The following is a 57,671-nucleotide window of genomic DNA, read 5'->3' as shown; positions in this document are numbered from 1 at the left end:
AACCCCACTCTCATTCACCGCATTGTTGTAATAGGTCTGGCCAATCGAACTGAATGCTCTTTTATCCAGCCACCCCACGGTTTGACCATTGATCGCAAATTGTTCATACGTTCCACAGTTTGTCTGGGCCTCTCGAACAATCTGTACCTGCTGACCATTGTACTTAGTTGCTGATGCTACATACGGGGTGCTTAACCCGAGGAACGGATCACTCCAAATTCCATCGCTGCTTGCCGCACTGATTTGACCAACTTCATTGACCGGGTTATTGTAATTAATCTGCCCGATTGTGCTGAATGCTCTTTTATCCAGCCACCCTACGGTCTGTCCATTGATCGCAAATTGTTCATACGTTCCGATGTTTGTCTGGGCCTCTCGAACAATTTGAACCTGCTCACCATTGTACTTGGCCGCCGGTGCTACATACGGGGTGCTTAATCCAAGAAACGGAGCTCCCCAAATTCCATCGCTGCTTGCCGCACTGATTTGACCAACTTCATTGACCGAATTGTTGTAATTGACTTGTCCGATTGTGCTGAATGCTCTTTTATCCAGCCACCCTACGGTCTGTCCATTGATCGCGAATTGTTCGTACGTGCCGTAGCTTGTCTGTGCCTCTTGAACAATCTGTACTTGTTGACCATTGTATTTGGTTGCCGGTGCTACATAAGGAGTGCTTAACCCAAGGAATGGACCGCCCCAAACCCCGTCACTATTTGACGCGCTGATTTGGCCTATTTCATTAACTGACGTTCCAGAAACAGCGGCAAGTGCATGTTGAGATAGTAAAAAAGTTAGAGCAGCAATAAGGAGGAAAGTAAATGAAACTATCATTGTAAATTTAATACATTTTATGTAAAGCATTCTACACTTCCTAACATACTAAAGATTATCTTTACATCAACTAAATCCTCCGTAGCTTAATTTTTCAATGGACAGATCGTTACAAAGCACAGAATTTTCAACCTTTAATTGCTCATTCCCAATGACATACAAGCAAGTTTCCCTAATAATCGACCACACATATTTCTATTAAGTTGCAGCATCCCTCCTTAGTAATTTTATAAGTGCGTCCAAAAAGAATATTCAAGTACACAACACGATTGTACTATCTATTTGGAGTGAAAAAAAGGTTAATAAGTAATTTTTCATTTATTTTAGGAATGCGTTATTTTAAAGTGTAGTCATTTATGATATGAGAATGATAAATTTTTAAATTATTACCAAATAGTAGAGGGATCTGGACAGTAAATCGCAGTAATTCACTTAAGGTTTTTAGGTGTGGTATTTTTTATTTTTAATTTAAATCATTGCACTTTTTTAATCCAGATTGATTTTGGAAGGCAAAGGTTGAGCAGGAATACCAACCACAGTTTCGTAATCTGCTACATCATTGACGACTACAGCGTTAGCGCCAACCTTCACATTATTGCCTAAGTGAATATTACCAATTATCTTTGCGCCTGCACCAATTTCAACATTATCGGCTATGACAGGAACACCATGGCCATTCTTACGGGAGTAGCTCCATCCAATTGTTACTTGGTGCCTAATAATGGCATTTTTTCCAATTGTAGCATCATTGTGTATAATAATACCATATGGATGATCAATTCTCAGGCCCGTTCCAATTTTACATTTTGCGCGAATTTCGGAATTCCCTAGTAACCTCATAATAAAAAAATCTAAGATATAATAAATCATCATCAACAGTTGTCGGACCAGAGGAACTTTCACTTTATAATATACAAAATTGCCAAATCGATAAGTTATAATAAATAAACCACTAATTTTGCTATTGATTTTAAGCTCATATAATAAAGATTTCAATTAAACACCTTCTAACTGAGACTAAACTCTTAATCATGTATCAAAGATTGAATTTAAATAAACTTTGAAAACGCTCGTTTATAAAAAAAATTTAGAAGTTCCAATTTTCAATAATTTCATCAATGACCGATAACAAGCGATGATAATAATGGTCAGCATACAAAAATTCTATAGAATCTTTAATCTTTTTTTGATCAGGCAAAGTTTTCTCCCCAGTGACCATATCCTGTAAGATCTTCTGCAGGCTTGATAAATCTCCCGGCTGGAATAGCTCACCATTGACATTCTGTTTGATCAGTTCACTCGGACCTGTTTCACAATCCGAGCTGATACAATAAACTCCACGGGATATTGCCTCTGCTAATACCATTGGAAATCCTTCGTAAGCGGATGTCAGAAGCAGGGCGGTCGCCTGATTAATATCACTCCACGCATCTTTGACCCATCCATGCCAGATAATTTTATCCTGAATGCCAACCTGCTTAGCAAATTCTTTACAAACTATGGAATCTTCACCATCACCATAAACATTTAATTGCCAATTTCCACTTACTTTTGAAAGTGCCGTTAATAAGTCTTTCATCCTTTTTTGTTTCTCAAACCAAATACGACCAATATAAATAAAATTCACTTTACCTTCTGGACGTGTGATTATGCTGCTCGTGCAAGAAACTGGATTGTAGATAGTATATAAAGTTGAAGGAGTGATTCCCAAAGATTCCATTTGTTTAGCTATACCTGAGCTAATACAAAAATGAAAGTCTGCATATGGCAGCAATTTCACATCGACAAGCGGCTCATGGAACAGGGAAAAATGCATCCACGAAATAATGGGAAATTTTTTCTTGAGAAATTTTCTGCAAATAAAACAACCTCTGATTAGTTTCGTATCAATACTTATGACGATACTGGGTTGTTCTTTTTTTAAATACTGATAAAGCGCGTGAAATTTATTGTAAACTCTGAACAACCTGTTATTCAGATCAGAAGTATAAGTATCGAAGGGTAGACCTGTTAACCATTCAGTATCACCAGATCCCCCTAGTAAATACAATTGGGCCTTGTACACATCTGATCGTTTATTTATTTGCATGACTGCATTTCGAAGAACCGTTTCCGTTCCACCTAAACCAGAAAGATACTGTGTTACAATTATTATCTTTTTCACAGAGCTGTCTCCTTGTTATAAGCGTTAATATTACATTTAAAATACCAGTCAATAAGCCGGCAACAAATGCAACTTGTTTGTTTAGCAACTCAATTCTACTCTATCAATATAAAAAAACCGGGTTTATCAATTGATTCCACTTGTATTATTATTAGACTGCAATGTTTCAGTATTAATAAAAAGCACTAATAACGTTGAGAAAATGAACACGTTATAAGTCGTTCTCTCAAAGAAAGAACACACTAAAATAGAAACAATGATACATAATTCAAAGACCAAGTTTTTACTTGCTAATTGAAGACATCTAAAAAACAGGGCAATGAATATAATTAAGTAAACAACTAGTCCATATTGCAACAATATTCTGATGTAAGCTGAATCTACTAATTGATAAATCAAATACGGGCCAATCTTTTTTAAATAAATGATATTAGCAATAGGATGCCCGAATAGACTAATACCATATTTATTAATATAATAATGACCCATGCTAAATCGACCTGTCATTACGTTATCAAGTGTAGTAAAGAATTTTATGTTCTTATTAAAGAAATAGGGAAGTGCTGCTCCCAAAACAAACATGAGAGGAATGGCTCCAAGCAAAATACGCTTGACATAATTTGTTTTCAGTATGTCTGTATATTTATAAAGTAATGCAAAAGCAATGATTAAAAGTGAACAAATAAATGAGGTGCGTGAAAGCGTTACGTAATATATCAGTATGTTCACCGCTGTAATTAAAGAAAATCCTATCCAATTTATTTTTTTAAGGTAAAGGTATAAACATTCCAATGTTAGGCAAAAAACAACTATTCCTAAATCATTTGGATGATAAAAACCGAGAGATTGTCTAATCGTTGTTCCTCTATACATCACTAAGTTCTGTATGAGATGAAACTTAGTAAGAATAATAACGAGAATCGCCATTATTATTTTAGTGTAAAAAGAGAGCTTAATTAAATCTGTAATCTGTATACTGCTTAATGCAATTAAGTATAAAACAGTATACAACAGGACGTAATCAAAACTCGTACCTCCCTTGCTGACAACAAACATATAATAAAAGAAATTAGCTATGACCAAGATTGCAATAATAGATAGGGTTTCAATTCGTGGTGTCCTGAATTTTTTATTTAATAAAAACCCCAGAACTAATAAAAGCATCCCCAAGAGGAAGACAGCTTTAAGCAGTACTGTCTTATTACCCGTAGTAGTCAAACCCCAAAATGAATAAAAAAGGATCAGAAAATAGGATGCTTTTAGAAATAGCGGCTGTAATAAGCGAAGTTGGTTCATTTTTATACCTCTCAATAATGGATACCAAATACATATTATCCTTTTTTTCAAAAATTTATTATCTTCTATCGATAAATTATTGCTGATCTTATGACCATTCTTTGTTATTAAAGAGATGACTTTAATTTATGATAGATAAATAAAAAAGGGCGGAGTAAACCTAGTTTGTAGAGTATGACTCTGCAAATAAGCTCAAAGTCTTCGCCTCTTGTATATATCAAACATTTTTTCAATGTCATTTTCTTTAACAGTACTTTAAAATGTCTTTTTAATTCCTTTGAAGATCTCATTAGTTTCTGGGATCGATAATATTCCCTGAGCAAATTTGTTCCATAATAAATGAAATACTCTTTTTCAAATTCAGATTCCAGATGCTCTTCATTCAAAGTATCTTTTACCATTTCAATTGCACGTATAAAGTCTTTTGTACTGTTGGTCTGTTTAAAATGTACTGTTGAATTGCTATGGTGAACGTAATGATACAAATTTTTATTAATATACTTGCATTTTTTAACTTTTGTCAATATCCTAAACATCGCGGGTATATCTTCATAGCGAATATTCGGATACCGAACACCATAATTAATAAATAGGTTTCTTCGAATCAGTTTGTTCCATGAAAAGCCTTCAACTAAAGCGTTTTTGTTCGTTAAGAACTCTTTGATTATCGCTTTTCTGTCAAAAATTTTATGATCATAATCAGGATGGTCATATACTTTTAACACATTTCCGTCTGTATCAACCCCATTCCAGTTGCATATTACAACATCGATTTTACCAGTCTCTGCTTCCTTATATAAAATTTGCAACATATTGTGTTCAATGTAGTCATCACTATCTACAAATGCAAGATACTCCCCACGCGCAATGTCTATAGCACGATTTCTTGCTAGACCTTGCCCTGAATTCTTTTGATTAATGAGCATGATATTATTATATCTTTTAGCATACTCGTTTAAAATGCACAAGCTTTTGTCTGTCGAACCATCATTTACTACAATAATTTCAATATCATTCAATGTTTGATTTACTACACTATCTAAGCATTTTCTTAAAAATTTCTCACTATTATATACAGGTATAATAACACTGACTTTAATATTTATCATATATTTTTTAACAACCCTTTGATGTATTAAAGTATTCGATCAATTTTGATACCTGTAACTGTTAACAACGGTATTCAATGCGCTAATAAAGTTGTCCTTATAGTTCTCTAAATAAAACCGTTCTAAAGTCTTCTTCATTCGTTCCTGTTCTGGCAATGCTTTTCCATTTACTATATCCTGTAATATTCTTTGTAACACATTCAATTCACCAACATCATAAAGTATCCCGTTGATTCCCGGCTCGATAATATCGTTTGGGCCAACTTCACAGTCTGAACTGACACAATAGATACCTCTTGATATAGCCTCTGCCAATACCATACCAAATCCTTCATAGGAAGAGGTGAGCACTAATGCGGTAGCTTCGCTTACAATCAACCAAGGATCCTGTTGCCACCCATGCCAAATAATTTGTTGATTAATGGATAGCTGCTCTGCATAATGCTTGCATAAAGAGATATCTTCCCCGTCTCCTATTACTTCTAGTCGCCATCTTCCTTTTATCATTGCTAGTGCCGAGAGAAGATCTTTCAATCTTTTCTGTCCCTCAAAAGTTATTCTTCCAATATACAAGAATACAGTTTCCTCCGAAGGACGTGGAACAGTTTCATTTATTCTTTGAACCGGATTATAGATAGTATGTATTTTTGAATCAGATATTCCTAACTTTTCCAATTGATCTTTAATTCCTGTACTGATGGCAAAATGATGATTAGCTTTTAGAAGCCATTCTTTTTTCATGTGATTTGCATTCAATGAAAAATGCATCCAAGAGATAATAGGGAAGTTTCCAATATTCATTTTTTTTATGAAATGGAGCATCTGACAAATCATTGGGCTAAGCCCAACAACTATGTCCGGCTTCTCTCGCTTTATATAGCTTGAAAGCCAGAAGAAATAGGGAACGGCGCGAACAAATTTATTCTTGATGAAAGGAGAACTATCACTTTTAATATTATCTAACCATGTCTTATCTTCCGTTCCTCCCAAAACGTAAATTTGAGGTTGGTACTGATCACATTTTTGTTGCAGTAATTGAGTGACAGTTCTTAATACCGTCTCTGTTCCTCCTTTTCCCGAGACATGCCATATCACAAAGATAACTTTTTTCATTTTTTCACCTTCTTTCTCTTGTTTATAAATTCAAATCTCATTTTTTATTTATTCTTACAATTTATTGAAATTAGCCGCCTTCTGAATTATGCCATCTGTTGCAAATATCGTTTAATGAAAAAACATAATTTTTATAGTATTGTTCAATATAGAATTGATTAATTGATTTCTTTATCTCCATTGGATCTGGTAAAATTTGTCCATCAACGATTCTCTGTAAAAATAAACGAAGCTGGTCTAAATCACCTGGCTTAAATAATTGTCCATTAATGTTCTTTTTTATAATATCCCTTGGACCTACATTACAATCCGAACTGATACAGTAAACACCGTTAGCTATCGCTTCAGCCAGTACCATTCCAAATCCTTCATAAGATGACGTCAGAATTAAGGCAGATGCCTCCTTAATTATTTCCCATGGCTGATTAATCCAACCTTTCCAGATAATCTTATTGTTTAAGTTGAGTTTTTCAGCATATTCTTTACATAGAGGCAAATCATTACCTTCCCCAATAACCTCTAGGCGCCATTTTCCACTTACTCCTGCTAAAGCATCTAATAGATCTCTGATTCTTTTTTGACCCTCATACTCAATCCTGCCAACATATAAAAAAACTGCTTTATCTTTTGGCCGCTTTATTACCCTCGTAGTAGTATGGACAGGATTGTTAACGACATAAACATTAGATTTTGAAATGTCTAATTTACTAAATTCTAACTTTATTCCTTCACAAATGGCGAGATGATAATCTGCATAATGTAACAAATTTTTTTTTACGTTCTTTGCATTAAGAGAAAAATGAATCCACGAAACGATGGGATAATTTTCCTTTGTTAACTTTCTAATCCAATATAAAACAAAACACGTGATTGAATGGGTAGCAATAACAATATCGGGTTGCTCCCGTTTAAGAAACCTTCTCATACAGATAAAAATGGTAAACACATTTTGAATATTCCTTATCAGTCTGTTTTTTGAAAACACTGTTTCTGTAAATGAAATCCCTTTTAGCCATTCTTTATTTTCGCTTCCACCAAATATATACAAATGCGGCTGAAAAGGGGAGTCACTTCGTTTCAGTGATTTTATGACAATACCCATTACATTTTCAGTGCCGCCTCTCCCAGTTACATGAGGCATGATAAAAGCAATCTTTTTCATAAATAAATCTCACGCTTTCACTAAATGATCGAAAAAAGTAAACTTACGCCCAAAAACTAAAATTGTTTTTCATGGAATCCTTTTTTCCATTAACCCAAAATTAATGTTTCATTGAGAGCAATCAATTTTTTTAATTTCAAGCTAAATGGTAAGCATTTTATATTTTTTGTGTGTAGCCACCACTGTTATTATGATCAACTCATAAACTTCTATTCAGTTAACGATTAAAATTCCAACTGTAATGTGCATATTTTAAGAACTGGTTTTGGACCCACCAGACTCATTTCACTTTTTAATAACACTTACAAGTGAGATAATTCTTCAAGACAGTTTTACGCAAGAACCGCCCAATTTTTGTGATACGAGGGTTCTTTGGGTTCAATTTTATAGTTGTTTTCAAGAGATTGGGCATAGAAGTTAATTGGACTTTAATTAACCTCTCGGCATTTACTGCTATTTTCCTTCTTACCAAGAAAATAAAAGATTTCAGGAATAAGAGAATAGCGCCAGATAGTGGAAAGGTTGAAATCACTTTCAGTTTTTCAACAAAGTGATAGGTAAAAAAATTTTATTATGATTCTTTCCAGCCTTAGGCAAAAAAATTCAACAATCTCTTCAATTTATTAAACTAACAGCATTATATCATATAATTATCTATAGAAAAGAAAAAGTTATGGGAAGAAAGTCACAGAGTTATCGAATCATCCATCCATCATTTTCTGCTTCATCGCGTTTATTTACGTTGCCCAATCCATTTATTAGCCATTAATGCCTCTATTCAACGGCTTTTGTACATTTTTTAGTTTATAATAGTCAAAATTTCCTAAATATTTTGCTTTACAGATTATTGAGGATTATCAGCAGTTTAGGTTAGTGGTATGTTATAAAATGAAATAGATATTAGCCATTTTACTCTAGTCTACCTTATTTAAATCTAGTATATTGACCTTGCCTAGCATTCCTATATTGCTTTTCTATCGTGAATCGAGCTTTTTCTTAGAATAAATACCGCAGAGACCTACGATTAATTTTCTGAGCTAATTAGCCAATTGGCTCGGGTGTATGGCTCGGCCGGCCAATGGAATAGTATTCGACAGCCGATTTTTTAACAGCATCCAGACTGTAGCAGTTACGCCCGTCAAAAACGACCGGTGTTCTCATTAGCTTGCTGAATGCAGACAAATCAATCGTTTTCACTTCGGGCCAGTCCGTGATGATGACAGCAAAATCAGTGTCCCGCAAGGCTTCATCAAGACTTTCCGTATACTCAATCGCAGTGCTCAGATGTTTCCGGGCATTGGGGACGGCAATTGGATCGTAAGCAATGATGTTTGCGCCCAGTTCGGCCAGTCTCGGAATCATGACGAGTGACGGGGATTCCCGCAAATCGTCCGTTTTCGGCTTGAACGCGAGGCCGAGGACGGCAACCTTTTTGTTCTCGATCGTGCCGAAACGGGACATGATTTTATCGATCAGCAGCACTTGCTGGTTATTATTGACTTCAATGACTGATTCGAGCAGATTGAATTCATGTCTGGCATTGCCGGCAAGCTGGACAAGCGCATTGGTATCTTTGGGGAAACACGATCCCCCGTACCCGATGCCGGCCCGGAGAAAATCCGGACCGATACGATGATCAAGACCCATCCCCCGGGCAACTTCCTCGACATTGGCTCCTAACGATTCACATAAATTGGCGATTTCGTTGATGAAACTGATTTTAGTCGCTAGAAAGGCATTTGAAGAGTATTTGATCATCTCGCTGCTTGCAATGTCCGTCTTTAGAATAGGCACATTGAACGGTTTATTGATCTCTTCCAGAATATCAGCCGTTTCTTTATCTTCCGTCCCGATCACGATTCGATCCCCATGGAATGTGTCCTTGATCGCCGAACCTTCTCTTAAAAATTCAGGATTAGACGCGATCTGAACGCGGACACCATCTATGGTATTTTGATTGATCAGATTTTTAATATGGACATTTGTTCCGACCGGTACCGTGCTCTTGATGACAACGATAATTCCGCGGTTAATATTGGCGGCAATATCACGTGCCGCCTGCTCCACATAGTCAAGGTTTGCCGCGCCGTCTTCACGCTGCGGCGTACCCACGGCGATATAGACAACCTCCGCGCCTTCAAGTCCCTTTTTATGATCAGCGGTGAAATATAAACGCTCTACTTCAATATTTTTTTGAAGCAGTGCGCCTAGACCCGGCTCATAAATTGTCGGGATACCTTGGTTCAGTTTTACTATTTTAGCCGGGTCGACATCGATGCACGTTACGACATGGCCAATGTCGGACAGTGTGACACCCGTAACCAGACCGACATAGCCGACACCAATAACCGCTATTTTCATCTTGTTCCCTCGCATTCATTACCCGTCATTCTGAATAAGCTAGCTTTCCTAAAATCTATGATCTGTTTCTCGCCTGTCATGACAACTTTAAGGAAAAAAGTTCTTTACAATGCGTGGCGGCCCCGCCATTCATGGGCACGCGCAAAAACCCAAGATAGTTTTAATTATACACCATCAGCGGCGCCAGAAGCAAAAAACCATTAATTTTCGTCTTATCAGGCTAGGTGCATTATAGCATAGATAATTTATTAAAGAACAGAAACCAATTCTATGAAGTATAACGCTCAGACAGCCGGGCTGCAGATCCGTATTTCAGCTTTTTGGCGGGCGGCCGCGACGTAAAATGCAAAATCGCGTTCGCGTTGATCACCATCAGTCTGAACTCTCTTATAGTAGTACATTTTCCTTAAGTTCAGATTAATATGTATTTAAATTTACATATCTTTTTCATGTTAAGCCGGTTGAAATTAAATTTTTGCCAACACGGATCAATTCGGCTCTACTTCTGGATTTCAGTTCGACTTTCGGACAGTTCGGAGCTACTTTCCGGTGTTTCGGCGCAACTTCTGGATTTCGGAGCAACTTTCCGGTGTTTCGGTGCACCTTCTGGATTTCGGATCAACTTTTCGGTATTTCGGAGCTACTTTCGCCCAGTTCGGTGCAACTTTCCGGCGTTTCGGTGCAACTTCTGGATTTCGGATCAACTTTTCGGTATTTCGGAGCTACTTTCGTCCAGTTCGGTGCAACTTTCCGGTGTTTCGGTTCGGCTTTTGTCACAATCGAAGGTTCCGGATTTTCTATTTTGCATTCCAGTCGTCCGAAATTTTGTCGAAATCCGATAATAAAGTTTGATAATAGTGATCCGCATACATCGACTTTATCGATTCTTTGATCTTTTCCTGATCCGGCAACGGCTTTCTCCCGTCCACAATCGATTGAAGAATGATCCGGAGCTGTGATAAATCCCCGGGTCGATAAAGTTCGCCATTGACATTCTGCTGTATAATATCGGCCGGCCCGGTCTCGCAATCCGAACTGATGCAGTAGACACCGCGGGAAATTGCTTCAGTCAGCACCATGCCGAAACCTTCATAAGCGGAGGTCAGCAGCAATGCGGTGGCTTCGTCAATCTTTTCCCAGGCCTGATCCACCCATCCATTCCAGATCACCCGATCCTGAATGCCGAGCTGGTTCGAAAATTGTTTGCAGATATCGGTGTCTTCGCCATCCCCGTATACATTCAGCTGCCAGTCTCCGCTGACCCCAGAAAGTGCGGTCAGCAAATCTTTCAGCCGTTTTTGTCTTTCGAAAAAAATACGGCCGATATAGATGAACTTCACCTTATCCTTCGGGCGCGGGACGGTCCTTTCGATCCGGGGAACCGGATTGTAGATCGTAAACAGAACGGAAGGATTTATTCCGAGCGACTCCATTTGTCTCGCGATGCCCGTGCTGATACAAAAATGATAATCGGCGTAGGGCAGCATTTTGACATGGACTGTCGGCTCATGGAACAGTGAAAAATGAATCCAGGAAACAATCGGAAACTTGTGCCCCAGCATTTTGCGGCAAAGATAACATGCTCTGATTAGCTTTGTGTCTATGCTGATGACCATGCTCGGACGTTCTTCTTTAAAATATTTATAAAGGGCACGCATTTTACTATATGCCCGCGCCAGTTTATTGCCGTGACCGGAAGCGTAGGACGCCGAAGGAATACCGGCCAGCCAGGCTGTGCTATCGGATCCTCCGACCAGCAGTTGAATCTTGTAGCTGCCTGGTCCGCTGTTGATTCGTCTGACGACATCGCGAATGACCGTTTCAGTTCCGCCAAGCCCGGAAAGATGTGGCGTGACGATCACAATTTTTTTCAAGCGGAGCGACCCCTTGTCGATTAAAATACCGCGGGAAGGGCTTTTACAGCCGAGTTTTTCCATCCTTGCCCGTGGTGCGAAACTCACATTTTGTTATTTCAGTTGATTGATCATGACCCCGCCCGGCATCACGGGAAGGACCGGACCTCATCACTTAAATTCCTGGTCGACGGCGGACAAGGCCGCTCCGATCACCTGATGCATGTCATAATACTTGTACATGCCAAGTCGGCCTCCAAAAATCACATTCGGCATTTTTTCAGCCAGATCATGATATTTTTTAAAAACTTCATTATTCTCCGTATTATTTATCGGATAATAAGGTTCGTCGCCTTTTTGCCACGAACTCGGATATTCTTTCGTGATAATGGTCTTCGGCTGATTGCCGAATTCAAAGTGCTTGTGTTCGATGATTCTTGTGTAAGGCGTTTCTGCATCTGTATAGTTGACGACGGCATTCCCCTGAAAATTCTCCTGATCCAGGACGCGGGTTTCGAATTTCAGGCTGCGATACTCAAGCGTGCCGTACTGATAGTCAAAAAACTGATCGATCATCCCTGTATAAACGATCTTCGGAAATTGCTGCATGTACTCTTCTTTCCTGTCAAAGAAGTCAGCGCCGAGTTCGAGATCAATATTGGGGCTTTCAAGCATCTTTTCGACGATTTGCGTGTAACCGCCGATCGGAATGCCCTGATACTTGTCGTTAAAATAGTTGTTATCATAGGTAAAGCGGACGGGAAGCCGTTTGATGATGAAAGCGGGCAGTTCCGTCGCTTTTCTTCCCCACTGCTTCTCCGTATAGCCTTTGATCAGTTTTTCATAGATATCCGTTCCAATTAGGGAAATGGCCTGTTCCTCCAGGTTTTTGGGCTGCCCGATATTGGTTTTGGCTTTTTGTTCAGCAATTTTTGCCTGCGCTTCCTCGGGTGTCACCACACCCCACAGCTTATTGAACGTGTTCATGTTGAAGGGAAGATTATAGATTTCACCTTTGTAGTTCGCGATTGGGGTGTTCGTATAGCGGTTGAATTCGGCGAATCGGTTCACGTAATCCCAGATTTTCTTGTTGTTCGTGTGGAAAATGTGCGCGCCGTATTTATGAACCTGAATGCCCTCCACGTTTTGCGTGTAAATATTGCCCGCTATGTGATCCCTTTTGTCAATCACTTTAACTTTTTTTCCGCGTTTGGCCGCCTCGTATGCAAATGTGCTGCCGAATAGGCCTGAACCTACAACCAGATAATCGTAAGCCAATGTATTCACTCCATTTAGACGATTTGATTTTTTAATTATTCTTCACTGTTTCTTTTTGCCTTCCGAAAAAGGGTTGAATCTTCGTCCAGGCTTTATAGGAGAGGAAACTGCTTGCTTCATTGCTCGCAAACAGAATCAGCAGCGAAGCGCATAAGAACAGATTATTCGTCGTTCTTTCAAAGAACGAATAGGCGAGCAGAGCGAGTATGATGCTCACTTCGAGTATCTTATCTTTCTTCGCCCATTGGCTGCATTTATAAAAGATACCGATGAACACCGTGATAAAAATCGGCCATCCGGATTGGATCAACAGGCGCAGATAAGCGGAATCCAGCAGCATAGTGAATCTCGGTACGGGAATCGTCAGTACGCTTGGGAAGGGTCTGCCGAAAAACGATCCGTAATGATCGATATAGTAATGTCCCATTTGCAGCCGGGTCGAGAATAAGCGATCCAATACTATATAAAGATTGATCTGAGGCGTATACGTGAGCGGCAGAAAGACACTTAAGAAGAACATGACCGGGATTAAGGCCAGCAAGCCGAATTTAACCGCTTTTTTCTTCAGAACAGGTGTATATCTCGTCAGGAACGCGGCCAGTATCACGATCATGGTACAGATAAACGACGTGCGGGCGGCAGTCAGATAATAGATGAAAACATTAAAAAGTGTGATTGCAGAAAGGATCATCCAGTTCGTTTTCTTCAAGTACAGAAACAAATACTCCATGGTCAGGCACATCACCATGTAGCCAAAAGAGTTGGGATGATAAAAACCGAACGAATGCCTGAAGTCGGTCCCTCTCTGGATCACCACTTCTTTAATCATGTGCATGCTGAAGAGAAGGAGCGTCATCACCGACATGGCCAGTTTCGTATACATGGAGATCTTAATCAGTGCAGTGACTTCGACTGCATCCATCGCAATAACAAAGATAAGGCCGTAGAGCAAAATATTGTCGAAGTCGCTGAAACTGTTTTTTTCAACAACGATGTAAAACACTTCAGTCAGCAGCATGATCATGACCATGGCGTAGAGAACGACATTGCGATAAATGTTCCAGCTTCTGTTCATGATAAAAGCGATGATCATCAGGCCAACGCTGCCTAGAAGGACGATTTTGGATTGAAGGATGCTGCCGGTCACCGTCGTCGAGTAGAGGAAAAAATAGACGGTCAGGATAAAGTAAGACAGTTTGATCAGAAAAGCATGAATCGGTTTCTGTTGAGCCACGTTTAAACCTCCCGGGTTTCTTTCAGTTGTTCACAATTACTTGCGTGACCATTTTTCACTGTAATCCTCAATGGATAGGTTTCCATTTATGATAAAAAAAGATAAACAGGTGGAGCAGGCCGATCTTGTAAAAAAACAGCTTGCCCATTAATTTTAAATCTTTTGAAGAGGCCAGACATTGTTTCCAGGTGATTTGTCCCAAGTTTTTTTTGAAAAGCTTCAGCAGTTCTTCAGAAGATTGAACCGTCTCATAAGATCTGCCGTATTCTCTCAATAAGTGATTGCTTTTGTACACAAAGTACTCTCTTTCGAAAAGGCGGTCGATGTTTTCTTCAGCCAGAATGTCGCCGATTAGGTTAATCGCTACTACGAAATCCCGGACATTACTTTCATTCATCGAATGGACGGTGGAGTCTTCGTTGCTCACGTAATGGTACAGAGTCTTATTGAGATACTTACACTTTTCCGTCTTTGTCAAAATTTGGAACATCGTCGGTATGTCTTCAAACTTCAGATTCGGATATCTGATGTGAAAAGTCTCAAAAAGATCCCGCTTGATAAACTTATTCCATGAAAAACCCTCGATCAATGCCTGGTTATTAATCAGAAATTCTTGGACGACTCCGTCCCGGTAGAACAGCCGGTTGTCAAAACGCGAATGATCCCTGAATTCCAAGACGTATCCGCCCACATCGACTTTGTTCCAATTGAAAAGCACGACGTCGCAATGCTCGCCGCGGGCTTCATTGTACAGGATTTCAAGCGCGTTCCTGTCGATATAATCATCGCTGTCCACAAACGCGACATACTCTCCCCGGGCCAGATCCAGCGCGCGATTTCTGGCGGCTCCCTGTCCTGCATTTTCCTGAGTGACGCGGACAATGTCCATATAGCGAACCGCATAATCATCAATGATCTGCTGACTTCCATCCGTCGATCCGTCGTTAACCACGATGATCTCTTTTTCTTTCATGGTTTGGCCGACAACACTGTCAAGACACTTCGCGAGAAACTTCTCACTGTTATAGACGGGGATGATGATACTCACTTTTATCTCGGTCATGAAGGAATCAGCGCCCCGTCCTTTGCAATTTTTGTTCATCTTCCAAAACCCGATTCATCCGTTCAATGAATTGTCCGATGTCATACTTTTCCACCGACTGCCTCACTTCGGACGGATCGGGCAGTTCCAGCTTCCCGGCAACGATCCGGTTCAGCAGTCCGGCCAGCGCCTTGTTATCGCCGATCGGATAGAGCCATCCGTTTTCATTCTCTTTGATGATGTCCGAAGGCCCGACCGGACAATTCGAACTGACGCAGGGAATTCCCCTTGCCATCGCCTCGACCAGCACCATGCCGAATCCTTCATATTCGGAGGTCAGAACCAGAAGCGATGCATCCTTAATACACTCGAAAGGCCGATCCTGCCAGCCAAGCCAGGACACCTTCGGCCCAACCCCCAGATCGGCCGCAAACTGGACCAATCTGTTCTTATCTTCGCCGTCGCCAATGATCGTTAGTTTCCAATCACCCACAACCTGGCTTACGGCGCGCAGCAGATCGCTGACTCTTTTTTGCCCGTCATAAATCAGTCGGCCGACATAGATAAAATGTGCCTGATGGAGCGGCCTGTTCATTAACGAATGATCCATATTCAAAGGGTTATAAACGAGATGAATTCTCGATTCGTCGGCAAGCCCGTTTTCTATGTATTCTTTTTTCAATCCTTCACTTATGGCCAGATGAAAATCCGCCGATTTCAGGACTTTTTTATAAAATGGGGAAATAGATGTCAGCGAGAAGTGGATCCAGGTGCCGACTTCAGGTTTCTTATTGAGGAACTTGCTGATGATTTTCGCATATAAAACCGCCTTCTCATCTGCGCCAAGGATTATATCCGGTTCAAACGCTTTGATGCCGGAAGGTGCCTCAACCATGCATTTCAGATATCTTCTGACCTTGGATTCCTTTGCCGAACAGAGAAGGTGGTAGTTCCGGCCGCCCATTCTCTCGAGCCAGGTCTCATCCCTCGAACCGCCCAGGACAAACACCTTCATGCAGTTATTGACCGAGGCATTATAGCCGATGACCGTGTCGGAAATGACGGTTTCCATTCCGCCCCTTCCGGTCACTTCACCAAGCAATATGGCGATCTTCATGTCTTTCACCTTTCCTTATGATTCCTACGTGGCGGTCTGTGCATTCAGGCAGTTTAAAGTTTGCCCGGATTTGTTCCGCGTTCTTCTGCTGAGTTTTTTTTCCGTTATCAAACATTCTTTTTGCGCAGATAAATCTTTTCATATAATGAAGGACTGATTTTCATTAAAAGAAGGGCGATTCGATACTTATTTGACATGTAACGGAATGTCTGAAGATTCACTCCAGAGAGCAGCTGCCTGATTTTTTCATCTTTATTGGTTTGATTAAACTTTAAATTATGATGGACGATGTGAATCAGGTTTCTTGTCTCAAGCACGTCCACATAGGGGCTGTCTTCTTCCAGACCCTTTTCGCGGAGATACTCCTTGATTTTACGAACGAGCCGCCCTGAATAGATTTCAATATCGGCATTATATTTTGTTGTCGTGCTGTTCTCCCTCTTAAACAGATTATAAAGAGGGCGTTCGACAAACGAAATGCCTTCACTTATATTGCATATATATTTAAAAACAAAAAGGGTGTCTTCGAAAAAATTACCGTTTTCAAAGACGAGGCCGTTCTGCCGTATTTTATCAAGTCTGAAAATTTTATTCCACAGACCGACGTCCATTTCCCGGTGATGTGTTAAAAAATCGGCAATCGGATCAGAACTGTTTTTTAAACAGCTTTCTGTCTCCGTTTCTGTCCGGTCCGGGAAGATTTTTTTGATCCCGCAGATACACAAGTCGGATTTGTCCGCCTCAATCGTGTCGTACATTGCCGACAGCATACCGTCTTCAAGATAGTCATCGCTGTCGAAGAACATGACATACTTGCCCGATGCCTGTTTCAAGCCGTTATTCCGGGCGGCGGACTGCTTCTGGTTTTCCTGCGTGACCACTTTTATAAAATCATATTCTTTTTCATATTTTTCCAGAACAGCCAGCGTTCCATCCGTCGAACCATCGTTAACAAGAATGATTTCGATCGGCGGGCGCTTCTCCTGGTGAATAATGCTGTCCAGACATCCGGCTATCAGGTGCTCCGAATTATAAACCGGAATGATAATACTGATTTGTTTCAATTCAGATACCCCTATTTTACCCGTTATGCTCACCGACATGGAATAAAAAGTGGAAGACAAGTTTTGCGAAGAACGCCGTACAATCTAGGCAAATTTTCTTCTAAAGAACGCAAATATCTTCTTGAACCAGTTTTGCCTTTCCATGAACAGGACCGGTAATTCAATATAATTCACGTTGTTTTTGTCCAGCCAGACATCCAGAAGACGCTCGCTGATGTAACCGAAAACACGGGCTTCTTTCGGAGAATAGCGGGAGATATCAATCTCTTTCTCAAGCTGGAACAAAATTGAAAACAGCCAATCGGCATAGGCGTCAAACAATGTTCTTTTCATGATAAACATATTGAACCGGTGCGACGCGGTCTGCAGCATCGCCTGATCAAACGCCGTGACATATTCAGGATACATTTTCTTGATAATGTTCCTTGTCCGCCTTAAATCATTTCCATTATGCGCGTGTACATAGTGAGACATGCTTGTCTCAATCCAGTAGTGCCTTTTTTTGGGCATAATCACATCAGAATGAGCAAGCAGCCTTTGTGCAGTACCAGAGGACAGGATGTGCTTCCATTTGGCATTTATCGGTCCAAAGAAAAAAGACCGGTCACAGAAATGTCTTCGATAGTGGACCAAACCCAGGAAGTCCCCATCTAAATTTTTCCATGCCCAGTACATCGCCGTCAGTTCACAATAATTCGGGTTTTTCCCTGATATGTTCTCACCTGTATTGTCGCCCATATAACCGATACCGTCATGAATGGCCCTTCCAACCTGCAAAGGGACATACATTTTATCTTCAGGCATTCGATATTTCTTATGCGTTGCGATAACGATTTTTATATTCAACTTATAAACTCCCTGTTCACACGAAGGCTGAATATCCCGGCAGCCGCTTGCCTGCCACTTATCCTTAATATGCACCTTTTCCGGTAATCACCGACAAAATGGTCTGAAAAACAATTTTCAGATCAAATTTAAAAGACTTGTGGCGAATGTAATAAAGCTCGACATCGACACGTTCAGGATATTCAATATCGCTGCGCCCGCATACCTGCCAGTATCCGGTTAATCCCGGTTTTGCAGACAGAAACAGCTTTGTATTATCCCCGTATTCCTTTAGTTCTTCGGTCACTACAGGTCTTGGCCCGACGATACTCATTTCGCCCTTAATAACATTAATAAGCTGCGGCAGTTCGTCAAGACTCGTCTTCCGGAGAAAACGTCCAATTACCGTAATTCGAGGGTCTTCAGAAGGCTCAAGCTTGTAATTATTTTCAATATACTTTCTGTAAAGCAGTTTGTTGGATTTTAATTCTTCCTCAGCGTTGACAACCATGGACCGGAATTTATAGATATAAAACGCATGGCCGCGCTGGCCTATTCTCTTCTGTCTGAAGAAAACCGGGCCTTTCTGATTGCCGAAAAGATAAAATAAGGAGATGATCAGGAACAATGGTGAACTTAAAACTAGCCCGACCACTCCGGCGACCAAATCAAACGCTCTTTTGAAAAACAAGTAAAACACGCTGTCATTCATCAGATTATATGCAACCACTGAGCGCCCCGTCCGTTCAACGTAACGCGCTTCAATTTCCGACTTTGATAAGGCCATCGTCTGTTCCTCCATCAATTTAACAGCAATTTATTTTCATGAAGAATTTGTTCAATACCCTTAAGCACATCCTGCTGCAGATCTTCATCCTGCAGCGCCATTTCAATGTTCGTCAGGACAAAACCGAGCGTTTCACCGACATCAAAGCGTTTGCCTTCAAACTGGTAGGCGTAGACGCCCTGCAGTTCATTCAGCTTCTGGATCGCATCAGTCAGCTGAATCTCTCCGCCTGCGCCAAGTTCCTGTTTGTCAAGAAAGTCAAAGATCTCGGGAGTCAGAACATAGCGGCCGATGATCGCCAGATTGGAAGGCGGATTATTCTTAGGCTTCTCAACAAAGCGGCTGACATTGAACAGGCGGCCTTCCTGGGATTTCGGGTCGATGATCCCATAGCGGTGCGTCTCTTTTTCCGGCACTTCTTTGACGCCCAGCACAGAGCAGCCGGTGCGTTCGTACTGTTCGGCAAGCTGCTGAATGCACGGCGTCTCCGACTGAACAATATCGTCACCTAGAAGAACTGCAAACGGTTCGTCACCGATGAAATTCCGGGCGCACCAGACAGCATGACCAAGGCCCTGCGGAGACTTTTGCCTGATATAGTGAATATCGATTTTGGATGATTCACGGACTTTTTCAAGCAGATCCAATTTATTTTTATGAATCAAATTCTGTTCCAGTTCGTAAGCAATATCGAAGTGATCCTCGATCGCCCGCTTGCCTTTGCCGGTAACGATGATAATGTCTTCGATGCCTGCTTCAACTGCTTCCTCAACGATGTATTGAATCGTCGGCTTGTTGACGATCGGCAGCATTTCTTTAGGCAATGCCTTCGTTGCAGGAAGAAAACGCGTCCCCAAACCCGCGGCCGGAATGACCGCTTTCCTGACTTTTTTCATAAAAAACCCTCCTGATGATCAAAAAGCTCCAAGTCCTTCATGCTGTCTATAAACTATTCGCACGTACAGTGCTTTTTTTCTGGCGACGGATCTATTTAATTCGGATTCTTTCATTTTTCTGTTCTCCTATTTAAGAGAACAATAAATCGTCAGACTTCTTAGCTTGATAAGCTATAAGAATTATAGCATATTATTTTCCAAAGAAAAGAGGAAGATATGGGAAGAAGGTAACAGAGTTTGTCTAATGCGCCCCTATTCGACATATATTTCGTATTGTTACGTTTTAATTACTTTTATGTAACTCATATTTGCTTTAATAACGGGGATTTGTCAGGCTTCTGACTTTATCTTTTACAGGACTGGGTCCGTTCCTCCTGTACAGAACGAAATCAAATTTTTTCCGTCTTTGAATCAACAGCGCTCCGCACGAATCACATTGACAAACCAATGCGCAAAACTATTCATCTGAAACTGTATTATATTTTTTTACAGGCCCGGCTTATGCCTCTCTCATCAATGAGGCGTTAATTACTTCTATTCAGAACCTGCGCCGCTTTTTCAAACCGTACACAAGCCTGCCGTCATCAGTCTATATCAAGCTCCGCGGATTTTGCTTTCTTTATGGGCTGTCGATTTTGCCGGAAAAAGCATCTCCGTTTCTTGTTCATTATCGGGCCTATATGCCTAATTTACAGACAAAAATTTTTTATCAATACTTTTTTGCCGAGTACATGTAAACGTCACCAGCGGAGATCCCGTCAAAATCCCCGATGTTAAAGGAAAAATTAATGCCGGCGGTTTCATTGAATGTTATTTTTCAGTGACTTTTGTCACATAAAATAATATTTTTTATGTCATAAAAGCAAATTTGTAACGATTGTGTAACGCTGTGAAATGTAGGATAAGGTTATTGATTATGCAAGCGATGTCAGAAGAAGGAAAACCTCCCTGAACCGGGGGAAAACCGATGTCGCCCGAAAAGAGGTGGATCGTTAAAATCGTTTTAACTCTTTAAATCACTTTTCTATCACCTTTGTATCCTTATTTCGCAGCCTTCCATCACGTTCGGCATTCGCACTTCGGACACACCCGTTATGGAAAAGCATTGCCCGCCTTCAAAGGATTGGCTATCATCTGATTCATTTTTTCCATGAAAAAGACACGCCGAAGCGTGCCTGTGCACATCCGCCAACGCGGACGCAGCATTAAATGATTCTATCTTTATTTCCGTAGCAGCAACCAAATCAGCGGACCGATTTCCGAGCCGCTCGCTGATTTGGTTATTCAATCAAGTTCATTGTCTCGTGTGCGTAAAAAAAACCAGGGACTCTGTTCTATGGAACCCGGTGCAGGTGGTGCTGCACGGGCGAGAGAAAACAGCAGCCGATCAGGATGATCCGGTTTTTTAGACGTGATTTTATCCAAGGACAAGGAGAATCGTTGCATGCATAAAATCTACACGACTATTGGCGAACACGCTTTTGAAGTCACGGCAGATTCAGCCAACTTTATGAACCTTTTTGCAAATCACTTCTCATCGCTGAAGAAAGTTCCGGACCAGCCGGTCGATATGGTGGTGCATATCCATGGCGGATACGGGACACCCCTCGTCACTTCCGATTTTAGCATAACCGAGGAGTCGCGTAAACTTATTTTTCGACGCGATGATTATCTAATCGACATTGATCCGGACTATCATTCGGCAAATTTATATGTTTATAACGGTCTTGCACTGAAACAGGCTTTCATCAATCTCTACAGCTCTTTTATTGTTTTCCACAGCTGGGGGCTTCTGGTGCACGGAGAATACGTTGTCAACAACGGCCTGGCTCATCTGCTTTGCGGGGAAAGCGCCCCCTCTGTTTCTCCCGAGTCGGACAATCCGGCACAGATCCTTCCGGACGAAGTCGTGCTGATCAAGATTTCGCCCGAAGGCATACGCATCTTTGACTCTCCGTTCGGCCATGAAGCCGCGGCAAAGCATAGCTGCGGTTCGAACCCGATCGGCAGCGTCCATTTTATCCAGCAGGCTTTCCAGAATAAGCAGATGAAAATCGGCCGTACATACAGCCTGCTGCGCCTTCTGGACACAGTGTTCTACTGGCCGCACAACACGGAACAAACGAAGCGAGTCATCACAATGCTGCGCCAGTTCGTGCATGCGACCCCGGTTTACACGGATTATTTTCAGAAAAATAAAACAATGAAGGAACTGATTTCATGAACACTTATTATATAAGAAAAAATAATTGTGAAACCGTCGAGATCGACGATCAATTGATGATCGTCAATTCCGATAATTTTACAGTTACTAATCTGAACGGGGCCGGCGGTAAATGCTGGGCTCTGCTGGAGAAGCGGCAGAGTGCGGACACGCTCGTGAAAAATCTGCTCGGCAGCGGGGATAACGCGGCAGACGGACAACAGACGAATTTCGCCCGGCTTCAGGCGGATGTCGAAGCGTTTCTCAGCCAAATGGCGGCTTATGGTCTCATTGAACATGCCGGATGAACGCACGCGCATCCACCGGGGAAGTCCGCTTCCGGTCGAAAGGGTTCGCCAAATTGGGCGGCAAACCGACCGGTGCCGCAAACTGACCGCGTACCGCCCACCTTCCTATCGAAGACGCGGGAAGCTTTCGGCTGGCAGAAATGCCGAGTTCAACGGCAGACCAAGCTTTGGCGACGCCGTTTTTACCCCAAAGAGAACTGCGGCCGGCCCTACTCTGAACAATGGATCGGTTTTGGATACAGACGTGCTTCCCGCTCTAGTCAGAAATCCCCGGGGTGGCGAGCTGACTGACCCTCAGAAGCAAGCACTGATCGATCAGATTCTACGCGATCCTCAGCAGGAAATTGACGAACTGATCATCCGCGTCAGGAGGCAGAATTCCTTGACTGTACCCGGATCATCTTGGGATGAGCGACAGACTGTTCGCACCGTGAAAGAAGACGCGAAGCACATCGATTTTTATTGCAGCGATATGTCCGGAAGCACACACCAGCCTGAACAGGACCTTGACCAAAGAGTCAGTCTCGCTATCCGCCAGGTGATCGACCGTTATGGACGGGTATTGCTCTCCTCTCGCGGCCAGAGCATGTTCCCGTATATCAGGGAGGGTGACAACTGCACCTTTCTCGCCCGGGACGCCGGGTTTCTCAAACGGGGCGACATCGTGCTTTATCAGGCACCGTCGGGCGTGCTGATCGCCCATCGTTTTCTAGGTACCCAGCGGGATGCGTTCGGGCTGATCGTCTATATTGTAAAAGGAGACAGCAATCTGAAACCCGATCCCACGGTGTATCCCGGGCAAATTATCGGAATCATGACGAAGATCGAGCCAGCCAGCCACAAATTCCGGCTTTCTCATATTTTCCACCGGACCTGGTGCCGGCTGGTCCTCGATTTTCCCCTTACGTCGAAATGCGTGAATAAGTACCTTGTCCTCCGCAACCGACTGGCCATGACGCTCAAAAAAAGATGATTCATAGTCATAGAAAACGCAGGAACGGGCTGGCAGATTAGAAGGCTGCCCGTTCCTTTTTTTCAATGAGAAACGCCAAACCCGATTGATCCCATAATCCGGAAAAACGCACACACGTGCTGTGCAGCAGAATTTACAGATCCGTGACTTCGGAATGCTTCTGTTCAACTGCCGCCTGCAAACACATCGGGAAGGTTTTTCAGTAAAAACGATAGATTATGGCGCTTTTTGTAACATTCGTGTAATGGGCTGTCAATTATAGTGAACGTGTTGATATTTTCCAGATATCATCAATAGAGATGAAAAAATTTATTGACTGGAGGTGAAAATCGATGAAAAAGGAAAACAACGATTCCAAGAAAGTTTTGAGCCCGGTCGTACTCAGCCACCAGGCGATCCGTTTTGAAACAAAGGTAAGCAAACCTTGCAAACCTGAATAAGCAGCTGCAAAAGCATAACGTATGATGGTTTCTGACGGGGGAGACAGAGAAACACCGTTCGGTTTTTACTCTGGCTCTCCCGTATTTTTTCTTGCCGCACTTATAACTGATTTCCGAGGAGCTTAAACCATGACCATAAAAACAGCTGAAGTTGATGAACACACGATCCAATTCTCCTGCGATTCCGCCCGACTCTGGGCGTTAATCAAGGAGAACTTCCGGTTCGTTTCTTTTTCAAAACCCGCCGATCTTTCCGTAACCATTCAGGACGGCTACGGGGCGCCGTTTGCCGGTTTTGATGTGGAGACGCAAAGAACCGGGCATTCGGTCGTTTATACCCGGCCGGATTATCGCATTGAATCCGATCCGGGTTTTAAACAGGCAACCATTCAGGTCTATGACAGGCTCGCCCTGAAGCATGCACTGATGAATCTGTACAGTTCTTTTATCGTTTTCCATAATTGGGGGCTGATGATCCACTCTTCCTGCGTGATTGACGGCGGCACCGCCCACATGTTTTCCGGCACGTCCGGGGCGGGCAAATCGACGGCCGCGCAGCTCTCATACCCGCGCCCGCTTCTGTCGGATGAGGCGTCGCTTCTGAAAATTACGCCGGATGGAGTCACTGTTTTTAACTCGCCCTTCCGAAGCGATGTGAGCGCTCTGGCAGGCGGAAGTCCCTGCCCGCTCGCGAGTATTCAGCTCCTCCACCAGTTCCCCGAGAACCGGCGGGACCGGCTGGATAAAGCGGCGGGTCTGCTGCAGCTGATGAATAAAGTATTTTATTGGACCAACAGCCCTGAGGAAATGGCCAAGGTCATCTCGCTTCTGAAACAATTAATCGAACAGGTCCCCGTCTACGATCTCTATTTTCAGAAGAGCAGCGCCTTCTGGAAACTGATCTCCTGATGACAGGGTTGTACAAAGTCCGGATGGAACGGGTAAAAATGAATCAGACGACCAGCGGAACCTTTTTCGTCTGAAATTTTCTTCACGTAATGATCGTGTAATGACTTTCATTTTAAAATGGCACCATCGGCATCACAGGACAGATACCAATATTTCCCACAATACGGTCCGCCACGACTCGGGCGACCGGCTGCCGCTTAAATTTTCGAGGAGGTTAATCCTGTTGAGCATAAAAAAACGGGCGCGGACAAGCCATGTCGGAAACACCATCCAACTGATTGGACCGCTTATCAAAAAACACTGGCGGGCCTATGCAGGGCTGACGGCGGTCATGCTGGTCGACCTCGCGCTGACTCTTGGCACGGCCTCCTACTTTGGTAAAGTAACGGACGCCGCTGTCGGGAGCCGTCTGTCCGAGCTGACTTGGCTGATTCCGGTCGGGGCCGGGCTTCTTGTGCTCACGATCAGTGTCAATTTTTTCGATACATTTTTCGAATCCGCCGCCGTATACGGCGTGACACGCGATTTGAAAGAAGCGCTGTATCAGCATATGCTGCTGCTGCGGACGGGGACGATGAACTCGCTTCGCTCCGGGGATCTGCTGTCGCGGTTCGGCAACGACATCACGGCCATTCAGAACATGCTGGGCTCCCGGCTCGTGGATGTGATCCGTCTTCCGCTGATCTATCTTTCCGTTTTTATCTACCTTTTCCAGATCAGCCCGGTCCTTTCCATGGTCAGCTGGGGTATCGCGCCGATCGCCATTGCGGGAAGCATGATCTTCGGCCTTCTGCTTCGCCGCAACAGCCGCAAAGTCAACCGGCTGACGGGCGACAATACGCAGCTGGTCAATGAGACGCTGCAAGGGTTCCACGTTGTCCGCTCTTTTGTCATGGAACGTCTGCTCGTCAGGCGCCATGTGAAGCAGAATCAGGATTTGTACAATCTGGAAATGAAGAGCGCCAGGCTGCGCGGTTTCTATTACGCGGGCGGCGCGACGGCGAGCGCTCTGACTTTCCTCGTCAGCCTGTGCCTCGGTGCTTATTTTGTCTCACAGAAGACGCTGACGGTCGGTGCGCTGCTGACGTTCATTACACTCGTCGAGCATCTGGTCTATCCCCTGACCAGCGCGGCGGGCAACTGGGTTAATTTTCAAAAGGCGACAACGGCTGTCGAGCGCGTACAGGAAATCCTCAGGCTTCCGGTCGAGCAAAACCAGGTGCCCCCTCTCCTTCAGACTGCGGATTATCCGTGTGAACCGGTACGGTCGATCGAATTCCGCCATTTGACATTCGGCTACGAACCGGATAAGCCCGTCTTCAGCGATCTGAATCTGAGGATCCCGGCCGGCAAAAAAACAGCGATTGTCGGTTTGAGCGGAGCAGGAAAATCGACTCTTTTTGCTCTCCTCACACGGCTTTACACGCCGCAGCAGGGAAGCATCCGGATCAACGGCCGCTCGATCGCTTCACTGTCCCTGAGCGGGCTTCGCGAATCCATCGCTCAGGTCCCGCAGGAAACCTTTCTCTTTAATGGGACGATCCGCGACAATCTGCGGCTCGGCCGGGATGTGGCCGAAACCGATCTCGTGAGGGCGGCGCGGATCGCCGCACTGGACGATTTTATCCGCGGACTGCCGCAAGGTTACGACACAGAAATCGGCGAACGCGGGCTGCTCCTCTCCGGCGGGCAAAAACAGCGGGTTGCTATTGCCCGCGCACTTCTGAAAAACGCGCCGATTCTGCTTCTGGACGAAGCGACGGCCGCACTGGACACCGAAACGGAAGCACGGGTGAAAGCGGCGCTCGATCATCTGATGGAGGGGCGCACCACGATTGTCATCGCACACCGGCTCTCGACGATACAGAATGCGGATCATATCATCGTTCTTGAAAAAGGCCAGATCGTTCAGCAGGGCCCGCACGAACGGCTGATGACAGAAAAAGGACTCTACCGCCGGCTCCATTTGATCGGAAGAGATACGATCGCTTCTATATAAATGCAACTGGCGAAGAGAAAATTCATTTACTATTGATTTTCAAGTATGTTTTTATAGCCATTAAACATGTAGATAGAAAATTTCACTGATCATCGCGAATCCCAGGTGTTTTATCATTATAAAAACAGATATGAAAATGCATCGAACATTTTCACAGATTTTCAGGAGGTTGTTTCTAACGGAGTTTTGGATAGAAGCAACCCGATGTCGTCAGTCGTTTTTTACGGATCGGGTTGATTTTTTACAGGCAGGACCGCTGTTTCACGTATTGTTCCTGCTGTTCATGATGAATTGCGGATTGAGGTGGTCGACCATGTTGGAATTGTTGCGCGCTCTTTACGACGAACGCAAAACGCTTGAAAAAGAACCGGACTTTTATCGGTATGTTATGGAAGATCGGCAATTTGATCGAGTCTGTTCGCAGATCTGCTTTTTCCTTAAAAGGCAGAAACGGCTCGATCAGCTTCCTTCTTTTTTCCAGGACGCCCTGAACGAGCGGTTTATGGGAAACGTTTCCGCCAGCCTGTTGCTGAAAGCTCAGCTCAAGCAGCTGCTGGGCCGGTTCGAGTCGCTGGGCATCGATGTGATCCCGCTCAAGGGGCCGCTTTTTGCAGAAAAGTATTATGGCGACCTGGCGGCAAGAGACTCGGGCGACATTGATATTCTCATAAGACCGGAACAGATGGATGAAGCTATTAAAATAATTGAGACGATGGGTTTTGTGCCCGGGAGAAAGTACGAGCCTTACCATTTCCATCGCGTATTTTATAAGAAAATGCCAGGCTGGTCGGATGAACTGGCGATCGAAGTACACTGGGACCTTTTGCGGAAAGAAACGTCGTCGCTGAACATGGCCGAGCTCTGGCGTGATTCGGTTCCGTTCAAGCCGTACCGGCACGTTTTTGAGCTGTCGGATCTTCATACGTTTTATCTGATCTGCCTGCACGGCTGGAATCATCATCTCAACAGTTGGAAATATTTCATCGATATCGTCCAGATGATTCATGTGATGAAGGACAGGTTGGATTTTATTGAACTGATGCAGTTCGCCCGAAAACAGAAGACGTGGAAACGGGTCGCACACACGCTTATGATCGTCTACCACGAATTCCCGTCCCTGGACGAAGTGCTGCCGCTTCCGATCCGCCATAACACAACACTCTGGTGGAGAAGACGCGATCTTCAATGCGCGGATCAGCCCAAGAAAACCATGCCGACGATCATCAGACGCCTTAAACAGACGAAGGATTATGACAATGGGCTTCAAAAATGGACCTTTTTAAAAAGGGAAATCATGCCTGACCCGGTTAATTTCGCAGACACCATCGGCAGAAAAGGAATGCGCCTGCCCCGCTTCTTTCAATATTTACTGGTTTACTTGAAGCGCCTTGAGGGACTGTTCTACTGGGCGCGCAGATAACGAGATACAGAGTCCGCATGCAGGCGGACTTTTTGTAAGCGAATCGTTTGGATTGGCATGTCGTGATTGTGGACGGCAGCCATTATTTGCGCAATTCTATAAAGGGCTGACAGAGATGCTCGTCAGCAGAGCTAACGCGACAGGAAGAGAGCCCACCTTCGTTGGAAGAGGGCCGGTTTCCGCCGATAGAACCTCGATTCCCGCCGATAGAGGGCTGATTTTGGCCGGTAGAACACCGATTTCCGCCGGTAGAGGGCCGATTTCCGCTGATAGAACACCGGTTTCCGCCGGTAGAACCCTGATTTCCGCCGGTAGAACCTCATTTCCGCCGGCACGGTCATTAACAGTCGGTTAAATATTTTCAAATATATTTTTTTCTTCTTCGATGACGATATACATCAGTTCTTCTTTATATTGCCCTTTTCCCTGTGTGTAAAAGAGCTGGTACTTATTTTCGGTTACCTTCATCATGCCGGAGTAAATGGAGCCATAGATGTTGGAAAATTTACGGGCCGCAAGCGTGATATCCTTCGCGATTATGACGCAGAAGTAAACACGGGACTGATGTCGTGTCGCTTGTCCGGTCGGCCGTAGATAAAATATGTACTTTTTCATCGGTACGAATAGCCCCTTTTATCGACTTTCCATATATCTCCCGTTCATTTTTACTAGTTAATTTCTTTTGTTTCATTTCAATATTTTATATAATAAGAATTAACCAAATCTGTACATTTTATGATGTATGTTCTTGAAAGGGTTTTTACTATTACGGTATTTGCATCTTAACACGGCACCCATTACATCATCGTTTCAACGGCGGTTCGTGAAAACTGTTGCGTGTTAATCGCCGGTGCACCGTCATCAAGCGGCGCTTTCCGGCCATCACTGAGAAAAAGGAATCAGATAAAGAGGATGAGCAAAATGGCGACATTGCCTATGAACGGTTATCATCTGCATTATTCGGTTCATATCTCTGATCGGAGCCGGCCGACGCTTCTGTTTATTCACGGGCTGACAATGGATGCCTCGGAGTGGAATCTGCTGGCGGATGGCCTCGGATCCGATGTGAATTATATTGTCTATGATTCGTTCGGGCACGGACGGACAGGGACAAACGGAACACCGCTGTCTCTCGAACTTCTCGTCTCAGAAGCGCTTGCCGTGATCGACGCTGCCGGAATCGGAAAGATTCACGTGGCAGGCAGCGGACTGGGCGGTAATATCGGTTTTGAACTGGCAGGGCGGCATCCCGAACGGGTCGCTTCACTCACGCTGATGTCCGCCGTCTTTTATCTGCCGGAACACGACTACAGCCGGATGCTGACCCTGATAAAACAGCTGGTCGACATTGATCGTGATCTGCTGATACAAAAGTTGATATTGGATAGTTTTCATATACCGACCGGCGAAAAATCGGCGCGATTTGAGGCGGCTTTCCGGCAGATTCCGGCTGAAGTGATTAAAAACGCCGTTGCGCTGCTCCAATCTACCTATTCCTCTGAGCGGTTCCACTTTGCTGAAGAGCTTGGCCGGTTGGCCGTGCCGACACTCGTTATGCATGGGGAATGTGATCCGATTTTTCCTCCGCAGCTGAGCGCGGTTTATTCAGCGTGTATTCCAAACAGCCGCTGGTACACGATCCCTGAAGCGTCGCGAATTCTGCCCATCGACCAGCCTGAGCTTACGGCTTTATATTTAAAAAAATTCATTTCGAGCGAAAGAGCGCCGATACCTGTGACGCCGATTCATGAGGAACTTTTCGGCGATTTCCGCAAAGTCGTGCGCAGCGGGTTTGACAGGCGGAAGAAGCGCCGTCATCGGCTCACCATGAATATCATGCACGACGTTGAGGTGATCTGGAACGGGCGGCCGGTTGAAGGAAAGTGGAATCAGCGCGGCGCGAAAGAACTGCTCCTGTTTCTGATCCTGCGGAACGGACTCGTCAGACGCGGGGAACTGATCGATACTTTTCTGTCCGATCTGCCGATTATCCAGGCAAGAAACAACTTGCGTGTTTGGCTCAGCCACCTGAATAAGATTTTTAATGATTGTTCCGATCCTTCAGTACGCGATATTCTGATCATCAATGAAGATGCGGTTGCCGTCAATGCGGAATTGGAGAGCGATTTTGGAAATTACATGAAACAGCTTGACCGCCTGTTGACCGGAAAAAAAACCCTGAATGAACGGGCGGTCACATTCATCCGTCTTTTGAGCAATTACGATCCGGCCAATTTTTCTTCCTTCCGCAGTGACTGGATTTTTTCGCTGACCGATAAAATCGAGGAAAAACTTGCGGACGCCATGGAGAAGCTTTTACCTGAACTGAAAAAGCACAGTATGATCGCGGCGATGCGCGAAATCCTGCAGGCTGGCAAACCGATTGAGCCGTATGACGGTTATTGCGATGATAAGCTGGCCGAACTGCAAAGCATGCCTCAGTAAGCCGCGGGTGTTTCCTTATAAAACAGGGTGCAGGCCTGCCTTGATTCGAAAGAATAATGGGCTGACGGTATGAAATCGAATTAAATCCACGCACAGCTGCCCGGAAAAAAGGTTGCCGGATCGCTGCGCCCGAAAGCAAACAATTCCCGATCTGATTTTCAGACAGGATCCCCCTGAATAGCCCCCCTGACGCGGAGAAAGAGAATCGGAAGGCGGTCATATTCTTGCCAACTCTTAAATTTACAGATTACGATTTGCACTACAATTGGCACCGGGCCGACGAAAATGCGCCGACCCTGGTTTTTATTCACGACCTCTGTCTCGATACCGGGATGTGGGAAGGGCTTCTCGCGCATTTGGATCGGGACTTCAACATTCTGACCTATGACTTTTACGGACATGGCCGAACGACGGAAGGACGTTCGCCTCTGTCTCTCGAACTGCTGTCGGTTGAGTTTCTGGCGCTGATCCACGAGCTGAAATTAAGCCGGATCCATCTGATCGGCTGCCGTTTCAGCGCCATTCTCGCTTTTGAACTGACACTGAACAGGCCCGAAGTCGTCGAATCGCTGACGCTGATCTCTCTCCCCTTTTATGTTCAAAAAAACGGCTATGATCATGAGGGAGCAACAAATATTCAACTGCTGAAACTTGACCGCAGCCTGTTTGAGAAAAAATATTTGATGGAAAGTCTCCATCCGGTTACCGTGTCCAAGTCCCGGACGGTTTCCCAAGCACTCCGCCGTGTTTCGGCCGACAATGTTATTGCCCCGATTGAGGAACTGATCCGAATCAATAATGAGCAGGATTTTGATTTGATCGGAAAACTGAAAAGCGTTCAGAAACCGGTGTTATTCCTGCACGGAGAGTATGATCCGATTTTTCCCGCGTCACTTGCCATGATTTTCAGCAATTATGTCTTCAACAGCCGCTTCATGGTGATTCCTGACGCTTCCTGCCTGATTCCGCTCGATCAACCGGAAACGGCCGCACATCTATTAAACCGATTTATAAGAAGCGACAAACCCCCTTCCCCTTTTACTCCGGGCAGTCGCAGGATTGTGCATACGTTTAACGAAATCATAGAAAAAGCTTATCAGCCGCAACCGATCCGCCGCCGTTTTTTGCGGATGGCGATTCTTGGCGAGGATACACACGTCTACTGGAACGGCCGGGAAATCGATGGCAAATGGAATCAGCGAAATGCGCGGGAGCTTCTGCTTTTCATGATTCTAAACCGGGGCGCTGTGAAACGGGACGTGCTGATTGATGCCTTTACACCGGAGATGGACCTTGATCAGGCACGAAACCGGCTCCGCGTCCAGCTGAACCACTTAAATCAAATATTCCGCAGCCAACCTGATGAATCGATTCATGATCTGATGATCGTCAGCCGCGATTCGATTGCGCTGAACGCCGATGTGCAGAGCGACGTTGGTGTATACCTTCACAACATCGAGGGCCTGCTCTGGGCGGACGAGCCTATTGCCTCGCGCAGCGAGTCCTTCCTGCGATTTCTTGAGGATTACCGGCCGGAGATGCAGAGATCTTTCCGGGCCGAGTGGACACGGCGGCTTTTTGATACCATGCAAAGCAAATTGTCCCAGATTATGGCCCAACTGCTAATTTCATTGAAAGATGATGGAGAATTCTCCGTCATGCGCCGTATTTTGAAAGCCGGCCGGAAAGTTGAGCCCTACAAAGGCTTTTGCGATGAGTGGTCCGATGCTCTGAGACACAAGAGATAGCGGCCCTTACGTGGGTTTTCGCTCATTTAAAGAAGCATTCATCCATGATGATGAGAAAGGTGCTTCAGTCTTAAAATCGCCTATTGGTCGGACATAAATCCCTGATTTCGCTTAAAAAAGCAGAACACTCTGTTTATCATTCTCCGGCACTTTTGACTTCCTCGACAAATCACTTTCAGATTGGAGGTCCTGGCATTGACGATGCTGGCCATTGAAGATTATAGGCTGTATTATAATTATCGGTTCATTGATTCTGATCACCCGACACTGTTTCTGATTCACGGGCTTTCGCAGGATTCCGAGTTATGGAATACGTTTATTTCCTATATTGATCCATCCTTTAATGTCGTCACCTATGATTTTTCGGGACACGGACAGACAACGCAAAGTACCGGTCGAGTGACTTTTAAATGGCTTATTCGCGAAGCGGTCACTTTGATCCATAAACTTCATCTGAAGCATATTCATCTAATCGGTAACTATTTTGGAGGCTTGTTGGCCGTTTGGATCGCCGAGCGCTGCATCGATAAAGTAGATTCATTGAGCCTTTTTTCCACACCTTTTTTTGTCCCGAAAGGTTCCTTCAAGCAGGAACTCAGGTACATGGGACACTTGATTCAGACGGACCGACCAATGCTCGGTAAAGTGTTCGCGATGCGGGCGGTACATCCGGCGACGCCAGCAAAGTCGAAATATATCCTCCGTTCATTCCATCACATGAGCACACGGATTTTTCTTGACATTCTTACCGAATGCGAGCGGGCTAATGATTTTTTTGAGTTCGCTGTTCTGGACAATCTACAGGCTCTCCATCTGCCCATTCTCTTTCTTTACGGCGAATACGACAATCTGATGCCGCAAAACCTGGCCATTGCTTTTACGGCGATGGTCCCGAACAGCCGCGGATTTGTCATTCCGGGCGCCGGCCGTCATTTTGTGATTGATGACCCGCCGGCCACTGCCAATCTTGTCAACAAGTTTATTCTTGAAGACCAGTCCCCTGTTCCAATGACCCCAATGTACGAAAATTACATGGATCACTTCAAAAAAGTGATTATGGAAGGGTACAGACAGAGCCTTCAGAAGCCGTGTGCTTTGCAGATTCAGGTCATGAGCAAGGATTTCAGAGTGACGTGGAAAGGTTTACCGGTCGAAGGAACATGGAATCAGCGTCATGCCAAAGAATTGCTGCTTTTTCTCGTGATGAACGGCGGAACGGTTACCCGTGACCAGATTATTGATATTCTGATACCCGAAGTGCCGGTCGTACAGGCAAAGAGCAGGCTTCGTGTTGCTCTCGCTCACTTAAACAAACTTTTTCGGGAACATTCCGATCCCTCACTGAGACACATTCTGATTATTAGTCGCACAGCGATTACACTGAACACTGAAGTTTCCTGCGATCTTACAGAATTTCTCGAATCCGTCGAACAACTGAAAAAAGGGGCCGCCTCCCTTTCCGATCAGGCGAAAGAGTTTGTCCATCTTACTGAGCTCTATCATCCTGAGTTCCTTGTTTCACTGGGCGGCGAATGGCTCAACGCATGTATTGAACAGTTGGACAGGGACCTCGGCCTGGCAATGAGAGAACTTATTCAACAGCTCCAAAATGAGGGTTTGAATGCGATGACTCGCTCCGTGCTGAGTGCGGGGAAAAACGTCGAACCCTATGAAGGATTCTGTGAGGACACCATGCGACTCCAGAATCATGGAAAGAATTTAAAAAATGCAAAGTGATTTTTCGAATTAACGGTGCTGCTGGGGCCACTCCGGATTGATTGATTTGAAAAACGCTCAGAAAGAGAGCGTTTGATTCTCCTTTTGGTCATAGCGTACTCACGGCCTTTCATGAAAAAGCTTACCCATGGGAGATCTAGGTGGGGTATGTTCCGGGGAATGGGTGACGAATGGTGTAAGCCGAATTTTGTAATCATGCTGCAGACAAGCGCCATACATAATCATTTCCCGGGAAAACTCGACGAAAACGGACAGAAGTTCCAATCGATCAGAATGCTTTTTGTATTTTCTAAAAAAATTGGCGGACTGTCGGCATGTCCCAAATTGGAATGTGACATTTTTATAGTAAAGATCCGCTTCAACCTGTACCTCTGTTATATAAATACTGCGACGCCTGTTCGAATCGCGCCGCAATTTGTTTCCCGTATGAGACGGAGTTGTCGCTTTATTGTTTATTCCGCTTTTTTTAGGGCAAACATCATTTCCACTTCGCAGGCAATTTCACCGTCGACCGTGGCCGTTCCTTTGGCTTTCGCGAATCCGCCGCGATAACGAAGAATTTCCGATTCCAGCCGGAGCTGGTCGCCGGGACGGACCTGACGCTTGAATCGACATTTGTCGATGCCGGCGTAAAGGGTCAGCATGCCCTGATTATCACCCTGGTGCAGGACGGCGATGCCGCTGACCTGCGCGAGTGCTTCGACAATCAGTACACCCGGCATGATTGGATAATCAGGAAAGTGTCCGGTGAAAAATGGTTCGTTGACGGACACGTTCTTGATGCCGACCGCCTTCTTTCCGTCCTCGACCTCAAGAATGCGGTCGACGAGCAGAAAAGGATAGCGGTGCGGCAGAATTTTTTTGATTTCATCTATTGTCAGCATGGGATTTGCGTCTGTTCGCCATCAGGAATCGATCACCTGATGGTGAACAGGTGCTTCTCTCCTTTCTGTTATTTCGTTTTCAAAAAGTCCAGGATGTGCTGCCATGTTCCTGGATAGAAGACAGCCCAGGGATTTGCGTGGCCGAGCACACCGTAGCCGAACATGGCGCCGGCGACAAGTGCGATAGCGGCGAGGCTGATCAGCACGATCAGCCTCTGCCAGATTGGGAAACGGGGTTTGTGATAGTTGAAAAACGGATTGTAAGCGGGTTTTGTTTCTTCCGGTTTTGTTTCGGCATCCCGCTCCGTTTTTTCAGCTTCCTGCATGGCGGCACGGACGGCCTGCCGTGTACCTTGTGTTGCGGCCGGCGCTATCTCCCGATTCAAATGACCCTCATTTTTGTTTGCCATCGTGTTCTTTCCTCACTCATCACTGCAGCAGGCTGTTCACAAGTCCGTCCATCTGGTCGCTCATTGTAACCGAACGGGCGGTCAGCTGATAATTGTGCTGCAAATTAATCAGATCGACCATTTCCTTTGTCGTATCCACATTTGAATTTTCCAGTTTTCCCTGGACAACCGAACCGTTATTTGCCGCAACCGGTACGACGACCTGGTTCAATCCGACACCGAGCCTGGCGAGATTAGGCAGTGTGTACAATCCGTTGCCCTGACTCTGAAGCAGCTGGGGCCGATTCACTGTCACCAGGCCCAACTGGCCGGCGGCAATTCTCTGTCCGCCCGGCATGACGGCCGTGATCGTGCCGGCATTATTGATCTGCAAATCGCTCCAACCGGCCGGGAGAAGGATCGGCTGGCCATTCGGATCAAGGACGGGCTGGCCGCTTTTCGTCAGGAGGCGGAGAACATTCGGATTTTGCGGATCAGGCAGAGCGTTGAACGCCCCGGCACGGCTGTAAGCCGGGGTCAGCTGGCCGTTCGCGCCGGTCATACCGATCTGGAAAAACTGATGATCATTTGTCAATGCCAGATCAAGCGGATTGCCGGTCTGCTGCAGCGAGCCCAGCGACAGATCCATTTGCGAGTCGCCGACCCGGCTGCCGGAGCCTATACGGATGCCTGCCGGAGTCAGACGGTTAGCCATGTCGACAGGATCCGCATTGGCATTGCCAAAACTGTTGATCTGCTGAAAAAGCAAGTCATTGAATTGGGCGTCCCGGCTCTTATAGCCGACTGTGCCCATGTTGGCAAGATTATCCGCCACGGTCGCCAGCTGCTGCTGAATCTGGCCCAGCGTAACACCTGATGCCATGAGTTGCTGATCCATGAACTTTTCCTCCCGGCTCAGTTAAATTTTTGCCTTCTATTATAATATAAATTATTCATTAGCAGGCGACTTCCCGGTCAATTGACTTTGCCGACATCATTAACCGCTTTATTGAGCGAATTGTCAAGAATCACCAAAACCTTCTGATTCGCTTCAAATGAACGATAGGCTTCCATCATATTGGTCATCGTCCCGTCCGCCGATACATTGGATCCTTCAAGAAAACCCTGTTTTATCTGATAATCGATACCCGCATTACCGGCAGCCGGTGGAAGGGCGCCGCCTCCATTGAGCCGGAACAGGCTCCCGCCCTCTTTGACGAGATTGTTCGTGTTGACGGCATAGCTGACGCCGATCTGGGCGACAGCTGCCCCGTTCACCATGATCGTGCCATCTCTGGCAACCTGAAATTGATCAGATGGAAGCTGAATCGGACGGCCGGCATTGTCCAGAACAAGATCGCCGGCGCTGTCCGCAAGCTGTCCGGTCGGATTGATTGTGAAGTGACCGTCCCGTGTGTACCTCACTGCTCCTGCAGGCGTCCGCACATTAAAGAGCAGCGCCCCTTCCTGAGCTCCCGTACGCGGATTGACGGGAAGGCGTGACGTAACGAGAGCGACATCGGTTGATTTTCCTGTCTGCGTCACCGTTCCCTGAGAAAAATCGGGCACAGTCTCATCCGCGTAGACGCCGGTCGCAATAACTCCGACATTTTGCGGAACCGGAACCCCTCCCCTGAGACTCTGAATGAGCATCTCCGGAAATGCGCGCAGCGTGCTACTGTCACTCTTATACCCGGGAGTATCCACATTGTTCAGGTTGTTCGATAATATTTCTTCGCGCTGCTGCTGTGCGAGCATTCCGGCCGCCGCCGTATACAATCCTCTGATCAAGATCCGTCACCTGCTTTTCAGAAAGCTTTCCAACGTCCATTTTGTACGTTATGGCCGCCGCATGACTTTTTTCGGTCAGCTTAAGCGGCTTTTCCGTTATTCTCTGTGGATCACATAACTTCGGTTCGTCTATGGAAGAAAAGCGCAGAGCAATCAGTTGGCTTTGCGCTTAGGGAGTTTATCCAGATGTTCAAGCATTTTTCCAGCGCCTTCTACGACACAGGTCATCGGATTGTCTGCCACAACAACAGGTACTTTCAGTTCGCTTGCGAGCAGCTGATCAATTCCGTGCAGCTGAGCGCCTCCGCCGGTCAGAATCACGCCGCGGTCGATAATATCCGCGGACAGTTCAGGCGGTGTCTGTTCAAGAACACTTTTTGCAGCGCGGACAAGTGAATTGACGGAGTCTGCCAGGGCTTCTTCAATTTCATTTGAATGGACAGTCAGCGTCTTCGGCAGTCCGGTCACCATATCGCGTCCGCGGATATCCATGCTTTCATCACGCGCATTTTTATAGACCGTACCAACTTGAATTTTTATCTGTTCCGCCGTCCGTTCGCCGATCAGCAGCTTGTACTTTCTCTTAATATAATTCAAAATTTCGCGATCAAATTTGTCTCCCGCCAGTTTGATTGACTGGGATGTCACAATGTCGCCCATCGACAGAACCGCGATATCCGTTGTCCCGCCGCCGATATCAATCACCATGTTTCCGCTTGGCTGAAAGATATCCATTCCGGCGCCGACTGCGGCCACTTTCGGTTCCTCTTCAAGATAAACCTGTTTGCCGCCGCTGCGCTCCGCCGCCTGGCGAATCGCTTTTTGTTCCACCGACGTAATGTGAGTCGGTGTACAGATCAAGATTCTCGGCTTCTTCAGAAAACCTTTGACGTTGATTTTATCAATAAAATGTGTCAGCATCATTTCCGTAATTTCAAAGTCAGCAATAACGCCATCGCGAAGAGGACGAATGGCCACTATATTGCCGGGTGTCCGGCCTACCATTCGCCTTGCCTCTTCACCGACAGCAAGCATCTGTTTCGTATCCGTATCTAAAGCAATGACCGAAGGTTCGTTCAAGACGATGCCCTGGCCTTTTACATATATTAGTACATTCGCCGTCCCAAGATCAATTCCGATGTCTCTTGAAAACACTGCATTATCCTCCCTGTCAAAATACCTAGTCGTAACCTAGGACAATTATCATTCATTATCCCATTTTATCATAAAAAGATTCAAACAGGGAGCGCGTCGAAAAAAACACACAAATTATTTTACAGTTTAACTTTACGTGAAAATCCGTACGTTCCGCAGGTTCCGCAGGCATTCTCTATGGCCTCACTGCCTGTTCCGAGTCCTTCTGGTACTTCAGTCTTGTTGCTTCCCCTCCCCGAAGATGGCGGATTGACTTGTGATAATCGAGCACGTTTTTTACCGCGTTTGCGAGTTCCGGGTTAATGTTTGGCAGCCGTTCCGTCAGATCCTTATGAACGGTGCTTTTCGACACCCCAAATTCTTTTGCAATCACCCGTACCGTCTTTTTTGTCTCCACGATATGCTTTCCAATCTTGATCGTACGCTCTTTGATGTAATCGTGCACACCACTCGCCTCCTGTTTTCTGAAGATGCGAAATGAGACATTTTTTGGAGGGAAACGGAAACCAAACGCTTTCTGCTCGTTCCAAGCCCGCCGCGCTCACCTCGAAACCCCGTTTGTGAGTTTGTAACATCTTATTAAACGAGTTCCGGTTATATGCCAAAAAGTCAATAGGGACAAGGGATCACGGGAATACCGGGCACACCAAAAGAAGAACTTTCCGATTGCGATCACCGGAAAAGTTCTTTGATGTTTAATGATGAGGGAATTTTCCGTTGGGATTTGGAGAGGGGAATTCCTTCGTTTTTGATTAAATGGGGAGAACTTTCCAATTCAATATGTGTTTCGGTTTGAGTTTTACGCGTTTCGGTTCATCTGTTAAATTTCGGTTCGTCTTTTACGGGGTTCGGTTTGACTTTCTTTAATTTCGGTTCGTCTTTTGCCAGTTTCGGTTCAACTGTTAAACTTCGGTTCAACTTTTACGGGGTTCGGTTCGTCTTCCTTTAATTTCGGTTCGTCTTTTACGCGTTTCGGTTCATCTGTTAAATTTCGGTTCAACTTTTACGGGGTTCGGTTCGTCTTCCTTTAATTTCGGTTCGACTTTTGCCAGTTTCGGTTCATCTGTTAAATTTCGGTTCAACTTTTACGGGGTTCGGTTTGACTTTCTTTAATTTCGGTTCGACTTTTGCCAGTTTCGGTTCATCTGTTAAATTTCGGTTCAACTTTTACGGGGTTCGGTTCGTCTTCCTTTAATTTCGGTTCGTCTTTTACGCGTTTCGGTTCATCTGTTAAATTTCGGTTCAACTTTTATGGGGTTCGGTTTGACTTTCTTTAATTTCGGTTCGACTTTTACGCGTTTCGGTTCATCTGTTAAATTTCGGTTCGACTTTTATGGGGTTCGGTTTGACTTTCTTTAATTTCGGTTCGACTTTTGCCAGTTTCGGTTCAACTATTTCAAAATTTTTCGTAACTACTTAAGATAAGCATTCATTTTTTCATCAAATGGATTTGATAATATTGATCAAGCCATTCATGTGACGGGCACTCATAGTAAAGGCCGCTTCCGGTACCCTGTCCTCTTGGCTGAAACTTCATATTCTTCAAGAGGCGTCTGACAAGCTGCCGGTCCTCGATCTTCAGGAATTCCCGGCATTGTTTGTTGGTCATGGTTGGACCAAAAAGGAGAAAATAATTGAGGATGGTCTGTTCGTGAGCAGTTTTTGAGCTGTGTCCGCACCTGTTGCAGATCCAGGCGGCGTACGAGCGGTTCATGAGGAATGAGTGACAATGCGGACAACGGACCCCGCGCTGCAGTTCATCAGAATGGATCCCGAATTTTTTCAGGACATCGATAGGCGGGTCCGTATGTTCCTGAAGCAAGGCTTGTTCAATTTGAGTCATCAGCTGACTGTCCTGCCGATCGTGACTGTACTTTTTAGTCAGTGTGTCGATTCTTGAGGTTACAAGTTCGGCATGAATGATTTTTTCGCTGATTTCCCGGATGTTGCCTGGACAAGCGACCATAGTTGATGTATAGGCGATAATGACGAGTGATTCGAGTGGAGGATGCGGCAGGTTGCGGGCAGTGAGCCATTTCGACAGCAGTTCGCCGTGACGTTTTACTTGAACAACCGGATTGGAGAATCCTTCACGTCTGTCACCGATGAGGCGGATCATCCTTTCTCCGCCCGATTCGAAAAGAAGCGTGCCGGAATAGTTTTTGACTTCCATGATTGAAGCGAATGTGTTTGTGAGAAAAAGTGCGTCGATTTGGAACACGTACTGTTCGAGGGTGAGACGGAGATCATAAAAAATACGGACATTGTCTTCATTGCGCATGTCGAGGTAGTAGCTGAAGTTTTGCTCGCCGCGCCAGCCGGCCTGAAGTTTCGCCAAGTCATCCTCGACGGTCGGACGTTTCAAATGGCCTTCGGGCAGATGGTCCAGCAACGCCTGGTCAGCGAGCAGCCGTAATGGAATCAATTGTTTCTTTGCAATCAATAGGCATCGTTCCTTCAATTGAGATAATGTTTTTATTCGCATTGCTCATGGAAAAATCCTCTCTGCAAGTGTGACGGTTTTTCAAACTTTGCAAGAGGAGGTACGACATTTTTTCGCCTCGGAAACTTCGGTTATCTTTCGGCACATGTTCAGGCCGGCAGATACCAGAATCCAGCTTACCGTGAATCTTAAACGGGACGAATGGGTTATTGGTCTATAAATTCAGAGCCAGCAACGCACTGCTGAAAGTTTCCACCGCTCCTGCGATATTCGGGACCAGTCCTTAAAAAAATTACAGGCGCCAGGACGGGCTGAGAGAAGCTTGCCCAGCCAGAAACATATGAAAAAAGCACTGTTCCATGCATCGTAAATGCTCTGAACCCCCTAAATTGGATTTTATTTGTCCAACTCAGGGGGTTCGGTTCGACATGTAAACTACACGTTCATCCCATGAAAATGGCTCCGAAAATCAGTGCTCCGGCGATAATGAAGGCCGGATGGAGCCTGAATCGCTGCATCAGAATAAAGCTGAGCGCACCGATCACGATCAGCGGCAGCCATCCGGATGCCTGCTTCGACGCGGCAAAAAAATTATAGGCCATCATCCCGAGCATAACCACGATGATCGGACGGATCAGCATGGTCAGCCGTTTGACTTTGGGTGAATCCTTGAATTTATACAACAGTTTGAGCAGCAGAATCAGCAAAATCAATGATGGAGCGACGGTCGCGAAGATGGCGATCAGCGAACCGGCCACTCCTCCCTGAACATAGCCGATGTAGCCGGCCATCTGCGGAGCAATCGGTCCGGGAAGCGAATTGGCAAATGCAAGCACGTTGCTGAACGTCGTGACCGACATCCAGTGATAGTGGCTGACGACCTCATTTTCGATCAGCGGGATCGATGCCGGTCCGCCGCCGTAGCCAAGAATGCCGGGAATGAAAAACGCAAGGAAAATCTGCCAGTAAAGAATCATTTATGCTCACCTGCCGATGTTTTTGGTCTCGCAGGTATGATGAGTACATAGAGCAATGTCAGCGCGATCAGTATTGGAGGCTGTACGTGGATCACTTCCATCAGGATGAAGCTGACTGAGATCAGAAGCAGACTGACGGTCCAGCCCAGGCCTTTCTTGGCGCTTGAGACAAAACTCCAGGTCAGCTGCGCCATCAGCACGCCGACAACGGGCAGTACAGCTTGCGTCATCCCCCGGACCCATCTTTGCCGCTGGAAAGCAGTCAGGAAACCGAGCAGGACAATTAATGCAATAACCATTGGAAATACAGAGGCAATCAGTGCCGTCACCAGTCCGCCAATTCCTTTCAGTCGCCAGCCTATGTAACCCGCAAGTTTGGTATTAATCGGTCCCGGCAGCGCGTTCGCAATGGCCACTATGTCTCCGAATTCTTCGATCGTCATCCATTTGTACTTTTTGACAACTTCAGCCTCAATCAACGGGATCCCTGACGGACCTCCTCCGAAGCTCAGAATGCTTGAACGGAAAAAAGCAACGAAAATGTCTCTGTACCGGGTTAGAGTAGATCCCTTCTTCTGTGCTGCCTGATACGTCTTTTCTTCCCGATCCATCCAATCAAACCTTTCCTTTTTGATCAAAAATTCTGCGCATCCGGCCTAATTATGTAAGCTGCCGGACATCAGCTATTTTACCACGCGGCAACCAGCCCGTCCGCCCGCGACTCCGTGCCCCCTACCAGGACACCGGTATCGTTGTTCCGCCAGATAATCTGTCCACGGCCAAAGGAACCTGTATCGAGAGCGACTTCAATATGATGCCCGCGTCTGGCCAGTGCCTGAGCGATCGAATTGGGAAAATCCGGCTCAACCATGACGGTTTTTCCGCTTATCCACTGCCACCGCGGCGCATCAAGAGCGGCCTGGGGATGAAGATGGAAATCAATCGTGTTTGTGATTACCTGCAGGTGGCCCTGAGGCTGCATATACTCACCCATCACGCCGAACGGGCCGACCGGCTGTCCGGCCTTACTGAGGAAACCCGGGATGATGGTGTGGTACGTCTTTTTCCCGGGAGCGAGGGCGTTGGCATCCGTTTCGTTTAGCGAAAAAGTATGACCGCGGTTCTGAAGCGATATGCCGGTTTCCGGAATGACGATGCCAGATCCGAAACCTTTGTAGTTGCTCTGGATGAATGAGACCATGTTGCCCTCCCCGTCAGCGGCCGCGATATAGACCGTCCCGCCTCTCGGAAGCGTTCCGGCCGACGGCTCAAGCGCCGCAGTCCCGATCAGCCCGCACCGCTTTCGCGCATATTCCTCCGACAGAAGCTGAGAAACTTCATCTTTCATGCATCGGGGATCTGTGATATATTTTTTGCCATCTGAAAAAGCGAGTTTCAAAGCCTCGATTAGTTTGTGGCTGGTATCTGTAGATTCTCTGAAATTCAGATCAAAGTTTTTAAGAATGTTCAGCGCAACCAGTGTGACAAGGCCCTGCCCGTTCGGCGGCATCTCCCAAACGTCATAACCGCGATAATTGACCGAGATCGGATCCACCCATTGCGGCCAATAGGTTTCAAGATCGCTCTTCCTGATAAACCCCCCGTGTTCTCTCGAAAAACGGTCGATCTGCTCTGCAAGGTCTCCTTTGTAAAAGGCTTCCGCCTGGGTTTCGGCGATCTCCCTCAGCGTCATAGCGTGCGCCGGAGAGGCCCATATTTCACCGGCTTCCGGAGCATGGCCGCTTGGGGCAAACGTTTCAAACCACGGCTTGAACATCGGATCAGTCAGCGTCTTTTTGAACTGCAGATTCGCTCTGTTCCAGTTTTTTGCCACAACGGGAGACAGTGGAAAACCATTTTCCGCGTAATCGACTGCAGGTTTCAGAAGATCCGCAAATGGAAGGCGGCCGAAGCGGCGGGAACATTCCGCCCATGCCGCCGGTGCACCCGGAACCATAACTGGCTCAAAACCGTGTACGGGCATCGATGTGTACCCTCTTCTTTTCACCGCTCCGATCGATATCGATTGCGGAGCGACTCCGCTCGCATTCAGGCCGTACAATTTCCCTTTCGTCCAGATCAGTGCAAACGCATCGCTCCCGATCCCGTTCGATGTCGGTTCCAGAACGGTCAGACTGGCTGCCGCGGCGACCGCGGCGTCAATCGCATTCCCGCCTTTCTTCAATACGTCCAGTCCGGCCTGAGCCGCCAGCGGCTGCGCTGTCGCCACCATGCCTTTCCGTGCAAAGACCGTTGTTCTTTTCGAACTGTAAGGCTGATCATAGTAGTCGAACATCGATATGGACTCTCCCTTCTTCTGAATGCTATAGTTGTTTGCCACAGTTAGGCTGTTCATCCATTAAAACTATAAATATCGCAAAACAGTTATCAAAACGAACGAAATAAGCGTATTTTAGTTTCTTACATTAGCCTATTTCCTTTATATTTTTAACAAAAGAAACTTTTTCACGGACAATTATATGCCTTTAGCGTCTCTATATCAACACATTCCTCAAAAGAGTCTAATGGTCAATTTAAAAGATTTTCCAAAAAACATCTCAAAAAGATGAGCCGATAAGAAAAAGGCATTCATTTTCTTTCCGGCTCTCCACTCTATTTAATATAAATATACCATCAAACCGTTTCTTTTTGAGCACGGTTCGCAAACCTTTTCTCAGTTCGGAGCAATTTCCCCGACATTTTGCGTCGCGTATGAACTTGCATTTGGTTTTGCGTTCGTGAACATAAACAGAATGCCTCCAATCAGGAGCAGTACACCCGACAAATAAAAACCAATTTCAAGCTTTCCTGTCAGATCCGCAAAATAGCCTGTTATATAGGGAGCAAAAACAGATGAAACGACACCTGCGAAATTAAAAATACCGTAAGCTCTTGAATACATCAGTGACGGTGTATTTTCAGCGATATAGGCTACAAGAACCGGATCAAGCGCCAGTTTTCCAGCCAATCCATAGACCACTAATCCAACAATCATCAAGGAGTAGTTGGAGGCGTATGGAATAACAAATTGGCAAGCTGCTCCAACTAATGACAGAAACAAGATAAGCGGTTTTTTATTTTTAATCCGGTCCGACACATAACCAAAAAATATGGCACCGGGGATGGAAGCCCATGGTACGAGCGACGCTATAATTCCGGTCTGTGAACCGCCGACTCCTCTTACCGTCTGTAAATAATACGGCAGCCAGGTCAGCATGCCGAAAAATCCGTACAGAGAACAAAAAATCAAAATATAAGTGAATATATGGTTTTTACTGAACAGCAATTTTAAATTCATTGCAGGCAATGATTTCGCCTTTTCCTGTTTGATTTTATAATGCTTATTATCTTTGATAAAAACACTGATTAAAATAGCGACGACAACGGTCATGACACCAAACAGGATAAAGGAGAACTGCCAATTTTTTTTCAGCGTAAAAGTCAGATAGCTGGATGCAATGAAACCAAGTGATATACCAAGCGCCATTCCGCTATTAATGACCGCCGAAGAAACCCCGCGATACCTTTTCGGGATAGCCACAGAAGAAATGGCATATTGCGGGCTATAATATGTTCCTTCTCCTATGCCGGTAATTGCCCTTACGATCAGAAAAATGCCTAATCCGGAGACCATGCCGCTCAGGAGTGTTCCGATACCAAACAAAATATAGCCTGCGACCAGCACGCTCAGTCTCCCAAAACGATCGGCCAGAAAACCGGCTGGAATCTGCATGGCTGCGTATGTGAGAAAAAACACAGTGGACATCAAGCCAAGCTGGCTTTTTGTCAGGTTCCAGTCATGGCCAATTACGCTCATGACAGGAGATAAAATATTTCTGTCGGCGTACATAAAGGCCCAACCCAGTGAAAAGAGGATGATGAGCAAAATATAATTCTTTTTGGTTTCTGGCAATGAAATTCTTCCCTTCCATGTCTATTATCTGTTGTTTCCAGAATAAGTCACATCGAGTTCAAAATTTTTAGATAATATAGCAAACCCGTGCACAGGTATTATTGTAAAGCCTCTACTTTTTACCGTCTTGATGAAAATGGAATTCGGAACAACCCTCCTGCGTCTCATCCACTTTTCTTTTATTCAAACTAAAGTGAATCACAACCGATTTCGTCCGTGGCATCCAATTGTTAAAAACAGCGGCGTTTTCAATTCTTTATGAATAATAAACAACTAAACATGTTACAATTATTAACTGAAAATGTTAATTTAACTTACATATGATATTATATGACTTTAATCACTAGATATCAACATATTTTTCTAAAAAATTCAAAAATGATGCTTATTAAACAAAAAAGCCACCTTTTTAGGGTGACTTATTGCAGCATTATTCTCATTTTTCAAATTTACATTTTCAGATTCAGCCGCCGCGCATTCGACAGCAATTATGTATCGTTCAATTCGGGAAGCCGTTGGTGCCTTTAATGGGAGTCGGCCAGTTCCAATTTTTTCTTAAATCGGCCGGCCGTCGGTCAGAGTTTCAACCCGCTGCGGCTCTTGAAGCGACGCAGGAGAATATGGCTGTTTACACTTGTAATGCCCTTCATCGAATAGAGTTCTTTGTTTGTGAAATTCTCGAGCTGGTGGAAGTCCTCTACAAGAACGTGCACATGCAGCATGCTCGGTCCGGTCATCTGGTAGCAGCTGGCCACACTCTGATTCTTTGAAAGGTTGCGAGCGACCGACAGCAGTGCTGAAGGCTCACATTCAACTTCAAAGAAGGCTGATACGGTCTTGCCGACGAGTTCCGAATTGATTACGACACCGAATTTTTCGATCACTCCGTTTTTCACTAATTGCTGAACGCGCTCGCGTATTGATACTCTGGACAAGTTGAGCCGCTTGCCGATGTCAACATAGGACATTCTGCCATCTTCGGCCAGGCAGTCCAGTATTTTTCGGTCTGTATCATCTATCTTCATGATTTGTTCCGCTGCTAATGCGCCTGAAAGGTGTTTCAGAAAACAGGTCAGCCAGATCGCGTCAATCGTTTTTCCCGTCTGCTTCAGTCTTTGCCTTTGCTCAGGTACGGTTAGCAGCAGTTCCCCCCTTCTTTGATTCGATTTAATTTGATTGCCAGCAACCCCTAAAAGCATTTTCTATAAAATATGTATGGGCCGGAATTTATGCATCGTATTCACCAGAGAAGGAAACTTTCCTCTTTTTCTCGATGCTGGAAAATCTTGCATAGTAGACTTTGTTTGTAATCACTCCGGATGCACTTTTCACTATAGTATCAGTTTTTCAGGCATAATGAAAAGGTATCACGGTTATCTTTGCCGCGATACCTCCGATTTTATTGCTAAGCTTTGTTTCTCCAGAAACCACGGGCGCGTGGCTCGTGACTATGGACAGACTTTCTCAGAATCCGATACTTGCCCGGTCAGCTTTAGTTATTTGCCGTTTGTCCCTGTGCTTGCCTGGTTCGCGTTTGTTGATTGCGCGGCGGACGTCGGAGCTTTCACATCGGCTGTCCCCTTGGCCATGTAGGCTTCCGGACTGACAGGTACACCGGTTTTGCGGATTTCAAAATGTACGTGGGTACCGATGCTTTTGTTGAACGCTTCTGTGCCTGCCGTGCCGATTGTTTCGCCTTGGGCTACTTGCTGTCCGAGCGATACGCTGATCGACGCAAGGCTCTGGTACAGGGTTTCAACTCCGTTGCTGTGTTTGACGGCTACCACATAGCCGAGGAGGTTATCTTTTTTCGCCTCCGTTACCTTTCCGCTCATCGCCGCTGTTACCGTAAACGCTTTGCCATCTTTCGCGCCAATGTTAATGCCTGTATTTTGGACGTAAGTTTGATCATAGTTTACGAGAGCGGCTTTCTGTTCCTGCTGTATTCCGTTTACATCATAGAAAGGCTGGATAACTTTTGTGTCCGCCTGTACGGCCGGCCATTCGAAGACTTCGGCAGCGGCGTTCACCGGTGCGGCCGGCTTGTTCTGATTAAATACAACCTGGTTTTCTTCCTTCTGATTCTTTGTCTGTTCCGCGCCCAGTACCTGAAACAGGAGCATCCCTGTCATGACCAGAGAAGCCGCGCCCAGATATAAAGCGGGATAGAACCAGCGCCGTTTTGCTAGTTTGCGCAGGCCGGTCAGCTCTTTCTCCTGTGAATTCTTTTGATCTTTGTTTTCTGTCATCTTGCATCACCTCAGCAATCATTGTGATCAGATTGCGGGCGATCTATACATTAATAGTGAAAAAATACTGCTTTTTTTCAGAAAAATTGGCAATTTCTTTGAAAAACTCATATTTGTTTCCTATTTTTTGAGATTGTACCTTTTACTCCGCACCGTCAAGGCTTCATTGCCGCGCATCGCAACCCTTCAAAGGTGTTCCGCAGCAGCAGAAACCGGCCGGCTCCTGAACGACCGCTCTTCGAGTGATATCCCCCTATTTTATTGCAATGGCATGATTCGCGGTCACGTTCATCTTGCTGATCGATGTCCCCTGATAATAATAGGTGACGATCTGAGCGGCACTCTTGCCTTCTCCCGCCATTCCGTCGGCACCGTACTGGCTCATGCCGACATCGTGCCCTCTTCCATACGTTATGGCAACGATCCGGATGCCGCTCTGCTTCAGCTGAAAGTCTGTGGAATTGAGGCTCAGTTTTTCACGTATCTCTCTTCCGGTAAAGTTTCGACCGGCAATCCTGTAGACGGCAACATGATTTGTTGACGTTCGCCGGAGCACTTTGCCGGGGTCGCCGTCACCGCTGCCCAGTTTTACAGCAAGGGCATTTTCTACTTCAGAAACGTTGAGCGTCTTTTCAGCTTTGTATTTTGGGGAAAATTTGTCCCATGGGCTCGGCACCGACCTCAGATAAGGGACAGCAGCGGTCCAATAGTCGGCAGCGTTTTCGGTCTGCCCGTTGCTCGTCGAGAAAAAAGCGGGGGTAATCAGTTTTCCCTGATAAGTAATGACTTCATCTTCCGTCTGCGACACAGCTGCTTCAATTTTCGCCATCCTCTGGTTGTAATCCTTGCCCCAAATCCTTTTCAGATCCTGACGGCTATTATAGACCTGATTCTGTACGGTATCCGTCACTGTGGTGCCCGGATCGCTCATCATCTTGCCTATAATATAGGTTCGTGCAGCAAGAGCCTGCGCCTTCAATGCCTCGAGATGGAAAGTTGCCGGCATTTCCGAGCCGACCACGCCGACTAGATAATCATCAAGAGCGACGCGGTCGGTCTTTTTTTGTGCTGATCGGTAAACAGTTACAGTGATGGCCGGAGCGTTGCTCTTTTTGGCAATTGCCTGCGGCAGAGTCCGTGCTAATATCGCCTGTGCTTCCTGTACCACCGGCTTCGGCTGGTTTCTGTTTTGTGAAAACAGCAGGACGATGGCGGTGGGGACAACAACAATGGTTAAAGATAAAACGAACAGCAGCAGTGCGGCGGCTTTCTTCATGTTCTGGCCTCCAACACGTTTTTCCCTATTTCTATGCCTGTCCGGCCGGCCATAGAACGAAGAGAGAGCTGCACAACGCTGCCAGTTTTTTTGCCGATTCAGGACAATCGCCTTTTATTGAAGAACCTGGTCTAAATAAAATTGAAAGGCATATAATGCTGAATGGGCAGAGCCCGCCCTTGAACATAAAAAAGAGATGCAGGCTTCCCGCATCTCAGGTACGATCTATTTGGTTCGTGCGATTATGCAAATTTCGGATTGACTCCGATCTGTGTTCTCAAGGGTTCCGGCGCAGCTGCAGCAGGCTGTTCCGCTTCTTCAACACGCACGCGTTCGATGTCGGCGCCAAGTGCACTCAGTTTCCCTGTCAGATCGACATAACCGCGGTCGATATGATGCAAGCGGCTGACGCGAGTATACCCTTTTGCGGCGAGGCCCGCAATTACAAGCGCCGCTCCGGCGCGCAGATCGGTGGCCGTAACCTCAGCGCCCTGCAGGTCGCATGGAGCGTTGATAATGGCAGACCGTCCATCGATCTTAATCGAGGCATTCATCCGCCGGAATTCTTCAACATGCATGAAACGGTTTTCGAATACTGTTTCCGTAATGACCGATGTTCCGGCCGCTTTAAGCAGCAGCGCCATCATTTGCGCCTGCAGGTCCGTCGGGAAACCGGGATGAGGCATCGTTTTAACATCCGCGGCCTGCAAGTGATCCGTGCCAATGACGCGGATACCGCCCAATTCCTGTTCCACTTCGACACCCATTTCACGCAATTTGGCAATGAGCGGGCGTAGGGCATCCGCCTCGGCATTTTCAACCAGTACATTGCCGCCTGTAATGGCCGCGGCAATCATGTACGTTCCTGCTTCAATCCGATCGGGCAGAATGGTGTGTTCGGCACCGTGCAGCTGATTAACACCGGTAATTCTTATTTTACTTGTGCCGGCGCCACTCACTTTTGCACCCATCGCGTTGAGGTACTGTGCCAGATTGACGATTTCCGGCTCGCATGCCGCATTTTCAAGGATCGTTTCACCCTTTGCCAGCGTTGCAGCCATGATGATATTTTCCGTAGCGCCAACACTCGGGAAGTCAAGACAGATGATCGATCCTTTCAGTTTTCCATCGATGCGCGCTTCAATACAGCCATTTCCGATCGTCACATTGGCGCCCATGGCTTCAAACCCTTTAAGATGCTGATCAATTGGCCTGGATCCGATCGCGCATCCTCCCGGAAGAGCGATTTTGGCGTGGCCGACCCTGGCCAGCAGAGGACCCATGACAAGAAACGATGCCCGCATTTTCCGCACATATTCAAAAGGGGCTTCCGTCATTAATTCAGCCACCGCATTGATTGTAATCGTTCCATTTTTATAACTTACCGACGTGTTCAAATAACGCAGGACTTCATTTATTGTGTATACATCAGCGAGTCCCGGTACATTATATATTGTGCTTATGCCTTCGCTTGCCAGCATCGAAGCGGCAATTACAGGAAGTACAGCGTTTTTCGCGCCTTCAATTTTAACTGAGCCTGAAAGCCGTTTCCCTCCGCGAACTATAATTTTCTCCAAACTTTTCCCCTCCGCGTCCATTTATCTCTCGCTCGATCCGGAAACGCCCTCTGTGCCACGAGTAGTGCCGATGAAACAGCGACCCCGTCTTTTTGTAAGCCATACCTTCATTAATATTCAACCGTAATGATCGGCGTGCCCAAAGTGACGGCGACACGACCCCCGTCATTTCTTAAAGCCACCTGGACATTCATTTTTTGTTTTCCGGAATAAATTCCATCGTTCCATGTCTTAGTATATGCGGATATCGATACAAACGTTTTCTCATACAGTCGTTCAATAGGGACGGCTGAAAACAGCTTCAAATAGCGTTCTCCTTCTTTCGATAAGCCAAGACTCATTTTATCACTCTCATGAGCCCTTACACAAGAGAAGGCCTGCTCTTGTCCGTTAAAAATTCCAGCCATATCCTTACGCATTTGCTGCTTTTGAACCGGCCACCAAGCCGCTTGAAATGAATGGCTTTGGAATTGGTAAAGCATGGCTGTCTGAAACCGGCCGCCAACGGGATAAGCAAGATAAGTGATCTTGATCTCCGTTCCTGAAGGCTCCGATTTTTTTATGCCCTCCCAGCCGATGTACTCTTCCTTTTTCCCGATTTCATGCCAAGTGTAACCGGCAAGCTTTTTTGTCATCTGATTAGTCTGCTTCTGAAATTCTCCTTCGCTGTCCATGGTTTGCTGTTGTTCACGCGCATAGACCGTCCAACCGTCGACTAGTGCCGCATGTTCCTTCAATGCTCCGACAAACAAAGGAACACGATCCATTGCATCCAGCCGGCCGGCAGAAATGCCGCCTCCGGCCGCCATTCTCCCGTACGCTCCGCTAAAGATCAACAAAGCGGCAAACAGCGCAATCATTACGAACAATAAGTTCCGAATCATACATTTCACGCCCCTCTCCCTGTTTTCAGTATTTCCTTTAGAAAGAGGAAGGCATACGTGGAACTTTTCGTCAAAACCGACGTTTATTCGCAAGCAGCAAGGCTGTGTTTTTTCCTTTGCTGCAAAAGCGCTCAGCCGTAGATCTTCGGCAGCATCAGCGACCAGTTTACGTAGCTGAGAAAGAACTCCGCCACCGGATAGCTGATGGCAATAGCAAGAAGAATATAAAGAATTCTCACCTGCGGGCTTTTCGGATGGCGGAAAAAAACATCAATTTTGAGACCTTGAAGCGCCCACCACGTCAGAACCAGTGCGATCAGATGAATCAGGAGACTGATCAGGGCCTGTAGGCCGACATTCATGACTTTTTGACACCTGCCCGAGCCTAATATGTATTGCTCTCTTCCCACTTCTGCATTTCACCAGAAAACCGCTGCTTGAATCCGGTTAATGAAAAGCGATTTCTTTACAAAAACATATACAAAAATGGAAACTTACAGCCATCTCCTTGTCTGTTACATAAATGTAATATAACAGTAATACAAGAATAATCTTGATTGACCTGTGTATATTTTAACGCGATTGACAAAAAATAACCATACTTTTAATGATGATTGTTTTTTCAGAATTAATACAGCCTGTCGAAATAATATTCATTTTGTAACAAAAGTTGCCTTCAAATATCGTGAAAATTATACAATGCCTTTAATATGCACATTTTTTGATGTTTTCACGTTGTTAAAACGTATTCAGAGGGCGAACGGTTAACAACATTTACCAAGGATAACAAATGAATTTGACTATTCGGCGGCTGATTTTATTTGCTGAGGGATCTTTTCTCGTGGCTTGAACTTTGGGGATGCCATGGCCGATTTGTTTTCGGAACGATCGATGTTTTTCCGTGAAGACCGATATATTATCGGAACAGCCGATAATTTTCCCGTGAGGGACGATATATGTTCAGGTTCCTCGAAAGTCTTTCAGATCATTTACCGGCAGTTATCCGCAGGTCGAAATTTTAACATTTCCTGAACAAAAAAATGAGGCACCGCAGATTACAAAATCCGCGGTGCCTCTTAAAAAATGGAAAGGCTGATGACCCTTCGCGATCAATTTAGCTTTCCTGTACTTTTTCTTTAATTGCCGCCGTATTCAGACGCAGTTCTGCTCGTTTGAGTTTCAGCATCGCTTGTGCGTAACCCTCCGAGCTCTTGTGCAATGTGCCCAGCGCCTTTTGGGCTTCGTCGCGGGCTATCTGGGCTCTTTCAACGTCGATCTGATCTTTCATTTCGGCAGCTTCCGAGAGAATCGAGATCCGGTCGGGGCTCACCTGAATGAATCCGCCGTGAACGGCCGCATAATCAACGACTTCTTCATTTTCGTGTTTTAAGCGAACCAAGGCGATTTCAAGCGGAGCGACAATCGGCATGTGATGCGGCAGTATGCCCATCTCGCCGCTTGTCGATCGCACACACACCATGTGAACGTCCCCTTCGTAAATCTTGCCCGCGGGTGTGACGATATCTGTATGCACCGTACTCATCTGCCAGCCCCCTTTAAGTGGTCCGATCGATTCATCTGATTGTCAGACATCAGACCAGTTGTTTCGCTCTTTCCAGAACATTTTCAATCGTTCCGGTGTTCCGGAAGGCTTCTTCGGGAATATCGTCGTACTTGCCGTCGAGGATTCCCTTGAATCCTTTTATTGTTTCTTCAACCGGCACATAGGATCCCGGAACGCCAGTAAACTGTTCGGCAACGTGGAAGTTCTGGCCAAGGAAGAACTGGATGCGGCGAGCCCGGCTGACGGTCAGCTTGTCTTCATCAGAAAGTTCATCCATACCAAGAATAGCAATGATGTCCTGCAGTTCACGGTACTTTTGCAGTGTCTGCTGAACGCGTTCAGCGACTTCATAGTGTTCCTCGCCGACGATGTCAGGAGCAAGCGCGCGTGATGTCGAGGCCAGCGGATCGACGGCAGGATAAATGCCGATCTGTGTCAGTGCACGTTCCAAGTTGGTCGTTGCGTCAAGGTGCGAGAAGGTCGTCGCCGGAGCCGGATCGGTATAGTCGTCGGCTGGTACATAAACCGCCTGAATCGATGTAACGGAACCTTTTTTCGTCGACGTGATTCTCTCCTGCAAACGGCCCATTTCTGTAGCCAGTGTCGGCTGGTAACCAACGGCGGAAGGAAGGCGTCCGAGCAGGGCGGACACTTCGGAACCGGCCTGAGTAAAACGGAAAATGTTGTCAATGAAAAGCAACACGTCCTGACCTTCGGCATCGCGGAAATATTCCGCCATGGTCAGCCCGGAGAGCGCCACGCGCATACGGGCACCCGGCGGCTCGTTCATTTGTCCGAACACCATCGCCGTTTTCTTGATAACTCCGGAATCAGTCATTTCAAAATATAAGTCGTTGCCTTCACGGGTCCGTTCGCCGACGCCGGCAAAAACGGACACACCGCCGTGTTCCTCGGCGATATTATGGATCAGTTCCTGAATCAGAACCGTCTTACCCACTCCGGCACCGCCGAACAGGCCGATTTTTCCACCTTTGATATAAGGCGTCAGCAGATCGATAACTTTAATCCCCGTTTCAAGCACTTCTGTCTTGGTAGACAGCTCCTCGAATTTCGGCGGATCTCTGTGTATCGAGTTCTTTTCCACATTTTCAGCGACGGGCTTGCCATCAATGGCTTCACCCAGGACGTTGAAGACGCGGCCAAGCGTCGCATCGCCGACGGGTACGGAAATCGGTGCGCCCGTATCGACGACTTCCAAGCCCCGGACCAGTCCGTCCGTGGAATCCATCGCAATCGTGCGGACGGAATCATCGCCGAGGTGAAGGGCCACTTCGAGCGTCAGATGGATATCCGCTTCGTTGGAGGACTTGGCTTTATAATTTATGGTCAGAGCGTTGTAGATTTCAGGCAGGTGACCGCGTTCAAACTTGACGTCGACGACTGGCCCCATAACCTGAGTTACATACCCTTTGTTCATCACACTACCTCCTATCAGCATTTTCCAGCGTTAATTTATTCGAGGGCGGCAGCTCCGCCGACAATTTCGGTAATTTCCTGAGTAATTGCGGCCTGACGCGCGCGGTTAAAGGACAGAGACAAATGATCGATAATCTCGCTCGCATTGTCCGTTGAGTTTCTCATCGCCGTCATACGCGCCGCATGTTCCGCTGCCTTGGCATCAAGAAGGGCCCCATAGATCTGTCCCTCCGCGTAAAGGGGCAGCAATGCTGCCAGAACTTCATCTTCGTCAGGCTCATAGGAATAGTTGGCCTTTTTAACCGGCTCTTTTTCAAGATCAGTCAGAGGGAGCACTTGGGTGTTAACCAGACTCTGCGAAATGGCATTGATGAGATGGTTATAGATCAGATGCAGCTCATCGATCTTCTTGTCACTGAAAAGAGCAACCGCGTCCTTCGCAATGCCAATCACGTCGTCAAAAGAGAGCTCATCGGGCAGGCCGATTTTGCTGAACGCGACCGGATAACCGCGTTTCGTAAAATAATTCAGCCCGACTTTACCGGTGACAATGATGGTGTACTCATCCTTGGACTGATGTTTCTGCTGAATCAGTTCATGTGTGTACTTCAGAATGTTGTTATTATAGGCACCAGCCAAACCTCGATCGGCGGTGACCACCAGATAGGCTGTTTTCTTAACCGGGCGGCTTTGGAGCATCGGATGCTTCGCACTGCTCCCTTTAGCCGTACCGGCTATACTTGCCACAACTTCTCTGAGTTTAGTCGCGTAGGCTGAATAAGCCTGGGCACTGCTCTGTGCGTGATTCAGCTTGGCGGCCGATACCATCTGCATCGCTTTTGTAATTTTTCGCATCTTCTTCGTCGATGCAATTTTTTCCTTAATGTCACGCATTGAAGGCATTTTCGTTCACCACCTTTGCAAGGTCGATAAAACGAGCGGTTTACGGACTGTAAGCGGCTCATCTTGCATTATGTTTGAAAAAGGGATCGATATGGCCGCACTTATTCGGCAACAGAAGCCACAAACGTCTTTTTGAAAGCTTTGATAGCTGCCTCAAAAGCCTCTGCGTCAGGCAGCCCGCCGCTCTTGCGGATATTGTTCAGAATATCAGCATTGTTCTGTTCCAGATAAGCAAGCAGTTCTTTTTCGAAACGCTTGATATCGGAAATAGCCACGTCGTCGATATAACCCTTCGTCAGCGCGAAAAGAATGGCAACCTGCTTCTCAACAGGATATGGATTGTGCAGATCTTGTTTCAGGATTTCCACAGTACGGGCGCCGCGGTCGAGCTTGGCTCTTGTCGCCTTGTCCAGATCGGAACCGAACTGTGAGAATGCCTCTAGTTCACGGTAAGAGGCAAGATCCAGCTTAAGTGTTCCGGCAACTTTTTTCATAGCCTTGATCTGTGCGTCACCGCCGACACGGGATACTGACGTCCCGGCATCAACCGCTGGGCGGATACCGGAGTAGAACAAGTTGGATTCAAGGAAAATCTGACCGTCCGTGATTGAAATGACGTTCGTCGGAATATAGGCTGAAATATCCCCGGCCTGCGTTTCAATGATCGGCAGCGCGGTGATGGAACCGCCGCCCAGTTCGTCACTCAATTTAGCCGCGCGTTCCAGCAGTCTCGAGTGCAGGTAGAAAACGTCGCCCGGGAATGCTTCACGGCCCGGCGGACGGCGGAGCAGCAAGGAAAGTTCACGGTATGCCGCCGCTTGTTTCGACAAGTCATCATAAACAATCAGTACATGTTTGCCATTGTACATGAACTCCTCGCCCATCGTTACACCGGCATAAGGCGCCAGGTAAAGCAATGGAGCGGGTTCGGAAGCTCCGGCCGAAACTACGATTGTTCTGTCCATTACGCCGTACTCTTTCAGCGTGTTCACGACACCGGCAACTGTCGATTCCTTTTGCCCGATGGCAACGTAGATACTGATGACATCCTGGTCTTTCTGATTAATGATTGTGTCGATCGCAATTGCCGTTTTTCCGGTCTGACGGTCGCCGATGATCAGTTCACGCTGGCCGCGGCCGATCGGAATCATCGCGTCAATCGCTTTAATCCCGGTTTGCAAAGGTTCGGAAACGTGTTTCCGCTGCATAACACCCGGGGCTTTCTTTTCAACAGGACGGGTTTTATCCGTATGGATCGGCCCTCTGCCGTCAATCGGCTGGCCGAGCGGATTGACGACGCGCCCGAGGAGTGCTTCACCGACAGGCACCTGCATGATCCGGCCGGTACGCTTAACTTCGTCTCCTTCATGAATATCTGTGAAAGGGCCGAGAATGACGATACCAACGTTATCCTCTTCAAGGTTCTGGGCCATGCCTATGACCCCGTTGGAAAATTCGACAAGCTCGCCCGACATAACACTGTCAAGGCCGTGGACGCGGGCAATTCCGTCGCCGACAGTGATGACTGTGCCGACTTCGCTCACTTCAACCGTCGATTGATAGTTCTCAATCTGCTGCTTGATTAATGAGCTGATTTCTTCCGCTTTAATGCTCACGATGTTTTCACCCCTATTTACCTACTTTAATCTCCTGTCTGAAGCCTGCAAGTTTGCCCGCCATGGTACCGTCATAGAGACGGTCGCCGATCCGCAGCAAAATACCGCCGATAATTTCCTTTCTTACTTTGACATGCATGCGAAGCTTCTTTCCGAGAACGTCACCAAGACGCTGGGCCAGATCCTGCTGTTCCTCTTCATCGAGAGGAACGGCAGTCGTTACGGTCACGTCAAGAATACCTCTTTTGAAGTCCGCCATATGCGTGTAGGCTTCAAGCACTTCATCGATTATCAGT

Annotated in this window: 49 protein-coding genes (2 of these 49 only partly in view); 9 read left to right on the top strand and 40 right to left on the bottom strand. The window is 46.1% G+C overall.

All coding sequences use genetic code 11. The features are described from left to right. From IEX81_RS06895 to galU, 17 genes are all read right to left on the bottom strand, one after another. Positions 1–864, bottom strand: partial view of a GW domain-containing glycosaminoglycan-binding protein gene (locus IEX81_RS06895; protein ID WP_188802339.1) — the 5' portion only. It extends 1,275 nt beyond the left edge of the window; the window shows 864 of its 2,139 coding nt (coding positions 1–864); its start codon is at positions 862–864; its stop codon lies beyond the left edge, outside the window. A 456-nt stretch (positions 865–1,320) separates the two neighbouring features. Beyond that, the gene (locus IEX81_RS06890) at positions 1,321–1,830 is read right to left on the bottom strand and encodes a serine O-acetyltransferase (RefSeq protein ID WP_229727503.1); all 510 of its coding nucleotides are present in this window, start codon (positions 1,828–1,830) and stop codon (positions 1,321–1,323) included. A 91-nt stretch (positions 1,831–1,921) separates the two neighbouring features. Next, positions 1,922–2,998: a glycosyltransferase gene (locus tag IEX81_RS06885; protein ID WP_188802338.1), complete on the bottom strand. Its 1,077-nt coding sequence runs from the start codon at positions 2,996–2,998 to the stop codon at positions 1,922–1,924. Positions 2,999–3,124: 126 nt separating this feature from the next. Next, complete coding sequence (locus IEX81_RS06880) at positions 3,125–4,294, bottom strand: hypothetical protein (RefSeq protein WP_188802337.1); 1,170 nt, start codon at positions 4,292–4,294, stop codon at positions 3,125–3,127. 107 nt (positions 4,295–4,401) lie between these two features. Further along, positions 4,402–5,403, bottom strand: coding sequence for a glycosyltransferase (locus tag IEX81_RS06875; RefSeq protein ID WP_188802336.1), 1,002 nt, complete (start codon positions 5,401–5,403; stop codon positions 4,402–4,404). Between the two features lie 39 nt (positions 5,404–5,442). Next, positions 5,443–6,516 (bottom strand): glycosyltransferase, encoded by a 1,074-nt coding sequence (locus IEX81_RS06870; protein ID WP_188802335.1) that lies wholly within the window; start codon positions 6,514–6,516, stop codon positions 5,443–5,445. A 70-nt stretch (positions 6,517–6,586) separates the two neighbouring features. Further along, positions 6,587–7,678, bottom strand: coding sequence for a glycosyltransferase (locus IEX81_RS06865; protein WP_188802334.1), 1,092 nt, complete (start codon positions 7,676–7,678; stop codon positions 6,587–6,589). A gap of 1,041 nt (positions 7,679–8,719) precedes the next feature. After that, complete coding sequence (locus IEX81_RS06860) at positions 8,720–10,039, bottom strand: UDP-glucose dehydrogenase family protein (protein ID WP_188802333.1); 1,320 nt, start codon at positions 10,037–10,039, stop codon at positions 8,720–8,722. 797 nt (positions 10,040–10,836) lie between these two features. Then, complete coding sequence (locus IEX81_RS06855) at positions 10,837–11,913, bottom strand: glycosyltransferase (RefSeq protein ID WP_188802332.1); 1,077 nt, start codon at positions 11,911–11,913, stop codon at positions 10,837–10,839. A gap of 150 nt (positions 11,914–12,063) precedes the next feature. Next, a complete protein-coding gene (glf, locus tag IEX81_RS06850) occupies positions 12,064–13,170 on the bottom strand; it encodes a UDP-galactopyranose mutase (RefSeq protein ID WP_188802331.1) in 1,107 nt (368 codons plus the stop codon). A gap of 31 nt (positions 13,171–13,201) precedes the next feature. Continuing rightward, entirely contained in the window at positions 13,202–14,404 is a 1,203-nt protein-coding gene (locus IEX81_RS06845; protein ID WP_188802330.1) for an O-antigen ligase family protein, read from the bottom strand. Positions 14,405–14,471: 67 nt separating this feature from the next. Further along, complete coding sequence (locus IEX81_RS06840; RefSeq protein WP_188802329.1) at positions 14,472–15,467, bottom strand: glycosyltransferase family 2 protein; 996 nt, start codon at positions 15,465–15,467, stop codon at positions 14,472–14,474. Between the two features lie 7 nt (positions 15,468–15,474). Next, positions 15,475–16,563 carry a glycosyltransferase gene (locus IEX81_RS06835; RefSeq protein ID WP_188802328.1) on the bottom strand — a complete coding sequence of 363 codons (1,089 nt, stop codon included), beginning with the start codon at positions 16,561–16,563 and terminating at the stop codon, positions 15,475–15,477. A 107-nt stretch (positions 16,564–16,670) separates the two neighbouring features. Further along, a complete protein-coding gene (locus tag IEX81_RS06830) occupies positions 16,671–17,627 on the bottom strand; it encodes a glycosyltransferase family 2 protein (protein WP_188802327.1) in 957 nt (318 codons plus the stop codon). 84 nt (positions 17,628–17,711) lie between these two features. Beyond that, positions 17,712–18,473, bottom strand: coding sequence for a DUF4422 domain-containing protein (locus tag IEX81_RS06825; protein ID WP_188802326.1), 762 nt, complete (start codon positions 18,471–18,473; stop codon positions 17,712–17,714). A 64-nt stretch (positions 18,474–18,537) separates the two neighbouring features. Beyond that, entirely contained in the window at positions 18,538–19,254 is a 717-nt protein-coding gene (locus IEX81_RS06820) for a sugar transferase (protein ID WP_188802325.1), read from the bottom strand. Next, positions 19,254–20,135 (bottom strand): UTP--glucose-1-phosphate uridylyltransferase GalU, encoded by an 882-nt coding sequence (gene galU / locus IEX81_RS06815; protein WP_188802324.1) that lies wholly within the window; start codon positions 20,133–20,135, stop codon positions 19,254–19,256. Before galU ends, IEX81_RS06820 begins: the two co-directional genes overlap by 1 nt. A gap of 1,444 nt (positions 20,136–21,579) precedes the next feature. Here galU and IEX81_RS06810 point away from each other — a divergent pair. From IEX81_RS06810 to IEX81_RS06785, 6 genes are all read left to right on the top strand, one after another. Next, on the top strand, positions 21,580–22,359 hold the full coding sequence (locus tag IEX81_RS06810) for a hypothetical protein (RefSeq protein WP_188802323.1): 780 nt from the start codon (positions 21,580–21,582) through the stop codon (positions 22,357–22,359). Beyond that, a complete protein-coding gene (locus tag IEX81_RS06805) occupies positions 22,356–22,646 on the top strand; it encodes a PqqD family protein (RefSeq protein ID WP_188802322.1) in 291 nt (96 codons plus the stop codon). Before IEX81_RS06810 ends, IEX81_RS06805 begins: the two co-directional genes overlap by 4 nt. Next, positions 22,630–23,619, top strand: coding sequence for a S24/S26 family peptidase (locus tag IEX81_RS06800; protein WP_188802321.1), 990 nt, complete (start codon positions 22,630–22,632; stop codon positions 23,617–23,619). Before IEX81_RS06805 ends, IEX81_RS06800 begins: the two co-directional genes overlap by 17 nt. A gap of 569 nt (positions 23,620–24,188) precedes the next feature. Beyond that, on the top strand, positions 24,189–24,968 hold the full coding sequence (locus tag IEX81_RS06795; protein ID WP_188802320.1) for a hypothetical protein: 780 nt from the start codon (positions 24,189–24,191) through the stop codon (positions 24,966–24,968). A gap of 223 nt (positions 24,969–25,191) precedes the next feature. After that, positions 25,192–26,967 carry an ABC transporter ATP-binding protein gene (locus IEX81_RS06790; RefSeq protein WP_188802319.1) on the top strand — a complete coding sequence of 592 codons (1,776 nt, stop codon included), beginning with the start codon at positions 25,192–25,194 and terminating at the stop codon, positions 26,965–26,967. 313 nt (positions 26,968–27,280) lie between these two features. Continuing rightward, entirely contained in the window at positions 27,281–28,387 is a 1,107-nt protein-coding gene (locus IEX81_RS06785) for a nucleotidyltransferase family protein (RefSeq protein WP_188802318.1), read from the top strand. 351 nt (positions 28,388–28,738) lie between these two features. Here the strand turns inward: IEX81_RS06785 and IEX81_RS06780 are convergent, their stop codons facing one another. Continuing rightward, complete coding sequence (locus IEX81_RS06780) at positions 28,739–29,002, bottom strand: hypothetical protein (RefSeq protein WP_188802317.1); 264 nt, start codon at positions 29,000–29,002, stop codon at positions 28,739–28,741. Between the two features lie 306 nt (positions 29,003–29,308). On the opposite strand from IEX81_RS06780, the gene IEX81_RS06775 reads away from it, so the two are divergent. The 3 genes from IEX81_RS06775 (at position 29,309) to IEX81_RS06765 (ending at position 34,317) form a co-directional block, all read left to right on the top strand. Beyond that, on the top strand, positions 29,309–30,832 hold the full coding sequence (locus IEX81_RS06775) for an alpha/beta hydrolase (RefSeq protein WP_188802316.1): 1,524 nt from the start codon (positions 29,309–29,311) through the stop codon (positions 30,830–30,832). 224 nt (positions 30,833–31,056) lie between these two features. Then, positions 31,057–32,580 carry an alpha/beta hydrolase gene (locus IEX81_RS06770; RefSeq protein ID WP_188802315.1) on the top strand — a complete coding sequence of 508 codons (1,524 nt, stop codon included), beginning with the start codon at positions 31,057–31,059 and terminating at the stop codon, positions 32,578–32,580. 201 nt (positions 32,581–32,781) lie between these two features. Beyond that, positions 32,782–34,317 carry an alpha/beta hydrolase gene (locus IEX81_RS06765; RefSeq protein WP_229727506.1) on the top strand — a complete coding sequence of 512 codons (1,536 nt, stop codon included), beginning with the start codon at positions 32,782–32,784 and terminating at the stop codon, positions 34,315–34,317. 452 nt (positions 34,318–34,769) lie between these two features. Here IEX81_RS06765 and fabZ read toward each other — a convergent pair whose 3' ends face one another. The 22 genes from fabZ to IEX81_RS06655 all read right to left on the bottom strand — a co-directional run. Then, on the bottom strand, positions 34,770–35,201 hold the full coding sequence (fabZ, locus tag IEX81_RS06760) for a 3-hydroxyacyl-ACP dehydratase FabZ (RefSeq protein WP_188802313.1): 432 nt from the start codon (positions 35,199–35,201) through the stop codon (positions 34,770–34,772). A gap of 68 nt (positions 35,202–35,269) precedes the next feature. Further along, the gene (locus IEX81_RS06755) at positions 35,270–35,611 is read right to left on the bottom strand and encodes a DNA-directed RNA polymerase subunit beta (protein ID WP_188802312.1); all 342 of its coding nucleotides are present in this window, start codon (positions 35,609–35,611) and stop codon (positions 35,270–35,272) included. 19 nt (positions 35,612–35,630) lie between these two features. Beyond that, on the bottom strand, positions 35,631–36,488 hold the full coding sequence (locus IEX81_RS06750) for a flagellar hook-basal body protein (RefSeq protein ID WP_188802311.1): 858 nt from the start codon (positions 36,486–36,488) through the stop codon (positions 35,631–35,633). Between the two features lie 77 nt (positions 36,489–36,565). Then, complete coding sequence (locus tag IEX81_RS06745) at positions 36,566–37,381, bottom strand: flagellar hook-basal body protein (protein ID WP_188802310.1); 816 nt, start codon at positions 37,379–37,381, stop codon at positions 36,566–36,568. Positions 37,382–37,534: 153 nt separating this feature from the next. Continuing rightward, complete coding sequence (locus IEX81_RS06740) at positions 37,535–38,536, bottom strand: rod shape-determining protein (protein ID WP_188802309.1); 1,002 nt, start codon at positions 38,534–38,536, stop codon at positions 37,535–37,537. A gap of 175 nt (positions 38,537–38,711) precedes the next feature. Continuing rightward, positions 38,712–38,981 carry a sporulation transcriptional regulator SpoIIID gene (gene spoIIID / locus IEX81_RS06735; protein ID WP_188802308.1) on the bottom strand — a complete coding sequence of 90 codons (270 nt, stop codon included), beginning with the start codon at positions 38,979–38,981 and terminating at the stop codon, positions 38,712–38,714. Between the two features lie 984 nt (positions 38,982–39,965). After that, positions 39,966–40,979 (bottom strand): nuclease-related domain-containing protein, encoded by a 1,014-nt coding sequence (locus IEX81_RS06730; protein WP_229727502.1) that lies wholly within the window; start codon positions 40,977–40,979, stop codon positions 39,966–39,968. Positions 40,980–41,422: 443 nt separating this feature from the next. Continuing rightward, the gene (locus IEX81_RS06725) at positions 41,423–41,956 is read right to left on the bottom strand and encodes a chromate transporter (protein ID WP_188802306.1); all 534 of its coding nucleotides are present in this window, start codon (positions 41,954–41,956) and stop codon (positions 41,423–41,425) included. Further along, a complete protein-coding gene (locus IEX81_RS06720; protein ID WP_188802305.1) occupies positions 41,953–42,567 on the bottom strand; it encodes a chromate transporter in 615 nt (204 codons plus the stop codon). Before IEX81_RS06720 ends, IEX81_RS06725 begins: the two co-directional genes overlap by 4 nt. A 77-nt stretch (positions 42,568–42,644) precedes the next feature. Continuing rightward, a complete protein-coding gene (locus tag IEX81_RS06715) occupies positions 42,645–44,252 on the bottom strand; it encodes a gamma-glutamyltransferase family protein (RefSeq protein ID WP_188802357.1) in 1,608 nt (535 codons plus the stop codon). Between the two features lie 378 nt (positions 44,253–44,630). Beyond that, positions 44,631–45,869: an MFS transporter gene (locus IEX81_RS06710; protein WP_229727501.1), complete on the bottom strand. Its 1,239-nt coding sequence runs from the start codon at positions 45,867–45,869 to the stop codon at positions 44,631–44,633. 575 nt (positions 45,870–46,444) lie between these two features. Further along, positions 46,445–46,894: an Lrp/AsnC family transcriptional regulator gene (locus IEX81_RS06705; RefSeq protein WP_188802304.1), complete on the bottom strand. Its 450-nt coding sequence runs from the start codon at positions 46,892–46,894 to the stop codon at positions 46,445–46,447. A 471-nt stretch (positions 46,895–47,365) separates the two neighbouring features. After that, positions 47,366–48,118: a stage II sporulation protein SpoIIQ gene (spoIIQ, locus tag IEX81_RS06700; RefSeq protein ID WP_188802303.1), complete on the bottom strand. Its 753-nt coding sequence runs from the start codon at positions 48,116–48,118 to the stop codon at positions 47,366–47,368. 253 nt (positions 48,119–48,371) lie between these two features. Further along, positions 48,372–49,394: a stage II sporulation protein D gene (spoIID, locus tag IEX81_RS06695; RefSeq protein ID WP_188802302.1), complete on the bottom strand. Its 1,023-nt coding sequence runs from the start codon at positions 49,392–49,394 to the stop codon at positions 48,372–48,374. 242 nt (positions 49,395–49,636) lie between these two features. Continuing rightward, positions 49,637–50,971, bottom strand: coding sequence for a UDP-N-acetylglucosamine 1-carboxyvinyltransferase (gene murA, locus IEX81_RS06690; protein WP_188802301.1), 1,335 nt, complete (start codon positions 50,969–50,971; stop codon positions 49,637–49,639). A 110-nt stretch (positions 50,972–51,081) separates the two neighbouring features. Next, complete coding sequence (locus tag IEX81_RS06685) at positions 51,082–51,855, bottom strand: YwmB family TATA-box binding protein (RefSeq protein ID WP_188802300.1); 774 nt, start codon at positions 51,853–51,855, stop codon at positions 51,082–51,084. Between the two features lie 131 nt (positions 51,856–51,986). After that, entirely contained in the window at positions 51,987–52,217 is a 231-nt protein-coding gene (locus IEX81_RS06680) for a DUF1146 family protein (RefSeq protein WP_188802299.1), read from the bottom strand. Positions 52,218–52,969: 752 nt separating this feature from the next. Further along, a complete protein-coding gene (gene atpC / locus IEX81_RS06675; RefSeq protein ID WP_188802298.1) occupies positions 52,970–53,398 on the bottom strand; it encodes an ATP synthase F1 subunit epsilon in 429 nt (142 codons plus the stop codon). A 49-nt stretch (positions 53,399–53,447) separates the two neighbouring features. Then, positions 53,448–54,857 (bottom strand): F0F1 ATP synthase subunit beta, encoded by a 1,410-nt coding sequence (atpD, locus tag IEX81_RS06670; RefSeq protein ID WP_188802297.1) that lies wholly within the window; start codon positions 54,855–54,857, stop codon positions 53,448–53,450. Between the two features lie 35 nt (positions 54,858–54,892). Continuing rightward, complete coding sequence (gene atpG / locus IEX81_RS06665) at positions 54,893–55,759, bottom strand: ATP synthase F1 subunit gamma (RefSeq protein WP_188802296.1); 867 nt, start codon at positions 55,757–55,759, stop codon at positions 54,893–54,895. A gap of 101 nt (positions 55,760–55,860) precedes the next feature. Beyond that, complete coding sequence (gene atpA, locus IEX81_RS06660) at positions 55,861–57,375, bottom strand: F0F1 ATP synthase subunit alpha (protein WP_188802295.1); 1,515 nt, start codon at positions 57,373–57,375, stop codon at positions 55,861–55,863. A gap of 13 nt (positions 57,376–57,388) precedes the next feature. Continuing rightward, positions 57,389–57,671, bottom strand: partial view of a F0F1 ATP synthase subunit delta gene (locus tag IEX81_RS06655; protein WP_188802294.1) — the 3' portion only. Its footprint extends 257 nt past the window's final position; only the last 283 of its 540 coding nucleotides appear in the window; its start codon lies off the right edge, out of view; its stop codon occupies positions 57,389–57,391.

Origin of the sequence: Sporolactobacillus putidus, assembly GCF_014647035.1 — a bacterium.
Classification (GTDB): Bacteria; Bacillota; Bacilli; order Bacillales; family Sporolactobacillaceae; genus Sporolactobacillus; species Sporolactobacillus putidus.
Note: the sequence above shows the minus strand (reverse complement) of the source record. Positions and strands in the feature narration are given on the sequence as shown.

Bases quoted from the DNA above. Each gene is read 5' to 3' on its own strand.
- IEX81_RS06755 (WP_188802312.1), bottom strand. From the start codon at position 35,611: ATGGCAAACAAAAATGAGGGTCATTTGAATCGGGAGATAGCGCCGGCC.
- IEX81_RS06880 (WP_188802337.1), bottom strand. From the start codon at position 4,294: ATGAACCAACTTCGCTTATTACAGCCGCTATTTCTAAAAGCATCCTAT.
- IEX81_RS06865 (WP_188802334.1), bottom strand. From the start codon at position 7,678: ATGAAAAAGATTGCTTTTATCATGCCTCATGTAACTGGGAGAGGCGGC.
- atpC (WP_188802298.1), bottom strand. From the start codon at position 53,398: ATGAGTACGGTGCATACAGATATCGTCACACCCGCGGGCAAGATTTAC.
- IEX81_RS06805 (WP_188802322.1), top strand. From the start codon at position 22,356: ATGAACACTTATTATATAAGAAAAAATAATTGTGAAACCGTCGAGATC.
- atpD (WP_188802297.1), bottom strand. From the start codon at position 54,857: ATGAACAAAGGGTATGTAACTCAGGTTATGGGGCCAGTCGTCGACGTC.
- IEX81_RS06860 (WP_188802333.1), bottom strand. From the start codon at position 10,039: ATGAAAATAGCGGTTATTGGTGTCGGCTATGTCGGTCTGGTTACGGGT.
- IEX81_RS06705 (WP_188802304.1), bottom strand. From the start codon at position 46,894: ATGAAGATAGATGATACAGACCGAAAAATACTGGACTGCCTGGCCGAA.
- IEX81_RS06775 (WP_188802316.1), top strand. From the start codon at position 29,309: ATGGCGACATTGCCTATGAACGGTTATCATCTGCATTATTCGGTTCAT.
- IEX81_RS06840 (WP_188802329.1), bottom strand. From the start codon at position 15,467: ATGACCGAGATAAAAGTGAGTATCATCATCCCCGTCTATAACAGTGAG.
- atpG (WP_188802296.1), bottom strand. From the start codon at position 55,759: ATGCCTTCAATGCGTGACATTAAGGAAAAAATTGCATCGACGAAGAAG.
- IEX81_RS06870 (WP_188802335.1), bottom strand. From the start codon at position 6,516: ATGAAAAAAGTTATCTTTGTGATATGGCATGTCTCGGGAAAAGGAGGA.
- IEX81_RS06785 (WP_188802318.1), top strand. From the start codon at position 27,281: ATGTTGGAATTGTTGCGCGCTCTTTACGACGAACGCAAAACGCTTGAA.
- spoIIQ (WP_188802303.1), bottom strand. From the start codon at position 48,118: ATGACAGAAAACAAAGATCAAAAGAATTCACAGGAGAAAGAGCTGACC.
- IEX81_RS06765 (WP_229727506.1), top strand. From the start codon at position 32,782: ATGCTGGCCATTGAAGATTATAGGCTGTATTATAATTATCGGTTCATT.
- IEX81_RS06795 (WP_188802320.1), top strand. From the start codon at position 24,189: ATGACCATAAAAACAGCTGAAGTTGATGAACACACGATCCAATTCTCC.
- fabZ (WP_188802313.1), bottom strand. From the start codon at position 35,201: ATGCTGACAATAGATGAAATCAAAAAAATTCTGCCGCACCGCTATCCT.
- IEX81_RS06685 (WP_188802300.1), bottom strand. From the start codon at position 51,855: ATGATTCGGAACTTATTGTTCGTAATGATTGCGCTGTTTGCCGCTTTG.
- spoIID (WP_188802302.1), bottom strand. From the start codon at position 49,394: ATGAAGAAAGCCGCCGCACTGCTGCTGTTCGTTTTATCTTTAACCATT.
- IEX81_RS06680 (WP_188802299.1), bottom strand. From the start codon at position 52,217: ATGAATGTCGGCCTACAGGCCCTGATCAGTCTCCTGATTCATCTGATC.
- IEX81_RS06835 (WP_188802328.1), bottom strand. From the start codon at position 16,563: ATGAAGATCGCCATATTGCTTGGTGAAGTGACCGGAAGGGGCGGAATG.
- IEX81_RS06725 (WP_188802306.1), bottom strand. From the start codon at position 41,956: ATGATTCTTTACTGGCAGATTTTCCTTGCGTTTTTCATTCCCGGCATT.
- IEX81_RS06715 (WP_188802357.1), bottom strand. From the start codon at position 44,252: ATGTTCGACTACTATGATCAGCCTTACAGTTCGAAAAGAACAACGGTC.
- IEX81_RS06810 (WP_188802323.1), top strand. From the start codon at position 21,580: ATGCATAAAATCTACACGACTATTGGCGAACACGCTTTTGAAGTCACG.
- IEX81_RS06875 (WP_188802336.1), bottom strand. From the start codon at position 5,403: ATGATAAATATTAAAGTCAGTGTTATTATACCTGTATATAATAGTGAG.
- IEX81_RS06820 (WP_188802325.1), bottom strand. From the start codon at position 19,254: ATGGAGGAACAGACGATGGCCTTATCAAAGTCGGAAATTGAAGCGCGT.
- galU (WP_188802324.1), bottom strand. From the start codon at position 20,135: ATGAAAAAAGTCAGGAAAGCGGTCATTCCGGCCGCGGGTTTGGGGACG.
- IEX81_RS06780 (WP_188802317.1), bottom strand. From the start codon at position 29,002: ATGAAAAAGTACATATTTTATCTACGGCCGACCGGACAAGCGACACGA.
- IEX81_RS06750 (WP_188802311.1), bottom strand. From the start codon at position 36,488: ATGGATCAGCAACTCATGGCATCAGGTGTTACGCTGGGCCAGATTCAG.
- IEX81_RS06720 (WP_188802305.1), bottom strand. From the start codon at position 42,567: ATGGATCGGGAAGAAAAGACGTATCAGGCAGCACAGAAGAAGGGATCT.